Below are 50,000 nucleotides of genomic sequence, written 5' to 3'. Positions count from 1 at the left end.
GGTCGAAGGGCAGGCCTCGACCACCCGCCTCGACCTTTCGCTGCGCGAGACGCCGCAGGCCGTCAGCGTCATCACCCGCGCGCAGATCGAGGACTTCGGCCTCGATACCGTCGACACCCTGCTGCGCCGGGCGACCGGCGTGAACGTGGACAGCGCCGAGACCGACCGCACCTATTACAACGCCCGCGGCTTCGACATCGTCAACTTCCAGTTCGACGGCCTCGGCCAGCCGCTGAGCTACGGCCTCCAGAACGGCACGATCGACACCGCGCTGTTCGACCGTGTGGAAGTGGTGCGCGGCGCCACCGGCCTGCTTTCGCAGACGGGCAATCCTTCGGCCGCGATCAACTTCGTGCGCAAGCGCCCGACCCGCGACCTCGGCGGTTTCGCCAGCCTCAGCTACGGTTCCTTCGACCATGTCCGCGGCGACGTGGACGTGAACGCGCCCCTCACCGAGGATGGCAGCATCCGCACCCGCTTCGTCGGCGCCTACGACACGGGTGATTCCTACCTCGACTACTATCGTTCCTCGCTGTTCACGCTCTATGGCGTTGTGGCGGCGGATCTCGGCCCAGACACCGTGGTCACCGCCGGATATTCCTGGCAGGAAAGCGACCCGCGCGGCGTGAGCTGGGGCGCCTTGCCGTTTCTCTATGCCGACGGCACCCCGGTCACTTACGCCCGCTCGACCAATTCCGCCCAGCCGTGGACGCGCTGGCAATCGCTCGACCGCAATCTCTTCGCCGATATCACCCATGATTTCGGCGGTGGCTGGAATGCCAAGGTTTCCGTCCTGCGCCGCGCGCGGAACCAGGATTCCAAGCTGTTCTACGTCTATGGTGCACAGGACCCGGAAACCGGCGACGGCCTGTTCTCCTATCCCGGCGCCTATCTCGACCGCCTGCGCGAAACCACCATCGACGCCCACGTTACGGGGAAAATTCAACTCGGCGGGCAGGAGCACGACGTGGTGCTCGGCGTGAACTACGGCGAGTCGCGTCTGGTGGAGCAGGAATCGGTGGATGCCGGCGCCATCGGTATCGCCCTGCCCGGCAATACCGCATTCGCAGGCAACTTCCCCTATCCGGACTTCGGCGACTATGCCGTGACGGCGGACTTCAAGACCAAGATCGCCAGCGCCTACGGCCTGGCGCGCATCTCGCTGGCCGATCCGTTGAAAGTGATGGTCGGCGGCAATGTCACCAATGCCAAGCGCACCGGCGAATCCTACCTCACACCCTACAATTTCGACCGCACCCGGTTCCTGCCCTTTGCCGGACTGACCTTCGACCTCACCGGCAACCTCACGGCCTATGCCAGCTATGCGACGATCTTCAGCCCGCAAGTGCAGCTCGGATCGGACCGCTTGCCGCTGGACCCGCTCGAAGGCGAAACCTACGAAGCGGGGATCAAGGGCGAATGGAACGACGGCAAGCTGACCGCCGCCGTCGCGGTGTTCAAGACCAGGCAGGACAACGTCCCCGAACAGCTTCCCTTCGATCCGCCCCTCGGCGGCACGTTCTACCGCGGCGTCGACGCCAGATCGCAGGGCGTGGAAGTGGACATTGCCGGCGAGGCGCTGCCGGGACTGCAGCTCTCGGGCGGCTATGCCTATGTCGATATCGAGGATGACGAGGGCGACAACGCCCGCGCCTTCATCCCGCGCCACACGATCCGCATGAGCGCGGTCTATTCGCCACCCTCGCTCGACCAGCTGCGCATGGGTGTTTCGGCCCGTTACCAGAGCCGGATTTCCCATGTATATGAGGATTTCATCGCCGAGGGAGAGGACGCCACGATGAAGCAGAAGGGCTACGCCATCGTCGACCTCATGGCGCGCTATCAGGTCACGAAGAACGTCTCGTTGGCGCTCAACCTCGATAACGTGACGAACGTGAAGTACTGGACCAGCCTCCAGTGGGACCAGGCCTATTACGGCGCGCCGCGCACGGTTCGCGGGACGCTGGGCTTCAGCTTCTGACGATGTCCGGGGGGACCCTCACCGGCGCGCTGGCGCTCTGCGTGGCCGGGCCGCTGCTGCTGCGATACGGATGGCAGCGCAGCAAGGGCCTAGTGGCGATCGCCTGGGCAGCGATGGCCATGGCCGCGATCGTGCTGGCCGCCGGTGAGGGAGCTTGGGGGCTGACGGCAGGGGCCAGCGCGGCGATGGTGACGGCACTGGCGATATTGACGCAGGCCTCCATCGCGACGGCCGCGCCGCACAAGGCCATGCGCGAGCGGGCCGCCGCACCGCTGCCGCCGGGCGCGGTCGACTGGGCGGACGTGGCGCGGCGGTTCGGCGTGTTCGTCATCGTCGTCCTGGCCGACCTCGCCGCCTCCCTGTTCCTCGCATGGACCGCGCAGCGGGCGCTGTTCCGCTCCGGCGGCAGCGAGGCCGATGCCTCCGCGCTGGCGCTTTTCCTGCTTCCCCTCCTGTGGCTGGCAGTGGCAAGCTGGCAGATGACATGCAGGAAGCTGACCGCAATGGCTGCGGCCCCGCTCTGTCTGGTTCTGCTGGGAGGAATCACATGGCTGGCACGGTGAAGCCGCCCGAAGGACTGGTGCAGCGCGCCCTGTCCGGCCATGCGGCGATCGGGCTGCTGATCGGCGCGGCGCTCTATCTCGTCTGCCTGTCGGGCGCATTGGCGGTTTTCCAGGAATACCTGCAACGCTGGGAAGAACCGGCCGCCGCCGAAATGTCCGCGATCACGCCGGAGGCGGCCCAGCGTGCGCTGGAGGGAATCGCCGCGCGGCAGGGCAAGCCGACCACCCACGCCTTCATCCACCTGCCGACCGAGGGCCTGCCCCGCACCGTCGTCACTACCGACAACGGCGCCGCCTATGTCGATGCCGCCGGAGCCTACGACGCGCCTGAGGCCCATGCCTGGACGGAATTCGTCCTCGCCCTGCACTATTATCTGCACCTGCCGATGTTCTGGGGCCTGCTGGTCACCGGCGCGCTGGGCGTGATGCTCTGCGCCGCGACGGTGACCGGCGTGATTGCCCATCCGCGCATCTTCCGCGACGCCTTCCGGATGAGGCTGCGCGGAAGGCGGCAGCTCAGCCGGTCGGACCTCCACAACCGCTTCGGCGTCTGGCTGCTGCCCTTCATCGCCGCGCTGGGCTTCACCGGCGCGATGCTCGGCCTCGGCCAACTGGTGTTCCTGACCATCGCGGCGGAACGGCACGGCGGCGACTTCGAAGCCGCCTACGGCCCCCTCTTCGGCATGGAGCCCAAGGCCGACGCCAGCCCCGCCCCGATGGCCCGCGCCGACCGTGCACTGAGATGGATGGCCGCGCACCACCCGCAGTACCGCGTGACTTACGTGACGGTCGAGACGCCGGGCACGGCAGGCCAGCAGATCTCTGTCCTCGCCGACCACGAACGCCGCCTGATCTACGGCGAGACATATGTGTTCGACGGCAAGGGCACCTATCGCGGCCATGTCGGCCTGTCCGACGGGCGGACCGGGCAGCAGGCGGTCGCCTCGATCTACAAGATGCATTTCGGCACTTTCGGCGGCATTCCCGGGGAACTTCTCTGGTTCCTCTTCGGCCTCGCACTCTGCGCGATCATATCGACCGGCACGACGCTCTGGCTGATGAAGCGCCACGCCCGCGGAAAAGCCTCGCCCCGACTGGAGGCGCAATGGGTGGTGACGATCTGGGGCAGCCCGCTGGCGCTCGTGCTGGCCTACTGGCTGCGCGCGGCAATGGGCGCGCAGGCACCGCTGGTCCCGGCATTCTGGGGCCTGCTCGTGGTCGGCCTCGCCATCGCGACCTCCCGCCCCGAAGCCGTGACCGCGCGCCGCGCAAGAGTCGCTCTGGGACTGGCGCTGTTGGCGACGGGGGCCGGGCACATGCTGCTGGCAGGCGCGCATCCGGCCAGCTCGCTCGCGATCGATCTGGCGCTGATCCTGTCGGGAGCGGGCCTGACCCTGCTGCCGCTTCCTGCACGCACCTTGCGAAGCGCGGCGCCCGGCACTGTTGCCGCGACCGAAACCGCCGAAGCGGCTTGAGAGTCCGGTCACCGCACCGCGAACCGCTCGTCAGATCGGTAGTTCGGTGGTCGCCTTGATCTCGGACAGGGCGACGATCGAATTGAGTTCCTGTACGCCGGGAAGCTGCGAGAGCTTCTCGAAGAAGAACTTCTCGTAAGCCTCGATATCGGCGGCCACCACGCGGATCAGGAAGTCGATCGAACCCATCAGCACGTAACAGTCGAGCACCTCGGGAAATTCCCGTATCTTGGCGGAGAACTCGTCGAGGTTGGCGCGGCCATGGGCATTGAGCTTCACTTGCGCGAAAACATGGGCATCGAGGCCCACTTTCTTGCGGTCGACCAGCGCCACCCGCCGCTTGATGTAGCCCTCCCGCTCCAGCCGGTCGATGCGCCGCCAGCAGGGGGAGGAAGACAGCCCGACCCGCTCCGCGATCTGCGCCGTGGTCTGACTCGCGTCGCGCTGAAGCTCGCGAAGAATCTTCCGCTCGTAAGGATCAAGATCGGTCATTTTATCCTCATATCAGTGTTTACGAGGCCAGTCTTCCTTGGAAATGGCCCGAAAACACGTAAAATGAGGTGAGAATGCCCCGCATGAACCTGTCATAAGGCCCGCGGCAATCTCGCCATCCAGACTGGAGTTCGAAAATGGTCGCCCGCGCCAGCCGCATGACGCCGCCGATGGAATATGTCCGTCTCTACGACGAAGCAGCCGGCCTAGACGGCGTGATTGCCATTCACTCGACCGCACGCGGACCCGCCGCCGGTGGCTGCCGCTTCTGGACTTATGCGGACGAAAGCGCCGCCATGGCCGATGCCGTGCGTCTGGCCGAAGGCATGAGCTACAAGAACGCCATGGCCGAACTGCCCTTCGGCGGCGGCAAGGCCGTGCTGCGCCGCCCCGCCGGTACGTTCGATCGCGCCGCCCTGTTCGAAGCCTTCGGTGAGGCCGTCGAGCGCCTCGAAGGCCGCTACGTCACCGCCGAGGACGTGGGCACCACCGTTTCCGACATGGAAGCGATCGCCCGCCGCACCAGCCATGTCGCCGGACGCACCGCCCTGCCCGGCCGCGCCGGTGGCGATCCCTCGCCCTGGACCGCGCTCGGCGTGTTCGAGGCGATGCGCGCCGCCGTCGCCTTCCAGTCCGGCAGCACCCTGTGGGGCAAGGTCGTCTCGGTGCTCGGCGTCGGCAATGTCGGCGCGCACTTGTGCGACCTTCTGGCCGAAGCGGGCGCCGAACTCGTCGTGGCAGACATCGATCCGGCCCGCTGCGCGCAGATGGCCGAGCGCCATGCCGCCCGCGTGGTCTCGATCGACGAAATCGCCGGTGTCGCCGCCGACGTCTTCGCGCCCTGCGCGCTGGGCGGCGCGCTCGATACCGCCACCGTCGCCGCGCTCCAGGCCCGCCTGGTCTGCGGCGCTGCCAACAACCAGCTCGCCAGCGAGGACATGGCCGACGTGCTGCTCGCCCGCGGCGTGACGTATGTGCCCGACTATGTCGCTAATGCCGGTGGCATCATCAACGTCGCCGCCGAATATCTGCACGAAAGCGCCGACGAAGTGCGCCAGCGCGTCGTCCGCATCGGCCCGCGCGTTGCCGCTGTGCTGGAAGAAGCCGCGCGTGACGGTCTGGCACCCTCTACGGTTGCCGACCGTACCGCCGAGCGCCTGATGCAGGAATGCGTCGCCGAACCGGCCTGACCCTCGCACAAGCATGAAAAAGGCCGTCCCGGATTTCGATCCGGGGCGGCCTTTTTTTTTTTCAGACCACGCAGTTGGCCTCGAATTCGGTCGCAACGATCCGGTCGCGGCCGCCGACCTTGCTCAGGTAGAGCTGCTTGTCCGCCTCGGCGATCCAGCGTTCGGGCGCGGTCTCGCCGGTGCAGCGCGCGCTGGCCACGCCGATGCTGACCGTGACGCAAGGCCCCGCGCCCGAAGTCTCGTGCGGAATCTGGAGCGCATTGACCTGGCGGCGGATTTCCTCCGCTACGATCCGCGCGGTGGCCGGATCAGCGCCCGGCAGGATGCAGACGAACTCCTCGCCGCCATAACGCGCCGTCACCGCCGTCATCCGCCGCAGCGCCCGATTGAGCGAAGCGGCGATCATGACGATGCAGCGGTCTCCCGCGACATGGCCGTAAGTGTCGTTGAACTGCTTGAAGAAATCGATGTCGAGCATGACCACCGAGAGCCAGTCCCCGGTCCGGCACAATCGCACCCATTCGCCTTCCAGTGTGCGTTCCAGTTGGCGGCGGTTGCTGAGCCCGGTTAGGGCATCGGTCACCGCCAGTTCGGCCAGCTTGTCGCGCAGGCGCTTGAGTTCGACATGGTTGCCCACCCGTGCGCGCAGGATCGCGGGCTGGATCGGCTTGGCGACATAGTCGATCGCACCGAGCGACAGCCCGCGCATCTCGTCCTCGGTATCGCCCAACCCGGTCATGAAGATCACCGGCACGTCGGCCAGGACCGGATCGACCTTGAGCTGGCGGCAGACCTCGAAACCGTCGACCCCAGGCAGCATCACATCGAGCAGGATCAGGTCGGGATCGACGCTGCGCGCCGTCTCCATCGCCTCTTCGCCCGAAGTGGCGAAACAGACGTCGTAGTCGTCCTCCAGGACGGCGTTCATGATCTCGATATTGGCCACATCGTCATCGACGACGAGGATGGTCGCTTTGGTCACGAAGGGATTCCTTGCGGGAGAGATTGTCCTGGATTTCCGCCCGGCAGTGCATCGAGCAGTACGAGCGCACGCGCATAGTCCAGCCGTTGCAGCGCCTGGTAGAGGGGGTGACCGAGGCGTTCGGCTTCGGTGAGATTCATGGACCGGGCCAATCGGTCGAACGCGGGCCGCGCGCCGAGGCTCCGGCGCAGCAGCAAAGCGCGCAAGCCTTCACGCGCTTCCTCGGCACTCTCGCGGATATCGACATCGGCCGTCGGCACCTCCGGTTCGATTTCCGGCACATCTGCAAGGCTGCGCCCGGCCTCGACGGCGGCGGCCAGCGCCGGTTCGAGCCTGGAGAGTGCCCCCTCGATCCTGCCCGCGTCCTGCCCATCCGCGTCATCCCGCGCCAGCCCTCCTTCGACTTCTGCCGCCTGAGCCTGAAGTTCGTGCAGTTCCAGCGAACCCGCCACGCCCTTGAGGCTATGCGCCAGCCGCCGTGCTTCTGCGATCCTTCCGGTAGCGATATGCGCGCGAATCTCCTGCCCGGCCGAAGCATAAGTCCGGGCGAAACTGATGATGAGTTTGCGCAGCAGAGACGCCTTGCCGTTCACCCGCTTCAGCGCCGCGGTCACATCGAAGGGGCCTAGTCGATCCGGCAAGTGGTCCGCCCCGGGCGCAGGTGCAGCCCCGGTTCCGCGCTTCGGCAGCGTCCCCTCGCGGCCCGGCTTCAGCCAGCGATTGAGCGTATGGATAAGCTGCTCGGGATCGACCGGTTTCGAAACGTGATCGTTCATCCCGACGTCGAGGCAGCGCTGATGTTCCGCCGAAAAGGCATGGGCGGTTATCGCGATCACCGGCAGTTCCTCGGCAGGCCAGGTCCGCCGAATGACGGTGGTCGCCTCGATCCCATCCATTTCCGGCATTTGCACGTCCATGAGGACGGCCGCATAACCTCGACCGTGCAAGGCCACCCGGTCGCAGGCGATCCGGCCGTTCTCGGCACAATCGACGACGAGCCCGGCATGGGTGAGCAGTTCCGTGGCGATCTCGCGGTTGATCTCGTTATCCTCGACCAGCAGCACCCGCAGCCCCCGCAATTGGGGATCGACACGGCCGTCCGCAGCAGCAGCCTCGATCGGCAGCGGCGCAGACGGGATGGGAGCGCGCTCGACTTTCGGCCCTGCCGCGAAGAGCGAGGTGATCGTTTCCAGCAGGACATGCGGCTCGATCGGCTTGGTCAGGAAGGCTGAGACGCCTGCCGCGCCGGCTTCAGCTACCATCTCGTCGACCGCATAGGCGGTGACGATCAGCGTCACCGGGGCGGATGCGCCGTGCTGCATGCGGCGCAATTCGCGTACCGCTTCCATGCCGTCCATCCCCGGCATCTTCCAGTCGAGCAGAACGAGATCGTAATCCTCGTCACGCCCCGCAGCGCTGCCGAAAGCCGCCACGGCTTCCTCGCCGGAAGAGACGAGATCAACCGCCATGTTCCAGCCTGCAAAGATTTCCTCGACGAGTTGGCGGGCGGCGGCGTTGTCATCCGCGGCCAGGACCCGCAGCGCCTGGATATGCTCGGCAGGTCGCGCCTCTTCAGGGCCATGCACGGCGGCGAAATGCATGCTGCACGTGAAGATGCTGCCCCGGCCCCGCGCGCTTTCCACCCGGATATCGCCGCCCATCTGCTCGACGATCTGGCGGCAGATGGCCAGTCCCAGGCCGGTGCCGCCGAAACGCCGTGTGGTGGAATTGTCGCCCTGTGTGAAGGAGCGGAACAGCCCGGCCTGTTGCTCCGGGGTCATGCCGATGCCGTGGTCGCGCACCGAGAGCGCGATCTCCACCGCGCCCTCCCCGGCAGCGACCAGGTCCACCGCGACCGTCACCACCCCGCGATCGGAAAATTTCACGGCATTGCTGAGCAGGTTGAGAACCACTTGCGAGAACCGCAGTTCGTCTCCCACCACGGCCGCGGGAAGCCCGGGATCGACCTGCGAAACGATCCGCACGCCCTTTGCCGCAGCCTCCACGGACAGCAACTGGACCTGCCCGGTCACCGCCGCGCGCAAGTCGAAAGGCCGCGCTTCCAGAGAGAGCTTGCCCGCCTCGTTCTTCGAATAGTCGAGAATGTCGTTGATCAGGCGGAGCAGCGACGTACCCGCACTGCCGATCCGCTCGACATAGCCGCGCTGGCGGTCGTCGAGTTCAGTGCGCGAGACAAGGTGGCAGAAGCCCAGGATCGCATTCATCGGCGTGCGGATTTCGTGGCTCATATTGGCCAGGAACATGCTTTTCGCCCGCGTCGCTTCCTCGGCTTCGCGCGTGCGCTCTTCCAGCGCGGCGTTCTTGGCGACGATCTCCTCGCCCATCCGCGCGCTGCGCTCGAAGCTGGCGAGCAGCATGTCGCTCAACCAGACCAGTACGCCGGTTTGGAAGGCGACGATCGTGGCATGGAGCAGCACGCGCTCCAGATTGCCCGCCCCCGGGAACACCGCATAAGGCAGAAGATAGAGCAACAGGACGTGATGCGCGGCGATGGCGGTGGCGGCGACGAGGATCGCCGTCCGGTCCAGCCAGGCGATCGTCAGCGCCAGCATCGCGAAGAAATACATATGCATGTCCATCTGCCACGGGTGCCCGCGCAGGAGGAACAGTAGCATGGCCGGCTCGGCCATGAGCGCCACCGCCGAGAGATAGCGCGTGGCCGGAGCGGTGCCGAAGCGCCGCCAGGTCAGATGATAGGCCCCCGCCACGGCAGCAGCGGCAAGGCCGGCCTTCAGCGCGGAAAGACCCATGGCCTGGGCCACGACTGCCTGCAGCAGCACATGTCCCCACAGCAACGGGACCAGCAGATGGCCGAACTGCTTGCGCAACCTGTCTAGCACGACGTTCACGATGGAGAGTCTTTCGAAGCGGGAGAACATCCCGGCGCCAACGGTGCGGATTCGACCAGCCATGCGCCGGCGGCACGGAGTCGGGACGCGAAGTGCGGATCGCTGGAGGACGCGAAAACGATGTTGGTGAAGTTTCCAGCGCGCACCAGGCGGCCATCTGCGGCACGAACTATGGCCAGGGTGTGCCCCAGCGACCAGCCCGGCGGCGTCACGACAACGAATTTGTCGTCGGTGGCCTCATTCCAGATCGAAGCCATCGCAAGCGCCGCGAGTCCGGCAACGAGAAGGGCCGCGGCAGGCAAGAAGTCGCGCAGGCGGAAACTCCCGCCTTTCGCGCTGGACGGCCGTGCCGCATCATGAAACTCCCGACTTCGCAATTCGCGGTAGCTCGATCGCAAGTTTGTCCCCCCCGGTCCAAAGCGATAATCCAAGCCTGTGAGGTATTGGTTTCGTAAATCTTTCTCAAGCGACCTTTGCGTGTTCGCGATCAAACAGGTGCCTATTTCGACGATACCTTGCAATGCAATCGAATGAATTTTCAAACGGGCACTTAACGCCCGGGCATCGCCTCGCGCGTCTTTGTCCCATCCGGCCCCGCGGACACCAAAGGCAGCACTGCGCATAACGGCAGTTCCTCTTCCGAACCGACCGGCATATTCGACGCCTCGCGCCCGACTTCGCGGTGGCTCGATCGATTTCGCCCCTGCCGCTTGGCATCGTAAAGGGCCCGATCGGCAACGGCAGCCAGCACTTCGAGATCGATCTGCCCCGCCGAATGAGTCGCGCAGCCGATGCTCAGGGTTCCGCCGTTGCCGCGGCCGCCGCCGACACGCGCGAAGCCCCGGCACAGCGCCTTGGCCAGAGTCAGGGCGGCAAAAGCGTCGGTATCAGACAGAAGAATCGCAAATTCGTCGCCGCCCAGCCGCGCAGAGATCGCCCGTGCGGGGAGCGTCGAATTGAGGAATACCCCCAGAGCCACCAGCAGACGATCACCTTCGGGGTGGCCATAGCCGTCATTGATCGACTTGAAGTGATCGATATCGAGCAGAAGCAGCGCCACCGATCCGCGTTCGTTCGCCAGAACGGCGCCCGCCCGCGTATCGAAGCCCCGGCGGTTGAGCAGGCCGGTCAGCGGGTCCTGCTCGGCCAGCCGCACGATACTGCGCTCACGCCGCCGCCTCAACGCGCCAACGATCGACAGCGCCAGCGCGACTTCCATCATGATCCCCTCGAATAGCGAGACCGAGATCATGATGCCGCTATAGCGAGAGAGATCCACGAAAGCGCCGGGCAGGAACGCGGTGATCGTCTTGATGAGATAGAAACCACCATGGGCGGCAAAGGCGAAAGCCAGCAGCGCCGAATCGGGGTTGCGACGCTGGCGAAGCCCGCCCAGCAGATGTGCCGATTTCAGCGACAGCACTGCCACCAGCAGCGCATTCATCATCGAGAGAATCTGCGTATGCGACGCACCGTCGGGCACCGCGAGCATCAATGCCCAAGCCGCAAGCGCCGCAGTCCAGGCCAGGGAAATCCGGCATCCCACAAAGGAGGCCGTCCCGAACAGAAAGGCGATATGCGCCGTGACCAGCAGCCCGTTGGCCATCCAGACGCCGACGATGAAGTAGCCTTCCTCGCGCATTGGCGTGATCGCGCAACCCAGGACGATCGCGGCAAAACCTCCGCTCCAGTAGGCCAGCGACCGTTCGCGCAGCAGATGCCATTCGAACAGCAGGAATGCCGAAGCCACGAAGGCGACGGCATTCGTCATGAACAGCATTGTACGGGGTTCTATGGTCATCGTCGGTTCGCGTCGGGAAGAATGGCACTTAGCTAACCGACGTATGTAAACAAAGCGTTCAATCGGGACCGATAGCGCTCACTTTCCGCCTGTTTTGCCGCGCTGGCGCAGCTGTTCGGTCAGATAATCGAGCAGCGGCCCCTCGAACTTCGGGTTGATGACCAGGAAGTGCCGGCGCCGGTCGTGCTCGTCGGGAAGGCGGCACAGGACGTTCTCGCCCACCAGCCGCCGCACCAGCCGCAGCGCCGTGCTCATCGGCGCGCCCGACGCGATGCAGGCGCTCGACACCGAGACCCGGCGCCCTTCAATCTTCGCAAGCAGGAGGTCCAGCAGCATCTCCCAAGCCGGATCGCCGAACAGCTCGCCGCCGCCGATCTCGCGCCGCTTCATCTCCTTGCGCAGAAGTTCGCGGATATAGTCGGTCAGCTGGCCGGCCTCGGGAATCACCGGAATTTCGGCGAGCGGAGCCGGAGTGATCGCTTCGGGTTCAGGATCGAGATCGCCCGCGCGGAACTTCGGCTGTGCGGCAGGGTCGTCCATCAGCATGGCCAGACGCTGCAATTCGGTGCTGAGGCTAGACATCTTGCCGAGCAGCGATTCGCGCGCATCCGGCGTCTGGCGCAGCCCCTTGATCCGCTGCAAGGCCTGCCGCAAGTCGGACTGCCCGATCGGCTTTTCCAGGAAATCCACGGCCGAAGCCCGCATCGCATCGATGGCCACGTCCTTGCTGGCATAGCCGGTGGCCATGATGAACTGGAGCCGCAGCCCGCGCGCTTCCGCGTTCTGGCCCAGCGTGTGGATCAGGGCGATGCCGTCCTGGCCGGGCATGTTGTAATCGACGATGGCGATGGAGATCTCGTTGACCTCGAACAGAGCGAGGGCTTCCTCGACGCTCGTCGCCACGAGCGGTTCGTAGCCCATCAGCTTCAGGCTGAACGCGCATTCGCTGGCGAAGTCCTCGTCATCGTCGACGATGAGCACCGGCTCCGGCGGTGTCGTATCGTCCATGGCGGCATCGTACCCCGGCTCGGCATGAGGCTGGCCAGGATTGAGAATGGCGCCAAGGCGCGAACGCCAGCTTGGGTTCATCACATTCATCAGCAATCGCCCTCGTCTCTTCCGGAGGCGTCTCTTCCGGAGGTTTCCTCAGATTCTCGACTTCTTCGCTAGATTCCCGGCAGGACCTGTTGCAGCCCCACGCAAAAGATGGCGACGGCCACGATCGCGCCCGAATCGGGTCGACGCGCAATCGGACGGAACTGCCGGACCGTTGCCACGAGCAGCAGCGCCAGCGCCGTGATCGCGATCATGGTCAGCGCGCCGAGCGGGCCGAGCCAGATCGCCCCGGCAGCCAGCAGCTTGATCTGGCTTCCGGTCAGGAGTTGCAGGCCGGTGGCGGCGCGCAGGGCGGTCACTCCGCCCGCAACGACGGCCAGGCAGCCCAGCCCGGCCAGAATCGACCAGCCCAGCGCCGCAACGCCGCCGCCCAGCGCAGCAAAAGCCAGACCGCCGACAGCGATCGTGACGTAGAGAAGATCAGGCGGACGACGCCCCTCCCACGGCAATACGACTGCCGGAAGGAGAAGAACGATCATCAGGGCCAAGTTAAAATAACTCAGACCAGCCATTCAGTATCCCCCATTGGTTACCACGACACTTGCTTCCAGGTCCGGTGATGGCAGGGGAACGAATTTCCCATATTTCATTATTGGACTGCCATCCATGTTATAGCTGACTTTTACCTTGAAGACACCCACTCCATCCGACGAAGCGGTTACTACCGGGGTTGTATCGCCGCCCAGAATACCGCCGTAGCCCGCGACAACCTCTTTCGCCCGCGTCTCCGCCAGTTCGATGCGCTCGGGCGTGGAAAGCCCGGCAACGGCAGCCCGCGCCCCCTCGGCCGCCGCCTGCCGCACGCCGATCAAGGCGCTGAAATAGATCGAGTAGACGATGATCCCGAAAGCCAGGGCCAGCAGCGCCGGAGCCAGAATGACGAACTCCAGCGCCGCCAAGCCGCGCTTGCATTTCAAGAGAGACAACATGTTGACTACCTTGAGTTTCATGTCTCTCGCCAGAAATTAAGGCGTTGTCTGAATCAGATTGTTGAAGGCACCTTGAAGATCGGTACCAAAAGTACTTCCCACGCCGCCAATTGCCGCCACAACAATCGCTCCCAAAACTGCGTATTCTACTGCCGTAAGGCCACGCTCGTCGCCAATAAGACGCGTAAAAAGCTTACGAAGGGTAATCATGACTCAGGTACTCCCCATTCCTCCGATTAAAATTCCGTAACCGGTTGGAGGGCACCGGAAACGGTCTTCAAAAACGTCAAATCAAAACAGGCACTCCGCAGCGTGCGCCGGTGGTCAACACAGTGGCGCTGCCGACCTGGACCCCCAGCGCCGCCAGCAGGTTCGTCAGCAACGGATCGACGGTGTTACCGAGCAGATCCGTTACCGGCCCAACGACCGCAGGCAGTACCGTGCCGGTCACTGTCGCCAGCCCCGAGGACTTGAGAAGGTCGCAGGCGATCAGGCAGGTGCCGAGGAGCTTCACCTCGACATCCAGTCCGTCCGATCCAAGCAGGCTTGTGGTAACGCTGCTCAGAGTCTGCCCGATCTGGACCGAATTGCCGATCGTCTGCGGGGTCGCCGGCGTCGTGGCCCCCTCGGCTCCCGTGCCGAACATCATTGCCTCGTCGCTGGCACCGGTTCCCGTGACGGGCTGCACCACCGCCTTGCCCTTCACATCAGCCGAAATCACGCCGCCCAGCAGGTTCACGCTGGCAATTTTGGCCTGCCGAATATCGCTTGCTCCCATCACCGGCAGCGTTTTTTCCATGGGATCGAAGGCGGTGTCGCCGATATAGGCGTTCACGGCGCCTGATTTCACACGAACCGCCACGGTCGTATCGCGGGCCTGTTCGGTCGAGCCTGTGCAATTTATCGCACTCACTTCGGCCTGTGCCGCGCCGACGTCGACAATGACCGGAAGATGGACATTCACCGAAGCCAGACCGATCAGATTGACAGGAAGATCGATCATGATCCCGATCCGCAAGGCAGACGTGCCGACTTTGGCTTCACCAACCGGCCCGAAGGCGAAACGGGGGCGGTCGCCCGCGCCGCTCGATACGAGGCCGATCTTGACCGTATTGCCGGTCACCAGCAGCCCCACCGCCTTGGACAGATCGATGGCGGTCGGTCCTGACTGGACCGCATAAGTTACGAGCGAATAGGCGTTCATGCCTGCCCGCAGCCCCGGCTTCTCGTCGGCCTCCCCCACCGGCATGTTCTGCCAGACGCCGAGACTGTAGAGGCCCTTGAACGGTACGCTATAATTGCTGCCGCCCAGTTGGCGCGCGAACTCGCTCAGCGCGGCGGCGGTTTCGGGCGTGTCGGCAGCGGCTGCGGCGGCCTCGGCCACGTCCTTCAGCTTGTGCGACTGGTTCACCAGTTCGCCGTAAGTGCCCTCGAAACCCTCCTTGGCGGCGAGGTTGTCGAAGAAAGTCCCGGCATCGACATTGCCCTTCATCAGGTAGCGGACATCGTTCCGGCCGAGCGCGATCGGAATGCCCAGCAGCGACCCCAGCAGATTGTTCACGACACTGACCAGCGGATCGGTCACCGGATCGAGCAGCGGCGAGACGACCTTGGTGAGGACATCGGAGGTGACGCTGACACCCGCTTCGTCGATCCGCGCGGCGGAAGCCGTGGCGCCGAGATCGGGAATCGGGCTGGCATCGCCGAGAACGCCGGTCAGGAAACGACGGCTCGGCTTGTCGGTGGTCAGGCGCACGGCATTGCGCAGGCCGTTGCCGGGGCAGCGGGCCATCGTCGGATCGAAGCGCTGGCCCGCCGCCGTGCCGATATCCGCGCAATAGCGGCCGGTCTCGACCGTCTTCAGCACGGCGGCATCGTAGCCGTTGCGCTTCAGGTAGTCCTCGGCGCGGGTCTTCGCATTGTAGGGGTCCATCGCCGCAGCCAGTGCCGCTGCTTCGGTCGCCGCGCGCAAGTCGCGGTTGCCTTGGTAGTAAAGGCCCACGTCCAGCGCGAGACCGGCGGCGCCGAGCAGCGAAACGCCGAGCACGGCCACCATCGGCGCGATGACGCCGCTCTCATCGCCGCCCAGTTGCCGCAGCGGGCGCAGTTTCAGGCGATTGCGGAGGCGTGCTCGGTGCTTGGCCACGTCAGTTCTCCCGAGAGGCGGTTGCAGGCGGCGCGAGCAACTGCGCGGCCTGGTCCGCGACTTGCGCACGCAGCGCCGCTCGGGCCGAGGCATCGCGGACGCTCGCCAGCAGGGCATCGGCCTCGCCGCGCCGTCCGGCCATGGTCAGTGCCAGTGCGAGATTGTTGCGCACGACTTCGTTGCCCGGCGCCAGATCGCGCGCGGCCTTGAGCGCTTCCACCGCCTGCGCTGGTTCGCCGCCGCGCAGCAGCGCATAGCCCAGCGCATTGCTGGCCAGCGCATCGGCGGGCCGGACCCGCTGAGCCGCGCGGTATTGCTCCGCCGCCGCCAGCCAGTTCCCCTGCGCCGCAAGGACATGGCCGCGCACCGCGAAAGCCTCGGCGCTGCGGTCGGAAGCGGAAATCTGCGCGAGGGCGGCCTCGGCCTGATCGGTCTGCCCAAGATCGAGCAGGCAGTTGATCCGCAGGAAGCGTGATTCCCGGTCGCCGGGATACTGACGGTCGAAATCGTCGAGGAAGGCGAGCGCGGCGCGCTGGCGGCCGTCCTTGCGCGCCTGCTGGATCAGCACCAGGTAGAGCTGTCGGGTCGAGCCGGACACTTCGGCGCCAGACGCCTCGGCAGCCATGACCTCGCCCGCCAGCGGGGGCGACACCGCGATGCCTCCGGCCAGCGCAAGGGCAGCAAAGAGAGCGGGAAACAGGCGGCGATCGGTCATCCCTTGACGCTCCCCAAAGTGTCGAGAATGGCGGCGACCGGCGGGCCTGCGAGCACGATGAACAGCGCCGGCATGAAGAACACGAGCATCAGGATCACCATGCGCACGGTGATCGCGCCGATCGCCTCGCGGGCGCGGGCGACGCGGCGCTGGGAGAATTCGCGCACGAATTCGCGCAGGGCCGGGACCAACTCCATCCCGTGGAACAGCGACTGGCGGAACACCGTGGCCAGTTCCCGCGAGCCGGTGACGGCCACGCGCGAGGCCCAGCGGTCGAAGGCGAGCTGGTAGTCCTGCCCGCGATCGAGATCCTCGACCAGCATGGCCACCAGCCGGGCGTGGTTCGGCACCGCCACGCGCTCCTCGCGGGCGATGCCGCGGAAGCACTGGTCAAGCGAGACGCCGCTTTCCAGCATCATCAGCATGAGGTCGAGCAGGAACGGGAATTCGGCCGTGAGAATGCGCTCGCGCGAGGCGGCGCGCATACGCAGCACGTACTTGGCGCCGATGTAGGTCAGGCCGGACAGCGCCAGCGTCGGGAACATCGGGCGGAGCGGATTCCCGTTCAGCAGGAAACAGGTCAGCATCGAGGCCAGCGCCACAAGAACGGTCGCGGCGAGGCGCAGCCAGGCGAAAGCCTCCAATGCGCCCGGCTCGAAGTAACCGGCTTTCCGCAGCTTCTGCTCCACTTCCTCGCGGTCGCGGCCACGCACCACGAAGAAGCGCGGCAGGGGAAAGCGGAATGCAGCAGCGCCGCTCGACAGCCCCGCGCGCCCGTCGATGCGCTGGCGCAGGCGGGTGTCGGCATCGAGCATCCGCACGCCCTGAACGACAAGGATCAGGCTGCCGACGGCCAGCGCGAAGAGCAGCAGAGGTGCGAGCGCGGGCATCAGAAGTCCAGCCTCAGCATGCGGCGGATGATGAGGATGCCGATCGCTTCCAACCCCAGCGCCAGCATCGAGAGCCACTGCCCGCGCGGGTCCTTGATGAAGAAGTCGAGATAGGCAGGGTTCATCATGACAAGGCCGGCCATCGCCAGCAGCGGCATCGCGATCAGCACGCGGGAACTGACTTTGGCCTCGGAGGTCGCCGCCACGAGTTCGCGGCGGATGCGCAGGCGTTCGCGCAGAATATGGGCGAGGTTGTTGAACACCGCGCCGATCGAGCCGCCGTAGCGCAAGTTGGTGCGGATGGCGGCGGCGATCATCGATACTTCGGGAACCTGGATGCGGTCGGCCAACTGCTGCATCGTCTCGGCCACGGGCGCGCCCATTTCCAGCCGCCGCGCGGCGGTGTCGAAGTAGGAGCGCACCACCGGCGAAGCATCGGCGAGCGCGCGGGCCAGCGCCTGCGAGAGCGAATTACCCACGGCCTGAAGCTGGCGCACACCGTCGAGATAGAGTGGCAGCGCCTCGGTCAGGGCGTCGATGCGCTTGCGGGCGCGGCTGCGCAGCCACGAAAGCGCAGCCATCGGCAGGCCGAGCAGCACCGCCAGCGCGAAGGCCGGTCCCGCCGCGAGCAGGACGACGACCACCAGCCCCAGTCCCGCAGCGGCGAGGATGCGGACGGTCTGCACGGTCACTTCGAGCTGGGCCTGCGCCAACAGCGGGGCAATGCGTTCCGGCACCGAAACGACCGCCGAGGTGCGCGCCGGCGCGGTGCCGGGCGCGGCGAGACTTGCCAGCCGCCGGTCGATCGCCGCAAGGCCGCGCGCCCGCTCGCTCACGAGAGCGAAGAGCACCGCGCCCAGGATCAGCAGGGCCAGGATCAGATAGGCGGCGCCCCTCACCATCCGGCTGCGACTCCCCCGTTTCTGGCCCCGCTTCCGGCCAGATTTCCGGCGAGACCCGCGCCTTGCCCGATGGCCTGAACCACGCCCGGCATCGGATAGTCCTTGAGCCGCGCGGCATGGTAGGGCCGCGGCGAAAGCGTCTGGAACGTGCCTTCGCCCGACATCGGCGGCTGCTCGTCGAAGCGGAACAGTTCGTTGAGGGTGAAGGCATCGCCCTCGGTGCCGGTCACTTCGCTGATCGAGGTGATGCGGCGCACGCCGCTCGAAAGCCGCTGGATATTGACGATCACATGGACGCTGTTCGCCACGAAACGCCGCACCGCGCGCACATCGTTCTGCTGGCCTGCGAAACCGAGCAGCATTTCGAGGCGGGCCAGCGCATCACGCGGGGAATTGCCGTGGAGCGTCGCCATCGAGCCGTCATGGCCGGTGGACATGGCCTGGAGCATCTCCACCGCCTCCACGCCGCGCACTTCGCCCAGGATGATGCGGTCGGGCCGCATGCGCAGGGCATTGCGGACGAGATCGCGCGCGCTGACCTCGCGGCTGCCATCGACGCTGGGCGGACGGGTTTCCAGCCGCACGACATGGTCCTGGCAAAGTTGCAGCTCGGCCGCGTCCTCGATGGTGACGAGGCGTTCGCGGTTGCTGATGCAGCCGGAAAGCACGTTGAGCAGGGTCGACTTGCCCGCGCCGGTACCGCCGCAGATCAGCACGTTGAGCCGCGAGTGGACGGCGGCGGCGAGATAGGTCGCCATGGCGGAGCTCATGACGCCGCCCGCCACGCAGTCGTCCAGCGTCAGGGCCTGAAGGCGGAACTTGCGGATCGAGACCAGGGGGCCGTCGAGCGCGATCGGCGGGATGACGATGTTGACGCGCGATCCGTCCGCGAGGCGGGCGTCGCAGAACGGCGTCGCCTCGTCCACGCGGCGGCCGATCGGGCCGACGATGCGCTGGATGATGTTCATCAGGTGCGCATCGTCGCGGAAGCGCGTCTCGACGCGTTCCAATAGCCCGCCACGCTCGGCGTAGATCGTATGGGCGCCGTTGACGATGATGTCGTCGATGGTTCCGTCGCGCAGCAGCGGCGCGAGCGGACCGAGACCGACCACTTCGTCTTCCACGTCCTCGATCAGCAAGAGCCGCTCGGCGCTGTTGAGCGCCAGCTGGCCCCGGCGGCTGCGGCTGTTGATGACCTGTTCGATTTCCTGCCGCAGCGTCCGCTGGTCGAGAGATTCCGCGGTGATGCCCTGCGCTTCGAGCTGTTCGATGACCTGCTGGCAGGTGACTGCCTTGACCGCCTGATAGCTGTCGCTCATGCGCTGGGCGGAAGGTTGGGCCACCGCGGGCTTGCGGCGGTCGGCTGCGAAGCCTTCCTGCAGTTCCTCGGTGGTCAGGAGACTCATGCGCTGCGCTCCACCGACCGCAGGATCGCGCGGCGCATGCGCTCGATGCTGCTGCCGGACTTGGCCGGAGCGGCGATATTGCAGGCGCGGCGCACGGCCTGGAGGTAAGGGCCGCTCTCGCGGTCGAAGCTCAGCGGGCGACCGGCGTTGAGCGCATTGGCCGCCCGCACCCGGTCGACCGGCACGCCCATCACTGCCTCGACGCCGAGCACATCGGCCATGCGGCGGCCGTCGAGCAGAATGCGCGGCTCGAAGTCCCAGACCAGCAGACGCATGCGATTGGTGCTGGCGGTATCGAGCGCGATCTTGTCGAGCAGGCGGCGGCAGGATTCCAGTTCGCGGATCGACTGGCTGCACACGATCTCGATCGCCTGCGCCTGCGAGGCCAGCTCGCGCAGCAGTCCGCCATGGCGCAGGCTGCCCGCCGAGACCACGACTTGCGCGAAATTGGCGCGCAGCAGCTGGATCAGTCCGACCACGTCGTTGGGGCCGACGCCTGCCGGTTCGCTGCCGGTGCCGCCATCGAAAGTCAGCAGCGAAAGCCCGCTCGCCTCGTGCCGCGCCAGTGCATCGGAGAGCAGGCTGGTGTCCATGCGGTCGAGATCGGCCACTGCCGAGGCGATGCCGTAGTCCGCCTTGAGGTCGAGATAGGCCTCGGCCGTGCTGGTGGGCAGGGTGAAATCGACGAGCAGGGTCGGCGTCTGGTCGAGGCTGTAGGCCAGCGCCATGTCGGTCGCCAGCATCGGCAGCGCCTCACGGTCGTTGCCGAGCACGATGGTCAGGCGGCCCAGCCTGCCCTGGGTGGCAAGCGAACTGTTCATCACCCGCGTCAGGATCTCGGAGACTTCCGCGCCCCCGGCCCCGCGCGGCAGGACATCGGCGGCCCCGGCGCGGATCGCCTGAAGCACTTGCCCGGCATACATGTCCTCGGTGGCGACCACGACCGCGCGGCCCGGCGCCATCTGCGCGACTTCGCCGATCGAGGAGGAGAGCGAACGCTCGGCCGGAACCGAAGCATGGTCGATCACGACGATGCCGGGGCCGTCGAGATCGCTGTGCTCCAGCGACTGGACCATCTCGACCGCAACGTGCTCGCCCATGGCATCGGACAGGCGCTGGGCCAAAGTGCGGTCTACCGAAAGAAGGTGGATTTTGGGCATGTCAGGGCCTCACGACGCCGAAGGTTTTGACGGATTGCTCGACGCCGTCGTTGCCGACGATCATCTGGCCGATGCTGGGGTCGGGATTGCCGGGCAGGCTCGGCAGCGCGACCGGCGTCGTGCCCGGCTCGACCAGCCGCGGCGTCGCGACGATGATGAGTTCCTGACGCTCCTTCTGGTTCTGCTGCCGCTTGAAGAAGGCGCCGAGCACCGGCAGGTCACCCAGCAGCGGCACCTTTTCCTTGGTGATCGCACTGTTCGTATAGTTCAGCCCGGCGATCACGAAGCTCTGCCCGCTGCCGAGTTCCACGGTCGTCTCCGCCGAGCGGCGGCGGATACCGGGCACGGTATATCCCTGAAGCTGGACGCCGTTGTTGTAGTCCAGCTCGCTGACCTCCGGCGCTAGCTTCAGCACGATGTGGTCGGAGGAGAGGACATAGGGCGTGACCGAAAGGCGGACGCCGAACTCCTTGTATTCGATCGAGATCGAATTGCCCGTTCCCGAGTTCTGCGGCACCGGCACCGGAAACTCGCCGCCCGCCAGGAAGCTGGCCTGCTCGCCCGAGCGGACCAGCAGGGTCGGCTGCGCCAGCAGCTGCGACAGGCCGTTGGACGAAAGCGCGCTCAACACCGCACCGATGCCGTGGTTGCGCGAGGACAGGAACAGGTTGAACGCACTCTGAAGCGGCGCGGCAGCATCGATGCTGAGACCGCCGCTGCCCATGCTGTAACTGTTGAGCGTGCTCGGTGCGATCACCGCGCCTTGCAGGTCGCCCGCCAGCTTTGAGAAGCTGAAGCCCAGCGCCTTGAGCGTCGAGCTGGACACGGCGGCGAACTGAACGTCTACCGCCACCACTTTCTCGCCGGGGCGATAGGTGGCGCCCTGCCCGGTCAGCCCGGAGCCGCCGATCCGCACGGTGCGCTCAGCCATGACGGTGCCGTCGCGCGCGAAGACGGTGAGCACGGCGTCACCCACCGCCAGCGCCTTGATGCGGATCGACTGCGGCGTCGGCGCGGAAATGGCGATCACGTTCTCGCGGCTGACTTCCACCCGGCCGACCCTCTTGTCGAAGGACAGGGTGCGCTGGTCGTCGATCTGGAGCAGTTCCTGCTGCTCGTCCGCCCGGCCCTGCGCTTGCGCCGGAACGGCCAGCAGCGACGAACCGGCCAGGAGACAGGAGGCGATCAGGGCTTTCACTGCGATGCACTCCCGGAATAGATGACCTGGCGATTGCCGCCGACGACGAGTTCGATGGCCTGCGAGCCGTTCGACTCTGCGGGCTTGGGCGCCGGTCGCTCAGCCCGGCGCGGCGGCGGCGCGGCGATTTGCGCTGGAGCCGCGAAGACCGGCGCGGCGGCATAGGCAGGCGCCGGGCGTGGCAGCGGCGTGGAAGCGACCGGCGCCACCGCCACTTCGACACTGTCTCCGGGATTGCGCAGCGAGAGCGTGAGTGCACCCGTGCTCTTCGCCAGCGAAAGCTGCGAAACCTGCTCGGGCGAAAGCGCCAGCGTGACCGTGCGCGCGGGCGGCGGCGGCGTGCTGACCGCGCCTTCGACGCCGGCGGCAGGCTGGGTCCCGACGACGGCCTCGCCCACCGCCAGCACCGGCACCATCTGGAGCAAAGTGCGCGCGCGGCTGACGCCGCTGGCCCGCGCCCCGCTCAAGGCATCCTCGCCGGGATAGACGACCTGCACGTCCACCCGGTCTCCCGGCCGCACGAGGCCGGCCACGGCGATTTCGGCGGTCGTGTCGATGCTGATTGCGCGCATGCCCATAGGCACGCGGATCGCCAGCTTGGTTTCCTGCCCGATGGCAGTGCGCGGGATCAGCGAATTGGCCCTGATGTCGCTCGTCGCCACTTTGCCGATGATTTCCGCAGGCGTAACCGCCGTGGGGAAACGTGCCGGATCGGACCTTGCGTTGCGGATCATGTCGGCGGTGATCGTCTCGCCCACCTTGATGTCGCGGGTTGTCGCCGCCAGCACCGTGAACGAAGGCTCCGCCCGGGCGAGAGGAATGCGCGCGGCGGCGGCGGTCACCGGCCTGGCAGCGCGGCCCAGTTCACGAACGCCGAGAAAGGCGAAGCTGCACGCTGCAACCAGCCCCACGCCGATCGTCAGCTTCGCTTTCGAACCGAGCCGCATGCTCATTTCCCCCTTGGCCCCTTGCGCCTACGCAAACCGGCCCAATTGCCCCACCGAACCGACTGCCCCGAAGATCCGATTTGGCTCATCCAAACGGCTGAACAGCCATGTTGCGTATGGATGATAGCCTTTCTCGAAATTGATCCGACATGGAGAAATAGCCGATACGACGGCAATCAAGTGGAGACTTTCGGATACGTTAAAAGCGCGGAAAGTATACTTTTGTACTATTCCACCAAACCAGCCGCATTCCTTGTCTTGGCAAGACCGAAGGCGAATGAAAAAGTTAAGGGAACATGTTCGGATCGGTTCTTTCGGAGCATTCTGCATCCGGGAAAACCGATAGTTTCAGATGTAAACTTGCCTCAACTCAGCAGTTCCGACGCTCGATTGCGCATATCGGAGACATCGCGGGAGCCTCCGCTACGACCGGCATTGGCCGGTTATCAGTGGATTAACATTTTGAAAGCGACTTGATTGGAAACAGATGATCGATTCAGTTAGGCAGTTTACTTACAACTCAGGATAGGTTCTATCAGGTTTATTTCGCGGTTGCGAAATGGAGTGCTCTTCGCAATCATCCGGTCGGACCGAAATCAGGAAGCGGGAATCTCCCGTCCAGGCGGGCCGGGGCAGAATGGCTATGCAAGTGTCCAACAACAACGTCATCGACTTCGTGCAATCGCCGCTCGCTTCGGCGGCATCGGATTCGGAACCGGCGCTCCATGATGACGGGTGGCCAGACGAAGCTGTTCCTTCCCGCCATTCCGCCCTGCCCGCTAAGCTCGCCATGCGGCTGCGCGCCTGGGAGGACGGGACCCGGTTCTATCCCGGTGCCATCGCCCTCAGCGCTCTCGGCCTGGGACTGGCATCGGCACAAGCGCCCGCAGCCGGCGTCGTCGGCGCCGCAGCGGCAGGTGCGCTGTTCGTCCTGCACAAGGTGCTCAAGGCCGCGCTGGTCACCGCGGCATTGGCGCTTGGCCTCTATTTCCTGCCCGAGGCCGCCGCCTCGCCTGCTTACTGGACTCTCCTGGCACTTGTCGGCGGTGCTGGGTTTCTGCCGCGCAGCCTGATCACGATCTTGCTGCAGGCGCCGCGATGGAGCTGGGTGCTTGCCTTGCTCTGCGCCACCGCCAGCTTCGTCAGCGTGCTTCTGCTGAAGGCGCCGTCGCAAACGCTGGCGATCTTCGTCGGCGCGCTCAGTGCGGCCTTTCTCGGTGCCGGGCTCGCCCGCCACCTCGCGATGGTCGATGCGCGCCTGCTGGCCTGGGGCGAAAACGGCCTGGTCCCGGTCACCCGCGATCTCCTGCTGGGCCGCGTGACCGCCGGCATGCTGCATGACCTTGCGCAGCCGCTCAACGTGATCTCCATGGCCAGCGGCAACATGCGGTACATCGTCGAACAGCTCGACATAGGTGAGGATAGCCGCAAGCAGTTGCTGGACCGGGTGGGACGAATCTCCTCACACACCGAAACGGCGGCCTTCATTCTCAGCCTGTTCCGCTGGTTCGGTCGCGACGGCGACAAGGAACACGCCGCGCTAAGCGTGCGCAGCGCCCTGGAGCGCGCGGTGGCCGCCACGAAATCCAACGTCCGGCATCACGGCGTATCGGTGAAGCTGGAGGGCAATGCCCTGGAACATCTGCTTCCGGAACATCACGGCGCGCTGGAGATGATGGCGGTGGCCGCCCTCCTCAATGCCTTCGGCAGTTTCATCGGCCCCGCTGCCGGCCGCGGCGGCGAACAGAAGACGAAAGGCACCGTCCTGCTGCGCGCCGCGATGAGTGCGGCGCATGTCGTGGTGACGGTACAGTGCATCGACGAAAATGGCGCCGCCGCTCCCGGACGCAAGCTGGACCATGCGACACTCTGGCTGGTCGAACAGGTTGCGATCGACGCGGGTGGCGATTTCCGTTCGCTTCAGCGCATGAAGCAGCCGACCCGCTTCGTCATCCGCCTAGGCCGCGACGACATCTGACGCTGCGCAATCGCCAGGGGAAGCAGGCAGGCAAATTTCCACCCTGGCACCCTCGCCATGGTTCGAAACCAGCCGGATCGCGCCTTGTCCTTTTTCCATGATCTGACGGCAGATATGCAGACCGAGGCCAGTGCCGTCCTGCCCCTTGGTGGTGAAGAAGGCTTCGAACGCCAGCCGCTCGAGATCGGCAGCAAGCCCAATACCATTGTCCGTCACCACGCAGCGATTTCCGCCCGGCCCGCGTTCGAGCGCGATCGTGATCCGCCCCTCGCCAGTCCATCCCGCAGTCCGGCGCGACTGGATACTGTCGGCAGCATTGCGCAGGACATTGACGAAAACCTGCTCCATTTCCAGCCGCCCCAGCGGCACGCAGGCAGACTGCCCGGCGGCGTCGAGAGACACGACGATTTCCGCCCGCTCGAACAGCGCCTCCAGAAACTCCACGGCACTGGCAGCGGATTCCATGACGTCGGTGCGGCGGGGAACGATCTTCTCGTCCGCCTGGCCAAGCGTGCGCTTGATGATCGCCTGCGCCCGCAGCACCTGCTCGGCAACGCGCGAAGCCGTGGTCTGCAACCGCGAGCGCGTGGTGTCCGGCCGGTCGAGCATCAGGCGCAGACTTTCGTTCGCCATGGAAATGGTGAACAGCGGCTGCCGTAATTCATGCGCCAGGGTAAGCGCCCGCTCGCCAAGGTCAGCCATGCGCGCGCGCTCGGCCAGGGCATGATGTTCATAACGGGGTGGCGGCGCATTCAGCAATACCGCGCTGCCCCAATGCGTGCCGCCGCGATTGTCGCGCAGGATCAGGCTGAGCATGGCGTCGTCGTCCGTGCGCAGATCCGTCGCGACCTCGGACCGGCCGGCCAGCGCGGCAAGCCGCAGAATATCCTCGGAATGGATGCGAACGGCCTGGGGCTGCTCGTCGTCGCGCGCATTCTCGCTACGGAAGAGGATCGTCGTCGCAGCTGCGTCCAGTCTCAGGTCGCTGACGACTTTCAAGCCAACATGCCGGCGCAGCGTTTCGACCAGACCGGCCGCCCCCGTTGCTTCCGGCCCGGCGCTATCGGCGAAATCTCCCCTCACGCACCGACACCGTTGGCAAGCATCTGCCTGATCGTGCCGATCAGCGCCTGCGGCTGCACGGGTTTGGTCAGGAACATATAGCGAGACGTATCGGCAACGAGATCCTCGCGCATCTGATCGCCGGTGATGAAGACATATTCGAACGGGCGCTTCGACAGTTCGGGATGGTGGCGAACACGCGCAACGATATCGAGACCCGATTCCCGATCAAGCCTTAGATCGCAGGCAATCACGCTGACGGCAGCATGCTTTTCCAGCATGTCCACTGCTTCTGTCAGGTTGGCGGCTCCGACACCCGGAATGCCGTGAAGCGCCATCAGCGTCAGCAGCTCATCGACGATGGCCGAAAAATCATCGAGAACAAGTACCCTGGCCTGATCGTCCTGCATCCCGTCCCGTTCCTCCGTGTGACGTCTGCCCCCAGCCGCCACTGGACCTCGTTACTCCTATAACAAGGCGACATTATCAATAAATGAATGTCCGGTGAAACTATAATTGAGGCAAGTCGTTTCGGATGCAAGGAAAAATCCGGTAACGGATAAAGTCAGAATTCTATCACGATCTTCACTTTAGCCGGTGTGACGTGAAAATGCGCGGCGATCTGGTCGCGATATTGCGCCATGAGAAACGCCAGGTTGTCGGTTCGGGGCAGTCCGTCCAGTTCCTCGATCGTGGTCCCCAGAGCCTCGGCGATGACTTTCAGGCGGGTCTCCTGCGGGCGGGCTCGGCCGTGCTCCCAGGCCCAGACCGTCGGTTTGCTGACGCCGATGCGATCCGCCAGTTCACCCTGGCTGAGACCGTTCTCCTTGCGCAGACGTCGCAGACGCCGGGCAAGCGATTCCTGTGCTTCCGCATCGATATCGCTTCCCGCTTCCGCCAGCCCGGCGAGCGCATCGTCTTCCTCCCGTACGCCATGGCTGCGCGGTGCCGCCCGCAACCGGGCCGCGCCGAGCAGTGCTCCCGAAATCGGTGTCTCGAAACGGCAACCGTAAAAGCTCTCGTTATGCCACATGACCCGCGCACGCACGCGGTGCTCGGCTGAAAGGTCTATCTCGATCGGATCGTCGACGCTGAGATCGATGCCGCATTCGACAAGCAGGCCCTCCTGCGAAAGGTTGTGCACCACCGCGTCCGCTTCCTTGCCCTCGGCGCTGACCTGTGTGCCCAGCACCAGGCTGAAACGCCACAGGCTGGACCGCGCATCGCGCTCGAAGCGGGCGGGAAGGCTCTGGTTCCCCCAATTCATCCCGGCGTTCACGCGCAGCTGCGCACGATGGGTGCAACCGGGCGACCGCGTTCGAGCGCCATGGCCATGACTTCTGCACGCGGCGCTTGCCCCAGCGAATCCAGCGCCCCCGCCACCAGTGCTCCGCTGACAAAGGCTTCGCATTCATCGAGCATGTCCAGCGCTATGCGCAGAAGTTCTCGGGCGTTCTGAACCTTGTCGTTGGTCATTTCGGCTTCCTTTCCTTTTGTGAGGCAATCAGAAAACGGCCGTCTGCCAAGCGCGGACAGGCGCGAAAGCGAGCCGGGCGACGGAGGCACGGTCGTATTCGGATGCATGCAGGTACGACCAGACGCGCCGGGTGCTGACCCGGCCCAGCCGTGCACCCGTAACCCATTCGGCCCCCTGCTCGACTGCAAGGCGGACCTGGGCCGGAGTTTCCACGCCGGTCAGAACGATCGTGTCGCAAAGGCTTTGCGCTTGCGCAAAAAGCTGCCCGATCCGGGCGCGGTTACGCTCCGACAGGAAAGCCGTGCGCAGAAAGGCACTGTCCAGCTTGACGAAATCCGGCCGCAGCACGGCAAGCTGTCGTACCGAGGCATGGCCGGAACCGAAACCGTAAAGTCCCAGTCCTACTCCCATCTCGCGCAGGGTATTGAGGAAAGTCAGCGTCCCCGGCCAGAACCGGCAGGCCGCCGATTCGTGGAATTCCAGGGTAAGCCGCGCGGCCAAGCCTGGTCTGCGCTCCAGCCTGGCGAGGAAATCCATCCAGGCGGAATCATGCCCGCCGAGATCGAACGACAGGCTCTGCGGTGAAATCGCGAGCGACAGGCGCGCACGCGGATCGGCCTCCAGTTCGTCCAGCACACGCAGCGCCAGATGACGATCGAGCAGATGCGCGAGACCCAGCCGCTCAAGCGCGGCATAAGCGGTAGAACAATCGAACTGCTCCCCCTGCTCTCCGGCATAACGCAGCAACGCCTCGTGCTGGAGCACGCGGTCCGGAAGGCGGGGATCGAAGATCGGGCGCCAGGCGAAGAAGGTTTCTCCGCTCGCCACTTGGGCCAACAGCCGCACAGCGCTCGCCATGTCGGTACGGTAACTTGTCAGATCCTGCGGCCTGGCCGGGTCTACACAGGCCGCTGGCGCCGCGACATGCTCCAGCCGGGCGCGGGCGACGGCCAGGGCCGAAGCGTCGTCCAGGGCACCGGCAACCGGATCACTATGTCCGATCGACACCGAAAGCAGAACAGGTCCGCCATCACCGAGGACCGGATTCATGCCGATCTGCGCGCAGAAGGCCTCGATCCGGGCGCAGACGAAGTCGGGCTCCAGCATTGCCGCATGGCCCAGCAGGATCATCTCGTTGCCGTTCGTCTCGCCCAATTCGACCGGATCGAGACAGGCCGAGACGGCAGTGCGCAGATGCGCCAGGGCCGCGTTCAGAACCTCGTCGCCATAGGCCGCAGCGATGGCGCGGGCATTGTCGAGCCGCACGACGAGGAGATGGTTGCGGCGACGGTTAGGTGGGCTGATCTTGGCGAGGTCGATCATCGGTGGCGTCCGAAAAGAGGAAGGGAGGGAAAGGGGCCGATGCGCTCGGGAGAAATCCGCATCGGCCCCGCTGGATCAGCTGCCGGAATTTCCGCCGAGCAGACCTCCCAGCAGTCCCCCTCCTGTTGCCGTGCCCCCGGCAACGCCGCCCGTGAGGCCACCTACCAGCGATGTGACCGCTCCGGTCACCGGAGCCAGCGCCGAACCGGCACCACTGCTACCGGGAGCTACGCCGCCGAGACTGCCGACTACGCCCTCGACAAGGCCCGTAACCGGTGCGAGAACCGACCCTGCACCCGCCGAGCCGGAGCCAAGACCGCCGACGACACCTTCGACAAGGCCCGTAACCGGCGCCAGGACGGAACCGGCGCCCGTGCCTGCCCCCAAACCGCTGGTCACTTGGCCCAGCGTACCGTTCACGGTATCGAGCAGCGGCGTAGTCACGGTCGCAACCGTTGCCGTGACAGGCGCCACGACCGGAGCTACCCCGCCCGTCACCTGATCGACGACGCCGCCCACCTGATCGCCCAGCAGTGCCCCGGCAAGATTGCCGACCGGCGCAAGCCCTGCGGCAACGCCTTCCGCCGTCGTCGGCAGCGCGACATCGATCACGTTGCCGTCGGACAGGACATTCGCCGTCACCAGCTGTCCGGTCGTCAGGCCCGGATTTTCGGCCAGGACGTTGAGACCGATCAGCGTGTCACCGTTGCTGGGGCCGGTCACGGCATTATTGCCGAGATCGACACCCAGCAGCGGGCCTTCATAGGTCCGGGCCGGCCCCGATCCACCGCCGCCCAGCGCACCGGCAAGGCCTTCGACCAGTCCGCCGAGTTGCCCGGTGACGGGAGCCAGCACGCCGTTTTCGCCAGCGATCGGCGCAAGCGCCCCATTGACCGTATCCAGCAGCGGCGACGTCACGCTGCTGACCGTCGAGGTCACCGTGGCAACCGTGGGCGCGAGTCCGTCGGTCAGCTGGGTCACCGTACCGCCGACCTGCTCGCCGAGCAGCGCGCCGGTAAGCGAGCCGACGGGCGCCAGCGCCTGCTTGGTCTGCTCGGTGGTGGTCGGCAGCGTGACCTGGATGACCTTGCCGTCGCCGGTCAGGACATCGACCGTGATACCGCTGGCATCGGTGGTGGCCTGGTCCGGCGTCACATTGACGTCCACCAGCGTGCCGGAACCGCTCTGGCCGAGAAGGTCTGTACCGCCGACCGAAATGCCCGCAGCAGGGCCGGTGAAGCTGGTCGTCGAGCCGCTCGGATCAGAAGGACCGCTGGGGCTGGGGCCGCTCGGCTCACTCGGACCAGGGCCGCTGGGACCACTCGGGCTGGGGCCGCTTGGCTCCGACGGAGTGGGACCGCTGGGTTCCGAAGGGCTGGGGCCGCTCGGACTCGGCGAGTTCGGTCCCGAGGGATTGCCCGCATGGAAACCGCCGCCGTTCGAACAGGCCGCAACCAGCAGCAAGGGAATCGTGGTCGTCGCCAGGAGGGCGTGCCGCTTGAACTGGGGATAGCGAAGGATCGGCATTGGGTCTTCTCCAACGTGGTATCGGCCTCGGACGGCCCGTTGGAGATAGGATAGGACGAGCCGCGCGGCGCACCGCATCCAGAAGAAGCCGCCCCGGCCATGTCGGATCACGATGCAGGTACAAGCGCGGATAGACGGCGGACCATAACCCGGAAGAATCCCGAACAAGGCGGCAAAGAACACGCAAAAGGCCGGGATGCCCTGCAAAACCGCCGATTTTCACCCCCTCCGTCCCGGTGAAACCCTGAGAGCGGCGCTGAAAAGTGAGGCCTTGGTTAAATACTCGTTCCGGCTCATTCTGACGGCGCAATGAGCCACCTTCCTGCCAAGTCTCCGGCCATCACCGCAAAAACGAAGAGGCAGCTCCGTCACCGGAACTGCCTCTTCTCCCCCACCTCCTTCGCTCAGGAGGTCTTCGTTCAGGAGACGGGGGTCTGCGGCGTGCCCGGCCATGGGGTTGTGGGGCGCCGGGCACGCATGACGATCAGTTTCCGCGCCCGCCGAGGCCCCCAAGCAGCCCTCCGACAAGGCCGGTCACAGGAGCCAGCACGGACCCGACGGGATTCGCCGCGCCGCTGCCCGCTCCTGCTTCGGTGCCTGTTCCGGTAGCCGTGACCGCTCCGGTCACGCCGCCCAGCACCGCGTTCACGGCATTGGTTACCGGCGCCAGAGCACCGCCCTCGCTAGTGCCCCCGGTCAATCCGCCGACGACGCCCTGGACGACTTCCGTTACCGGCGCCAGACCGCCACCCTGGTTGGTGCCGCTCAGCAGGGTATCGACGGCCCCGGTGACGGGCGCGAGGACGGATTCTGCACCGGTTCCGCCAGTCACGCCGCCAACAAGGCCTTCGACAAGCCCCGTCACCGGCGCCAGCACACCGCCCGCGCTCGCATCGCCGGTAAGACCGCCGACGACGCCTTGTACCAGCCCGGTGACCGGAGCCAGCACGCCGCCCTCGGGCGTGCCGCCGGTCAGCCCCCCGGTCAGACCGCCCACCAGCGATTCGACCGCGCCAGTTACGGGGGCGAGAACCGCCTCCGCCCCGCCGGTACCTGCACCCAGGCCTCCGGTGACATTGCCAACGATCCCGCCAAGCGTGCCATTGACCGTGTCCAGCAGCGGCGTGGCCACGCTGTCCACGACCGCCGTGACCGGTGCAACGACCGGCGCGAGGCCGCCCGTCAACTGGTCCACGACGCCGCCCACCTGTTCGCCCAGAAGCGCTCCGGCGAGATTGCCGACCGGCGCAAGCCCGGCAGCGACACCTTCCGCCGTCGTCGGCAAGGCCACATCGACGATATTGCCGCCCGACAGGACGCTTGCTGTCACCAGCTGGCCGGTGGTGCCTGTGCCCTCCGAGAGGACATTGAGGCCGATCACGGTATCGCCGGTGCTGGCCCCCGTCAGGACATTATTGCCAAGGTCGAGTCCCAGCAACGGCCCGTCGTAAGCCCGCGCAGGGTCGCTACCGCTGCCGCCGAGGCTGCCGGTCAGCCCCTCGACAAGCCCGCCGAGCTGGCCGGTGACAGGCGCCAGCAGTCCGGCATCGCCCAGTACTGGAGACAGCACGCCGTTCACCGTTTCGAGCAGCGGCGACGTTACGCCGTTCACCGTCGAGGTGAGCGTCGCGACAGTCGGCGCGAGGCCATTGGTCAATTGCGTCACGGTTCCGCCGACCTGATCGCCGAGCAGCGCACCGGTAAGCGCACCGACCGGCGCGAGAGCCTGCTGCGTCTGCTCTGCCGTGGTCGGGAGAGTGACCTGCACCGCCTTGCCGTCCCCGGTCAGCAGATCGACTGCAATGCCGGCACCGCTGGTGGAAGCCGTATCCGGGCTGACGTTGACGTCGATCAGGGTTCCCGATCCGCTCTGTCCGAGAAGACTGCCGGTTCCGACGTTCACACCGGCGATGGGTCCGGTGAAATTACCGGAACCGCTCGGATCAGTGGGACTGGTCGGGCCGGTTGGACCAGTTGGGCCGGTGGGTCCCGCTGGCCCAGTCGGACCAGTCGGACCAGTGGGGCCTGTAGGTCCTGTAGGTCCTGTAGGTCCTGAAGGTCCCGCGGGACCAGTCGGACCGCTTGGATCACTCGGCCCAGCAGGTCCGGTGGGGCCAGTGGGGCCAGTCGGACCTTCCGGCCCGGTCGGGCCAGCGGGTCCGGTGGGACCTGTTGGCCCAGTTGGTCCAGTTGGCCCTGCTGGGCCAGTGGGACCGCTCGGATCAGTCGGGCCGGTCGGCCCACTGGGATCGCTCGGGCCCGAAGGGCCGCTTGGATCGGAAGGCCCGGAAGGTCCGCTGGGACCGCTCGGGCCCGAAGGGCCACTTGGATCGGAAGGTCCGGAAGGTCCGCTGGGACCGCTCGGACCCGATGGGCCGCTCGGATCGGAAGGTCCCGTCGGACCGCTCGGACCGGAAGGTCCGGACGGCGAACCTCCGCCTCCGGCACCGACCCTGAAACCGACGCCATCGGCGCAAGCTCCCAGCAGAAGAAGAGGAATGGCTGTCGCGCAGAGCAGCAAGTGCCTGGTGGATTGGCGTGATTGTCGACGCAGCATCGTGGTAACCTCCATGAAAAATGCCCACTGGCTGAAAGCCTAGGCACTCCTCCGAGGCACTTCGCCGCGAGAAGGAACCGTCCGGACGCTGCCCGGAAAAAACGGGGTGTCCGTCCCGCATCGGGAACACGGAAAAGTCCAGACAAGCCCGGCAGTCCGCCCGCATTACCGGGCAGTTCTCACGCAAACAGAGGCTTTCGTCATCGCCCCACCGCTGGAAACCGAAAGTTTCCCGGCAAGCCCCCCGCAAGGCATGGCAATGCGCTTAGAACCGGAGCGAGTATTATTCGGACCTCGATGTCCGATTGCTAAGCGCCCACTTGACCGGGCGCACGGCACCAACGGCCAATGCGCGAGCGATCCCACTCCGAATCGCCAAGATCGGGACGCCGAGCGGTTTTGCGGAAAAACAGGAACGGTGTTCAGTCCGAGATTTCCGGATGAAGCCCCGTTTCATGAGATGGAATCAGCGGGCGGCTCGCAAAATACCGAAAATCAACAATATGGGCCCGCTAAAGCCTGATAAACGGCAATCAGATTGCCGCTTCTGCCTCGATCGCGCTTTGCCGGCGAGTTTCGATCAAGGCTTCGCGCAAAGTGCCCAGAAGGGCATCGATATCCGTTTCCTCGGTAACCAGAAGATCAACGGCCAGTCCCTCACGCCCAGTCCGGATTCGTCCGACACGTGCCTCGCCCAGCACCAGCGACCTTTCGTTTCCGCGCCGGATTTCGCTATCCCTGGTGGCCTCCTTGAGCCGGGCCAGCACCGTTGCCGCGGGAATCATCCGTTCTCCCGTCGCAGCAAGCCGCTGTTGCTCATCTCCGATCTGCCGCGCGGTCACGAGCAGCCGTTCACGCTGTTCGGGGCGACGCAACAAGGGCGTCAGGACCTCGGAATGGCGCACGCGCAGTTCATCCCGCGTGGCGAAGGCATTGACGACCTCGTCCGGCATCTGTGCCAGAGCAAGCAGACGGCTCAATTGGCTGTTGGACAAATTCAGGGCCTCGGCCATGCGCGACTGGACGCCGCTGTAGAAACGGTCGACGGCGTTCTGATAACTGCGTGCGCGATCGAGTTCGGTAATGTCCTCCCGCTCGCGGTTCTCGATATCCGCGAGCCGGAAGGCCTCCTCATCGGAAAGATCGACGATCAGTGCGGTCAACCGGATTTCGGGACGGCCATTGTGGTTCAGCCAATCGACCGAAAAGCGGCGGCGGCTACCGACCAGAAGCTGATAGGGATAATCGGCTCCGGGTGGGTTCCGACGGACCAGCACAGGGATGCGATTACCATCCTCCTGTGCAATGGATTCGATGAGAGAACGGCAGCTTTCCGCCGAAAGCCCCGGCACATCGCGAGGATTTCCGTCCCATACGCTGCAATCCGAAGGCCGGATCGAGATCGCGGTACGCGCGCGGCCGCTGCCTTGCGCGAAACCGGCAAGCCGCTGGTCCAACCGCGTGAGCGCTTCACCATCCAACCCCACCGGGTCGGTCGCGTGGGGTTCGTAGGAGAGCGTCGTCAGAATGTCTCTTACAAACCCGGCCATCTATCCCTCCACGTCACACAACCTAACCATCTTCATATCGATCCTTCGCGCCGAGGCCGCGTTAAACTATATCCGCTTTGAACACGTAATGAGACCATTCCGGTGATGTCTGCTCCTTCGGAAACGATGACTTGCTATGACTGCAAGGCCGTAGGAGCGGTCAGCCCCGTACTTTCGATCTCCACGTGAAGCAGAAGCCGATAGTTGCGCGAACTCAGATGGCTGAGCACATCGCCTACGATCGTTTGTCTGGGCTGTTTACATAGGACCATAAGGCGAGGGTCATAACCGGGCCGACAAGACCGTCGACAAAGCCTAACGCTGCGAAGGCGGAATTCATGCGGCGTGACGGGCGGCTTCCCACAGCGAAGATCGAGAAGCCAGATTGACGGGTTCGTCGGAGTGATCATTTCATAGAAGATCGGGATTTTCGGGCGATCCGACGGCATTCCTTCCGCCTGCGATCAACGCCAATTGGGTCCTTCCACCCAAGTCACGAGGCTACATCTCTTACCATCAAGAACCGGCAGCACGCGGTGCTGGAGAAAGGAAGGAAAGATCAGCACACTTCCACGCGGCGCGAACTTCTCGCCTGGATTGGTGATGCCAAAAAACTCGAACTCGCCGCCCTGATAGTCCTGCGCATGAGAAAGCTGGACGACGACGGACAATTTGCGGGCATAAGGCTTCATGGACTCCAGCCAGACGTCCTGGTGCCAGTCGTAATGCCCCTTATTCGTCGCACGATATTCCGTGAACTGAAGTTCGAATGGCGCTTCTATGTCCACGCCGAAATTGGTGCGGTTGGATGGCCGCACGAAATCCATGATCCGGGAAACGATGTCCTTTTCGCGTCCTGCATCGAGCCAACGCACGGTCGAAGTCCGATAGGCAAGATCGCTGCGCAAATTTCCAGAGAAACCGATCGTCGCATCTTGCTCGGCGTAACTCTCCGCACGCTTCACGATCGCATCGCATTCCGCATCAGTGAATGCACTTGTCCAGACTTCCCAAACATTCTTCATCGCCCGCCCCTTCGACGTGAGATACTGCTGATGCTGAAAGAGAAAGCGATGACCTCGACTATGGCTTCAAGCCTTTGGCTTTTGCGCATACGCAAAAGCGCAATCAGACTGTTCTGCTCACACTGAAGAAGAAGCGCGCCTTCTTGCTGTAATACTCCGATGGAGACTTGACAGGAACGGCAATTTGTGCGCTCGCCGTCCAGCCTTTGATCGGCGTGATACGAACGCCTGCCCCCGCCGTTGCCAACGAGAAGTCCTGCGCCGGAAGCCGATAGCCTGGTCGTGCGGCGCTATGGGCCAGCGCGGCATCGGTATAGGCAAAGACCGTCAGCCCCCGCGTTCCACCCGCTGGCTTTCCGGCGACGCGCCAGGACAGTTCGATACTGCCCGCCGCGGCCTTATCCGCAGTGATGATACCGACGCGATAAGCCATGCCGGCGCCCTCTCCGCCAAGCGCGAAGCGTTCGGTAGTCGGCAGCTTGTCGCCCGTGTATTGGCCGCGAACCGTCGCCTTGATCGAGATCGCCTTGGTTACTTCCTTGACGGCGGTAAGCTGCGCATTGACCTTGCGGAACGTTGCTTCCGAATAGCCTTCGATCGGCCGGGCGCCCAGGGCATCGAAACCCTGGCTGAAGCTCGTCGAGATGGCATAACCGCCGGTCTTGTCGATCGACGACCAGACCGTGCCAAGGCGAACCGCGCGAGTCTTGAAGCCGCCGAATGCAGTATCGAGGAAGTAATTGTTGCTGTTCGTCCCATCAAGCGAAATGCTGAGCGAGAGATTACGCCGATAGGAGCGGATCAGCGGGTGCGAGATCGCAATGCCGCCCTGCTTGGCCTCACCTATGATATCGAGGTCGCGCGTCTTGGTGCGGACATAAGCGCCGCTAACGCCCAGTGTCGTACCGTTCGAGCCGATCGGCGTCGCATGGCTCAGCGAGTAGAACTGATAGCGGTCCGGATTGAACGGCAGGTTGCCCGAGAAGCGCGTGGTATCGCCTTCGCGCAGCACACCGTTCACCGCGACCGAAAGCTGGGTCTGCACACCTGTCGTGACGTTGACGATACCGTTATTGTTCACGTTCAGCGTCACATCGATCTGCTTGCGATCGATCTTGAGGGCCAGTGCCAGTTCGCCGGGTACGCGGGTCTGCTTCAGGCTCGCCTGCACGGTCTGTCCAGGAATGTCGCGCAAGAGCGAGATCGTGCGTTCGATGGTGGACTTGTGCGCAGGAGTCTCGCGCATAAGACGCTTCACTTGCGCATCGATCAGCCGGGTCGGCGTGCTCCGGGTCTTGCCGTCCAGCACATACTGAGTGATGCGGCCTTCCAGTACCTTAACTGTCAGCACACCGCCGGTCGGCACCTGCTGCGGGATCGACACCGCAAAGAAAGCCACGTCGCTCTGCGCATAAACGGTGCTGACGGCGTTGGCGATCTTCTGGAGATTGTCCCGGTTGAGCGGCGCGCCGATAAAAGGAGCAACCGCCCTGTCGAGCAGCGCGGTCGGAAGCGTCGCGCCCTGGTAACGCACCTTGGTCAACGCCACTCCCGGCCCTCCCGAAGGCGCGGCAGGGCTCGTCGCGACAACCGGGGCCTGCGCTTGCGGCACTTGCGCCGGTGTCGGGTCGCGCGGGACACTGGGATCCTGCCGGTCGATGCGGTCGCGATCGATAATCGGTGCGAGCGGCGAGGAGATGCCCACTTGCGCCTGCGCCGAAGGAATGGGCGCCGACTGCAAAAGCAGCCCCGCCAACAGAAAACCCCAGCTCCGGGACAAACTGCCCCGTCGCAGAACGGTTGAACGGAAAGAGGAAAAAGCCGAAGCCGTCATCGTTCGAGGATCGCCTGATGGATGTCTTGAGAGTGCGGTTCTGCAAGAGCTTTCCTCGCAAGATGAAGGACATGGACCTACCGGGCATCCCGAACTGGAGCCGGAGCGGCTGCTTCCATGCGATTGTGGCAGAGATGGAAGCCAGCCAGCGTGCTCGAGCCGGGCCGGATCTACGCAAGAGGTTGCTTGAGACACGAAAAATCGGGAGAGTAGCGAGGGATCATCCATCCTGCCGACCTAGCGGCGCGGCACCGATCTGATCGTCGGCGCTACGAAAAGATTTTTATCATCTCGTTGTTTTTATTGCCGTAAGGTGCATCGATCGACTGCTGAAGAAGCGCTGGATCGGCCCTTTCTCCAACACGCAAACTTGGCTTGGAATCGGATTGAGCGCGCCGATCGGGCGGAAATCGTCCGGAAAATGGATATAGGTCGTTTCGGCTACAAATTAGCCGTTCAACACAGGCACACACGGTTCGGAGAATCGCCCGAATAGTCATGCCGAGCCAGTGCAGCGCGGTAACCTCTGTGCGGAAGGCGGTTTTTCGGGCGCATTCTTTGAGGGAAATGCCGTTCCGGAAATACGAGCCGCCCTGGTGAGGCCCATGGTAAGAACCGAATCGCCGCCCGCCTTATCGGCAGGGATTGAATCAACTCGTGGCGATCCCTCATCCACCCGAGAAGATCGGCCGCAATCACGCTTTATCTGGCGCAATGCGCCGACAACCCACAACTTGAAATCCCTTTATTCGCCCGGACCCTCGACTGAACATCGCTAAATGCATATACCTGCAAAATCGTTCAAAATCTTAGCGCAGGCGAGACATGCATTCACAAGTCGACCGTATCTCGGAAATGGCCCAGGCCGGCGAGAAAATGATCGAACGGCTGCGCCGCAAGGCGTTCTTGCCGGAAACCCGCAAGGGCCTGAACGTCCGCTTCGGAATCGCCGAAGCTGCGACCTTGCTCGGATGCTCCACGAATCGCATCCGCATGGCCGAGGACGACGGACGGCTGCCCCCTCCCCCCGCTGCCGGCAACGGCCGACGGCTCGGTTATACGGTAGAGGAAATGCTGAACATGCGCGAGGTGCTGGGCGCCTCCCCTGTCCGCGCGCCTCTGGACGTTCCGGCGATGATCGCCGTGCAGAACTTCAAGGGCGGCGTCGGCAAATCGACCGTCACCACCCACCTCGCCCACTATTTCGCGGTTCAGGGCTACCGCGTGCTGGTGGTGGATTGCGACAGCCAGGCGACGACGACGACGCTGTTCGGCTTCAACCCGCATTTCAACATCACCCGCGAAGAGACGCTCTATCCCTATCTTTCGATCGACCCGACCCAGGCCGACTTGCTCTATGCGGTCAAGCGCACGCCCTGGCCGAATGTCGACCTGATTCCGTCGAACCTCGAACTCTTCGACGTCGAATACGAACTGGCCGCAGCCGGTGCCGATGGCCAGTCGGTTCTGGCGGCGCGCTTCCGCAAGCTGAAGCAGGGCCTGATGGACCTTGCCCGTGACTATGACGTGGTGATCCTCGATCCGCCGCCGGCGCTGGGCACGATCAGCCTCGCGGTCATGCAGGCGGCGAATGCCTTGCTGGTGCCGCTGGCGGCAACGACACCGGACTTCTGCTCGACTGTGCAGTTTCTCTCGATGATGGACCAGGTGCTCGAACAGCTGGTCGGTGCGGGAATCTCGGTGGACTATTCCTTCGTTCGCCTGATCTGCTCGAAGTTCGACGGCAACGACCCCAGCCACGAGATGGTCCGCACCATCATGGAGCAGACTTTCGGCCCGGCCCTGCTGCCCGTGCCGATCCTCGAAAGTGCCGAGATCAGCCATGCGGCGCTGCGAATGATGACGGTCTACGAGCTGGAAAAGCCGATCGGCACGCCCCGCACCCACAAGCGCTGCAAGGCCAATCTCGACGAGGCGATGGGCCAGATCGAGCAACTCGTGCGCACCGGATGGGGCCGGTCCCAGCGCGTCGACGAGGACCTTCTGGTCAATGGATAAGCCACTAGGAAAAGACGGCTTTCCGTTTGCCAACGCGACACTTGTTCGTGATATGTTCCATTCTGGTTTCGGCCCAGAAAATCGCCATCTGTCTTCGAGGTAAGCCATGGCCCGCAAGCAATCAGACTATCTCGCCGCGCTGCTGTCAGACGACAACCTCAATCTCCGCGAGGAGACCGGCGCTGCCACCGAGACCCCAGGCGAGGAAAGCAATCCGGCGGAGCCAGCGCCCGAACCAAGGCCCCGCATCGAGCGCGCGCGCGGTACGACTTTGCTCGGCCGCGAAAGCGCCCTCGCCCGTGTGGCCTCCGGTGAAGTCCGACAGGTTACCCAACTCCTTCTCGACCCGACCCGCGTAAGGGTCTGGCCGGGCAATGCCCGTTCCTACGCCCACCTTTCCGAAGAGTCCTGCCAGGAACTTATAGATTCGATCGTGGCCGAAGGCGGGCAGAAAGTTCCCGCCGTCGTGCGCCGCGTCGAAGGCGATCCCGACTATGACTATGAAGTCATCGCCGGGACGCGCCGCCATTGGTCGATCTCCTGGCTGCGTCGCCACTCTTATCCTGACCTGCAATTCGTCGCTCAGGTCGTGCAGCTCGATGACGAGGCCGCTTTCCGCCTCGCAGACCTGGAGAACCGGGCACGCAAGGATGTTTCCGACCTTGAGCGCGCGCGCAACTATGCCCAGGCGCTGCGCGACCATTACGGCAACCACATGACGCGCATGGCCGAGCGGCTGAAGCTCTCCAAGGGCTGGCTGTCGAAAATGCTCAAGGTTGCGGCGATCCCTGATGCCGTGCTTTCGGCGTTCGCATCTCCCGCCGATGTGCAGTTGAAGCCGGCCTATCCCCTCGCCCAGCTTCTCGACGACCGCGACAAGGCCGCTGCTGTCCGCAAGGAAGCAAGCCGCCTCGCCCGCGAGCAATCCAATCGCCGCGCCGACGGGCGTCCCTCGATCGCGGCCCCCGATGTGCTCAAGGCTCTCCTCGCCGCGCCCGACGCGGAGCGGGCCAAGCCGGAACCGATGTTCCTGCCCTCGCGCCATGGCCGACCGATGGCCTCCGTGCAATCGAGCAACCGCCAGGGGGTGACGCTGCGTCTCCACTCCGGTTCCGGTGCGAGCCGGGAGGAAGTGCTGAGCGCCGTGCGGGAACTCCTCATCCAGCTAGACGAGGAAGGCCGCGGACTTCAGACATGACCCGCGGCGGTTCCGGCAGAGGCTGCCATTCCGCCGGAACCGAAACTCGTTGGAAACTGAAAAATGCAGGGGCCCTCCCCTGCATTTTTCGTATCGGCCGCCCACTTTCCGCATGGCTGTTTCCCCGGGGAAACACGCCCGAAGCTCTCCCGCCGAGTTTTCGGCGATGGCGCGATCGCAATTCCTTCATCGGGAGGTCAGAAATCACGCACAAGTTCTGCACAAGCAAGCTTGTCCGCCATTTGCCCCACCCTCCCCCTCCCGCCATTATGGCAAGAATCACCCGAATCCGTCGATTCCTGTTTCCCCGGGGAAACAGCGAGCCGCCGTGTCCGGCCTATCCTGTCCACTGTCCAGAATTCGGAACTTCAGAATGAGTCGCCCACGCAGAGAGACGACCTCCGAACAGTTCGACCTGTTCCTTCCGTATATCGCGGACCTGCCTTTGCGCGACCAGCGCGAGATGATGGAGCGCCCCTTCTTCAGCCTCGCCAAGTCCAAGCGCGTGAAGCCAATCGACTATACCAGCCCGGATGGAAAGCTCTGGGTCCATGTCTCGGCCAACCCGGATTACGGCATGGCGACGATCTGGGACGCAGACATCCTGATCTACTGCGCAAGCATGCTTGCCGATATGGCACGGCGCGGCGTCAACGATGTGCCACGCAAGCTGCACCTGATGCCCTATGACCTGCTTCGCGCGATCGGCCGCCCTACGACCGGGCGCGCCTACGAGTTGCTGGGCCAGGCGCTGGACCGCCTTGTGGCGACCACCATCAAGACCAACATTCGCGCCGAAAACCGGCGGGAAGCCACGTTTTCCTGGCTCGATGGCTGGACCCAACTTGTCGACGAACGCACCGAACGCTCGCGCGGGATGACGATAGAACTGTCCAACTGGTTCTGGGAAGGCGTGATGATGAAGGGCGGGGTGCTCTCGATCGACCGTGCCTACTTCAACATCACCGGCGGGCGCGAACGCTGGCTTTACAAAGTGGCGCGCAAGCATGCTGGCGGGGCAGGGGAGGGCGGCTTTGCCATTTCGATGCCCGTTCTCTTCGAGAAATCAGGTGCCGAAGGGCAATATCGCCGCTTCAAGTTCGAGATGCTCAAGCTTGTCGAGAAGGATGAACTTCCCGGCTATACGCTGTCCCTCGAAACCGCGCGGGACGGTGAGCCCATGATCCGGATGCGCCGTATCGATGGCAAGGGAGGGGCGGAGAAGGGCCTTCCCGCAGCACCACCTGCTGCCGACGATATCCTGGAAGGCACCGTGGAAAAGGCTTTTGCCGCCCCGCGCTCTCCGCAGAAGGCTGTGGCTTCGTCGGGACGCGGCGCGGAAGCTGGAGGGGCCGGGAAGGGGGCCGCCTCGGCTCGTCCATCCTCTCGCAAGGCCACTTCGCCGTCTGCCGCCACACGCAAGGTTTCCCCAGGGAAACCGAAAGAGCCTCTCGCCACCGAAGAACAGGCTGTCACGCCGCTCGTCGATGCCAGCCAGCTCATTCGCCGCACCGTTATCGGCCTTTCGGAAGCTTCCACGCGCGGGTTCATGACCGACGAGACCATGGACTATCTGCGCCGGACCTGTCCGGGGTGGGACCTCCATGCGCTTCACGCCGAATTCGAACGCTGGATCCATGCTTCCCCCGAACGCACGCCTGCCGACTGGCAGCGCGCTTTCATCGGGTGGGTGAAACGTCATCACGAAAAGCACGGTCGCAACTTGCGCGGATAAGCGTCGCTTCTTCTGGAACGACAGCATGAAGAGAAGGCCTCGCAGCATCCGGTGCTGCGGGGCCTTTTCTTTGCATATCATCCAGCTCTGCCCGGCTCGCAGGATGACTGCATGACCAGCGCCGCCAAACCGCCGATGGCTTTCCGACAGAGTATGGAGCGAAAGCGCGATCCCGCCGCTTTGCATGGCCAGACGTTCAATTCACACCCGGCCCAGCGGCAGTCCGGCTCATCCCTTCAAACCATTCGTTCAGCCGCAGAAAATCCCGCGCGGCTCCAGACCGAAACAACCGGGGCCTCGCTACCGCTTCACTCCACGGCGGGAAATTCCCGCGCGTACCAATCTGAACGAACGCAACCCAGGTATCTCGAAAGGCGTCATCCGACGCCCGCAGCGCCCGTTCCCGAAGTGTCGCGTTTGCCGTCGACGGAAAAAGCGATGACGAGCTTTCGCGTGATGGAAGAAGGGCCATTGAACCTTTCCACTCCGACCCCCAGAAAAAGTGATTCAAAAAAACGGCGGAAATTCGCGCCTTCGACACACCAGGAACGCTTCGATCGCAGGTTTCGATCCTTTAGGAACAGCCCTTCGATCCTTTGGGAACACGCCTTCGACCCTTCAGGAACGTCTTCGCCGACACTTCGGGAACGTATCGACGACACTTCGGGAATGGCCTGAAATTGCGAATCGCGGGATTCCGTGAGAGCAGCGCTCAACGGCGGCTCTGTAACTTTTCTAAAGGATTCCTTCTAAAGAGCTTTCTAACCCGTTCCGAAGCTTGTTTCCTGGAGAGAACGGGGAGAGGGGGCGCGCAAAAATGCATGCCTGGCGCCCTGCACGCTATGCCGATGCAACCAGGTTAGCGCTGTTGAGCGAGGCATTCCGGCATTTCGCGATGGAACCTTAGCACAGCCTTTGGTCGACAGGCATTCGCGCCACTTTGAATCACTTTTGAGGGCGAAGACCTGCATTTGATTCAACGAAACGAGGCCTGCGGAGGGATAGCGATCCACCCCTCTGAAATTTTGCCCTCAGAAGCCCGTACAGCGCATCAAAGTGCCTGCCGCACCTCACCCCTATCCCGGCCTCGTATTCGCGCTCTACGAGGCTCGGTTTTGATGCACTGAAAAACCGAGGAATTCCGCCATTTCCGCGCACTTTCAGACAAAACAGCCCAATTGGACGATAAAAACCATCCCAACCCGCGTTCCGTGTCCATCATCAATTCGGAAATCTGTCATCCAGAACGGAACGAGCGATCCAGGCTACGACTTTTCCGAAAAGTCAGAAAATTCCGATCGCGATCCGTTCATGGCGACATTGAGGCCGTGTCCCGGAATGCCGTCTAACTGGCTATGCAGCGATCGCCGCGATATTCGGATAGCGTCCCGTTTCAACTTCCGATGGCCGATCCGGCGACGGGCCTGCAGCTACCCGTGGACCAATAGAGAGGCGGCCACCATAGAGTGTGAAAGCATCAGTTTTCGCGTCGCACGCCCGATGAGCGGGCGAGAAGTTCGTCGATCGCACGCATCGCGTCGTCATAATCTCTGAGCGCTTCGTCGGAGGGGGCTGATAGCGGCAGCTCTTCCATCGGTGCTGCTGACATGGGGGTATAGGCATACATCCGCGCGCCATTGCGCGATGGCTGGCTGGACAGCAGCAGGCTTGCTTCCAATGCGGTTGTTATGACCGCGACACCGTTTCGCGAAACGCCAAGCAATCGTTCGATCTGCAGGCCCCTCATCGAGCCGAAGCCTGCAAGGTAGCTCCCCAGTTGGTGCGCGCGGCCGCTGCGGCGCCGGTCTTGCAGGTGAGCTTGCAGATCACGCGCCGCTGTCTCGGCTTCACCGAGCCAGCGGTCCAGTTGCGAAAGTGCTTCGTGCAGCGCGTAGTGAGCTGTTTCGTCGCAAATGGCCCGTGCGGACGGCGAAGGACCGTGCTCGTCAATGGAACTGCCTTGTGCGATCGGCAGGGATACCAGACCGGGGAGCGGCAGCGCGACAGGAAGGCCATGACCTGGCGCCAAATACTGACCGGCGACAATGTCCAACGCCCACCGCGCATTCGCGATATTTTCGCGTTCGACCGCTCTGCCATCGATCAAGTCTAGAGTGCGTTCTTCGCGTGAAAAGCGCGGAGACGCGGCTGCCGCGACGAACAGCTTGTGGGTGGGATTGAATGGCAGGGCGTCGTCGGCACGCCCGAGCGTTTCAAGGAGGGCGTGGGCTTCTGCGATGATCGCATGCGCTTCGGTGTGATCGTCGCCGCGATGAAAATCCGTCGGGGCGAGGAACGCCTTGAGCAAATCGTCGGATATCTCGGCTAGAACCCTCCAGGGGCTATGACGAAATTCTGTCAATATTGCTTGGCAAAGCGCTTTTGGAGGACGTAAAATCGTCCCGGAAACGTCCGATAGCGTGTCGAGACCGGCGTACCAGGCGAAGAATCGTTCTTCGGTAAATTCGTGTCCTTCCTGGCGAAGGGCTGCGATGAGGCTTTCGCGGACCAGACGCGATGCAAATATGCGTAAGGTGACAGGGCTGGCCCGTATGATGCCGACCTGGAGACGACCGAGGGATAGGGCTGCCAGAATGGCCGTGATTGGCTGAAAGCGGCTATCGCGATCCATGTCCGAGAATTACCATCTTATATCAATAGGATATCGCGGATTAACTTAACTCAAGTTAAGTGTGCACCCTCTGGTGTCAAGAATCAATGAACTATCGATAATATTCGTGATCGATGGTATCGATGATCGCGGCCCGTATCGAGACCTGCGAGCCGATGCACGGACTTGGTCTGGCTCGCCCCCTTTAACGAAGGACATTCGTGACGCAAAGATCGCCTCTACCGGCAGAAACGAGCGTCACCAACGGCGATGCGATCGTCACTGTATATCGTGCAGGAGAACGGGCGCTGCCGCAGCGCGGCTCAGGCGGGGCCGGCGATCGGATTGCCCAGTTGACGGCCCAACTCGGCAGGTTGCTGGCAACGCCGGACCGCTTCGATGAACCGGCGTTTCGCGAGGCGATGGAAGCGCGCGCGCCCGCCAGCGTCAAGGCGCTGGCCAATGACCTGAATGACTATGCAGACTATTGCCGCAGCAGGCGCCTTATTGGTCTGCCTGCCAGTGAGGCAAGAGTGGTCCTTTATATCGAGAATTGCGAGGCTCGTGGCTTCAAGCCCGCGACGGTGGCGCGCAGGCTTGCTTCACTAGCAGCCATTCATGGTTTTCTCGGTTGCACCAGCCCCACCAGGGCGGCGAGTGTCCGCAAGGCCCTGTGCGGATTGCAGAGTAGACGTGGCGGGCCCCGGCGGCAGGCCGGTCCCGCCCGGCTTTGCGAGGATGGCGAGGCCTCCCCGTCCGACAAGGGCACCATCTTCGCCGCACAGATCGCGGCCTGCGATCGTTCGCCGCCAGGGCTTCGCGACGCCGCGCTGCTCTCCCTGGCCTGCGATACGGGCTTGCGCGTCTCCGAACTCGCCGCGATCCGTCTTGCCGATATTGCAGTGCAGGACGATGGTGCAGCACACCTGACGGTTTCACAGGCAAGGACCGATCACATGGGGCAGGGCGTCCAAGCCTGGGTTTCGCCGGAAACGATCCGGCGGATCGCTGCCTGGGTCGAGGAGGCAGGCATTCATACGGGTGCGCTGTTCCGCCGGGTCGCCGTTCGCCGGTCGAAAGCGCGTAGCGGAACGCAGGCCGGGCCGATCCGCGAACTGGCCTGGAACTATCGGGGCGGCACAGAACGCCTGGGGGTGACCGGCGCCCGCCCAGCTCGCGTGGAATACGCGATTGGCGAGCAGGCGCTGACTCCGGCGGCGGTTCGCTTGATCATCAAGCGCTCTGCGCAGCGGGCTGCGGATCTCGGCCTCGTTCCTCGTGCTTGAAAGAGCTTGGGTGCGGCAATCGTAGCACTGGCTACCCACATGCCACGGCCCGTGAAAGGCAGACCAAGGGAGATCAACCGGCGCGGGGAGGAGGCCGCCGCGGGAAGGTCACCGTCGCTTCCAGCCCGCCGCCGTCCCGGTTGCGCAGCCAGAGCGCGCCGCCGTGCGCCACGGCGATGTCGCGGGCGATGCTGAGGCCAAGGCCCACGCCGCCTGAGGCCACGTTGCGGGAATCCTCCTGCCGGTAGAAGGGTTCGAACACCGTTTCCAGTTTGTCCTCGGGAATGCCCGGTCCGCGATCGGCGACGATGACTGCGACATGGCTTTCCTCGCTCCGCAATGCGAGTTCGGCGCTGCCGCCATATCGCAGCGCATTTTCGACCAGATTCTGGATGCAGCGGCGCATCCCTTGCGGGAACCCGGCGAGAGCGGCGCCGGTCGTGCCTGACAGCGTGACGTGCTCGCCCTGTTCGGCCAGCGCCGCAAGCATCTCCGCGACGATCCCGTCCAGGTCCACTTCCGTACAGAGGTCCTCGTCCACGCCGCCGCGCATGAAGGAAAGCGTGGCGTCGACCATTTCTTCCATCTCGCCCAGGTTCTTGCGGAAACCGGCCTTCAAGTGTTCGTCGGGAAGCAGTTCGGTGCGCAGCCGCAGCCGGGTGATGGGGGAGCGCAAGTCGTGCGAGACGGCGGCGAGGAAGCGGGTGCGCTCCTCGATATGGCTGAGCAGCCGCTCCTGCATCGCGTTGAAGGCCTCGGCCGCGCGCCGCACTTCGGGCGGGCCGCCGGTTTCCAGCGGGGCGCTGCGGATATCGCGGCCGAGTGCCTCGGCGGCGTTCGCCATGCGTTTGAGTGGTGCCATCGCCAGCCTCACCGCGAACCAGGTCAGCGCCGCGACCATCAGGATACGAAGGATATAGATGCGCAGGACATAGTCGGCGATCGTGCCGACGCGGTCGAAATCGGCGCCGTTCTCGTCCTCGCGCCCGGTGGCGACGAGCCAGGGCTGGTCGGGGCGAAGGCGCACGGCGACTTCGAATTCGGCCACCGGATCGCGCGCGGACATCATGCTCCAGCTGGTCGCGGCACGCCCCCGATCGTCGAGCAGGCGCGCGCCGAGGGTGCGGACTTCGACCGGGTGGCCCATGTGCACGGCAATCACTTGTTCCAGCAGCAGCGACGAGCGCTTGAGGTCCGGGGCGGGTAGGTCTGCCGCCGGCAATTGCCGGGTGAGGTGCAGCGAAAAGCCCGGCGCCTGCAATTCGGCGGCGAGGGCAGGGCGCGCCTGCGGGGGCCGGGCGTCGAGCAGCCGCAGGGCATCGGCCACCCGCGTTGCGAAGACGCGGGTGGGAATCTCCAGCATCTGGCGGCGGCGGCTTTCGAACCAGATCGTGCTGGTCAGCAACTGCGCGAGGATCACCCCCGCCACGAGGATGCAGGCGATCCGCGCCGAGAGCGAAGTGCGCCGGAAGCTGCGTACCCCGAATCCGGCCACCCTCTTCAACAGGCCCGCCCTCTTCAACAGGCCCGCCACGTCAGGCCGCGTGAACCACATCCACCGCGAGCACGTATCCGCCGTTGCGAACGGTGCGGATGAGGTGCGGGTTGCGGGCATCGTCGCCCAGCAACTGGCGCAGGCGGCTGATGCTCATGTCGATGGCGCGGTCTGTCGGGTCGCGCTCGCGCCCATAGACCTGCCGGGCGAGGAAATCGCGGCTGAGCGTCTGGTAGGGATGGCGCAGCAGGGTGCGCAGCGCGAGGAAGTCCGAGCCGCCGACCGGGAAAGTCTCCTCGCTCGCCGCCGAGCGGAGCAGGGTGCGCCGCACGTCGAGCTGCCAGCCCGCAAAGGCGATGACGTCCGGCTCGGCCTGTGCGGGCGATACCGCGCTGCGTTCGGTGCGGCGCAGGACGACGCGGATGCGGGCAAGCAGTTCGCGGGGATCGAAGGGCTTGGGCAGATAGTCGTCCGCGCCCATTTCCAGCCCGACGATCCGGTCGATCAGCGCGCCGCGCGCCGTCAGCATGATGATCGGAATGTCATGGCGCTCGGTTAGCGAGCGGCAGAGCGAAAGACCGTCGGTGCCCGGCAGCATAAGGTCGAGGATGATGAGATCGGGCGTCCGGGTTTCAAGATGTCGCCACATGGCCTCGCCGTCCGCGACGCCCTCGGCCTCCAGTCCGGCCTCCTTCAGGTAAGTGCAGAGCAGGGTGCGGATGTCGGCATCGTCGTCGACGACGAGAATGGCGCTCATCGGCCCAGTTCCCGGGTATCGTCGTGCGCCGTTACATTGGGTGACAAAGCGCTTCGGCTCCTGACAAAAAAGCACAAATTCACGGATTTACCCTGCTGCGCCCGCTGATAGGGGGCCTCTCTATTATGCGAATGATTTGCATTAGTAGGGGCTTTTCACTGTGAGACCAATGATTTTCAGCCAGGCCATGTTGCGCGGCTCGCTTGCGGCGCTGGCTACCGGCCTGTGCTTCGCGCAGCCTGCCGTCGCCGATGAGGCGGACGAGGATTCCATCGTCGTCACCGGCCAGCGGACCGAGGACACGAAGTCCTATACCGGCCACGAAGCCAGCATCGCCATCGGCCTGCCACTGAGCCTGCGCGAAACCCCGCAGACCGTCACCGTCGTCACCCGCCAGTTGCTCGACGACCAGCAGATCGAGACCATCGACGATGTGCTGGGCACGACGCCGGGCGTTACCTCCTATGCCAACGACAACGCGGGCCGCACGACCTACCGTGCCCGCGGCTTCGACATCACCAACTACCGCATCGACGGCATGCAGGTGGACGGCCAGACCAACTTCAGCGGCGGCGGCGCTTCCACCAACATGGACCTCTACGACAGCGTCCAGATCGTTCGCGGCGCCAACGGCTTGCTGGGCGGCACCGGCGATCCTTCGGCGACGATCTATCTCCAACGCAAGCAGCCGACGACCAAGCTCGGCGCCAGCGGCATGCTGACGCTCGGCAACTGGAACAAGCGGCGCGTCATGGGCGATCTCAACGTGCCGGTGACAACGGACGGCGGCGTGCGCGCGCGCCTCGTCTTCACCGACGAGAGCACCGACACCTTCCGCGAACGCGAACATATCGACCGGCGCGGCATTCTTGCCAATGTCGCGGTCAATCTCGGGCCGCAGACCGTGCTCAACGGTGGCATCCAGTACGAGCGCACCCGCAACGACGGGGCTTCCTGGGGCAGCAACGTCTCGATCTGGTTCGCGGACGGCACTCTGGCAAATCTCCCGCGCAAGACCAACCCGGTCACCGACTGGAGCGTCGCCAAGCGCGAATCCACCACGGCTTTCGTCAATCTCGACCATCGCTGGGACAATGGCTGGCACCTCAAGCTCGGCTATGCGCGCACCGAGGGTGAGACCTACAACAATATCGGCGTCGCCAAGGTCAACAATGCCGCGCGCAATGTCGGCGGCTTCGCGGGCTTCTGGAACCGGGACGGCACCGGCGGCTATCTCAACGCCATCCACTCCGAATACGAGAGCGGCCGTGACAATGTGGACCTGACCCTGAGCGGCCCGATCCACCTCTTCGGGCGCGAGCACCAGCTGATGTTCGGCGTCAACGGCTATCGCGACAGGGTGACGGAACATGCGTTCAGCGCGGCGCTGGGCAATTGCAGTATCGCCGGCGTCGCGCCCTGGAGCGGCTGCCAGTACCGCGCGGCGGGCCTGCCGATCGACGATTGGCGGACCTGGGACGGTTCCTATGCGAACTACGAGACCTTCCGCACTGATGCCCGCGGCGTGGACAGGACGCGTAACATCGGCGGCTATGTCGCGGGCCGCTTCAGCCTGATGGACGGCCTGACCGCGATCGTCGGCGGCCGCATCAGCGACTACAAGGCCCATGGCGGCGACTATAATATCGCGAACGTCTGGACGCCCGATAGCACCACGACCCGCCAGAAAGGCGTGTTCACGCCCTATGCCGGGCTTGTCTATGACGTGACGCGCGAAATCTCGCTCTATGCCAGCTACACCGACATGTTCACCCCGCAGGGCAACTTGCGCGACGAGAACGA

Annotated in this window: 41 protein-coding genes (2 of these 41 only partly in view); 11 read left to right on the top strand and 30 right to left on the bottom strand. The window is 64.6% G+C overall.

Annotated elements, in window-relative coordinates:
* The 3 genes in view from ACZ1II_RS01485 to ACZ1II_RS01475 are tightly spaced (at most 2 nt apart) and all read left to right on the top strand, a layout consistent with a single transcriptional unit that may run on beyond the window.
* Positions 1-1,981 carry the 3' portion of a TonB-dependent siderophore receptor gene (locus ACZ1II_RS01485; RefSeq protein ID WP_465144055.1) on the top strand. It extends 185 nt beyond the left edge of the window, so 1,981 of the gene's 2,166 nt are visible here — the last part of the coding sequence; its start codon lies off the left edge, out of view; the stop codon is at positions 1,979-1,981.
* Positions 1,982-1,983: 2 nt separating this feature from the next.
* On the top strand, positions 1,984-2,544 hold the full coding sequence (locus ACZ1II_RS01480; protein WP_465144054.1) for a hypothetical protein: 561 nt from the start codon (positions 1,984-1,986) through the stop codon (positions 2,542-2,544).
* Complete coding sequence (locus ACZ1II_RS01475) at positions 2,529-4,019, top strand: PepSY-associated TM helix domain-containing protein (RefSeq protein WP_465144053.1); 1,491 nt, start codon at positions 2,529-2,531, stop codon at positions 4,017-4,019. Before ACZ1II_RS01480 ends, ACZ1II_RS01475 begins: the two co-directional genes overlap by 16 nt.
* A 30-nt stretch (positions 4,020-4,049) precedes the next feature.
* On the opposite strand, the gene ACZ1II_RS01470 is transcribed toward ACZ1II_RS01475, so the two are convergent.
* Positions 4,050-4,511 carry an Lrp/AsnC family transcriptional regulator gene (locus ACZ1II_RS01470; protein WP_147221744.1) on the bottom strand — a complete coding sequence of 154 codons (462 nt, stop codon included), beginning with the start codon at positions 4,509-4,511 and terminating at the stop codon, positions 4,050-4,052.
* A 137-nt stretch (positions 4,512-4,648) separates the two neighbouring features.
* On the opposite strand from ACZ1II_RS01470, the gene ACZ1II_RS01465 reads away from it, so the two are divergent.
* A complete protein-coding gene (locus tag ACZ1II_RS01465; protein WP_465144052.1) occupies positions 4,649-5,701 on the top strand; it encodes a Leu/Phe/Val dehydrogenase in 1,053 nt (350 codons plus the stop codon).
* A 61-nt stretch (positions 5,702-5,762) separates the two neighbouring features.
* Here the strand turns inward: ACZ1II_RS01465 and ACZ1II_RS01460 are convergent, their stop codons facing one another.
* The 16 genes from ACZ1II_RS01460 to cpaB all read right to left on the bottom strand — a co-directional run bounded on the left by ACZ1II_RS01460 (position 5,763) and on the right by cpaB (position 22,769).
* Positions 5,763-6,683: a diguanylate cyclase gene (locus ACZ1II_RS01460; RefSeq protein ID WP_465144051.1), complete on the bottom strand. Its 921-nt coding sequence runs from the start codon at positions 6,681-6,683 to the stop codon at positions 5,763-5,765.
* Positions 6,680-9,553 (bottom strand): hybrid sensor histidine kinase/response regulator, encoded by a 2,874-nt coding sequence (locus tag ACZ1II_RS01455; protein WP_465144050.1) that lies wholly within the window; start codon positions 9,551-9,553, stop codon positions 6,680-6,682. Before ACZ1II_RS01455 ends, ACZ1II_RS01460 begins: the two co-directional genes overlap by 4 nt.
* Positions 9,550-10,176: a hypothetical protein gene (locus ACZ1II_RS01450; protein ID WP_465144049.1), complete on the bottom strand. Its 627-nt coding sequence runs from the start codon at positions 10,174-10,176 to the stop codon at positions 9,550-9,552. Before ACZ1II_RS01450 ends, ACZ1II_RS01455 begins: the two co-directional genes overlap by 4 nt.
* The gene (locus tag ACZ1II_RS01445) at positions 10,104-11,354 is read right to left on the bottom strand and encodes a GGDEF domain-containing protein (protein ID WP_465144048.1); all 1,251 of its coding nucleotides are present in this window, start codon (positions 11,352-11,354) and stop codon (positions 10,104-10,106) included. The genes ACZ1II_RS01450 and ACZ1II_RS01445 overlap by 73 nt, the downstream gene beginning before the upstream one ends.
* Before the next feature lie 78 nt (positions 11,355-11,432).
* On the bottom strand, positions 11,433-12,452 hold the full coding sequence (locus tag ACZ1II_RS01440; protein ID WP_465144047.1) for a response regulator: 1,020 nt from the start codon (positions 12,450-12,452) through the stop codon (positions 11,433-11,435).
* A gap of 68 nt (positions 12,453-12,520) precedes the next feature.
* On the bottom strand, positions 12,521-12,949 hold the full coding sequence (locus ACZ1II_RS01435) for a hypothetical protein (protein WP_465144046.1): 429 nt from the start codon (positions 12,947-12,949) through the stop codon (positions 12,521-12,523).
* Positions 12,950-12,982: 33 nt separating this feature from the next.
* On the bottom strand, positions 12,983-13,420 hold the full coding sequence (locus ACZ1II_RS01430) for a TadE/TadG family type IV pilus assembly protein (RefSeq protein WP_465144045.1): 438 nt from the start codon (positions 13,418-13,420) through the stop codon (positions 12,983-12,985).
* Positions 13,421-13,435: 15 nt separating this feature from the next.
* Positions 13,436-13,609 (bottom strand): Flp family type IVb pilin, encoded by a 174-nt coding sequence (locus ACZ1II_RS01425; RefSeq protein ID WP_465144044.1) that lies wholly within the window; start codon positions 13,607-13,609, stop codon positions 13,436-13,438.
* Between the two features lie 76 nt (positions 13,610-13,685).
* Positions 13,686-15,545 (bottom strand): pilus assembly protein TadG-related protein, encoded by a 1,860-nt coding sequence (locus tag ACZ1II_RS01420; RefSeq protein ID WP_465144043.1) that lies wholly within the window; start codon positions 15,543-15,545, stop codon positions 13,686-13,688.
* Between the two features lies 1 nt (position 15,546).
* Positions 15,547-16,260 carry a tetratricopeptide repeat protein gene (locus tag ACZ1II_RS01415; RefSeq protein ID WP_465144042.1) on the bottom strand — a complete coding sequence of 238 codons (714 nt, stop codon included), beginning with the start codon at positions 16,258-16,260 and terminating at the stop codon, positions 15,547-15,549.
* Entirely contained in the window at positions 16,257-17,150 is an 894-nt protein-coding gene (locus tag ACZ1II_RS01410; RefSeq protein WP_465144041.1) for a type II secretion system F family protein, read from the bottom strand. The genes ACZ1II_RS01415 and ACZ1II_RS01410 overlap by 4 nt, the downstream gene beginning before the upstream one ends.
* Positions 17,150-18,052 carry a type II secretion system F family protein gene (locus ACZ1II_RS01405; protein WP_465144040.1) on the bottom strand — a complete coding sequence of 301 codons (903 nt, stop codon included), beginning with the start codon at positions 18,050-18,052 and terminating at the stop codon, positions 17,150-17,152. Before ACZ1II_RS01405 ends, ACZ1II_RS01410 begins: the two co-directional genes overlap by 1 nt.
* Positions 18,046-19,458: a CpaF family protein gene (locus ACZ1II_RS01400; protein ID WP_465144039.1), complete on the bottom strand. Its 1,413-nt coding sequence runs from the start codon at positions 19,456-19,458 to the stop codon at positions 18,046-18,048. The genes ACZ1II_RS01405 and ACZ1II_RS01400 overlap by 7 nt, the downstream gene beginning before the upstream one ends.
* The gene (locus tag ACZ1II_RS01395; protein WP_465144038.1) at positions 19,455-20,618 is read right to left on the bottom strand and encodes an AAA family ATPase; all 1,164 of its coding nucleotides are present in this window, start codon (positions 20,616-20,618) and stop codon (positions 19,455-19,457) included. The genes ACZ1II_RS01400 and ACZ1II_RS01395 overlap by 4 nt, the downstream gene beginning before the upstream one ends.
* 1 nt (position 20,619) lies before the next feature.
* A complete protein-coding gene (locus ACZ1II_RS01390; RefSeq protein WP_465144037.1) occupies positions 20,620-21,816 on the bottom strand; it encodes a type II and III secretion system protein family protein in 1,197 nt (398 codons plus the stop codon).
* On the bottom strand, positions 21,813-22,769 hold the full coding sequence (gene cpaB / locus ACZ1II_RS01385) for a Flp pilus assembly protein CpaB (protein WP_465144036.1): 957 nt from the start codon (positions 22,767-22,769) through the stop codon (positions 21,813-21,815). The genes ACZ1II_RS01390 and cpaB overlap by 4 nt, the downstream gene beginning before the upstream one ends.
* Before the next feature lie 631 nt (positions 22,770-23,400).
* Here cpaB and ACZ1II_RS01380 point away from each other — a divergent pair.
* Positions 23,401-24,741 (top strand): sensor histidine kinase, encoded by a 1,341-nt coding sequence (locus tag ACZ1II_RS01380; protein WP_465144035.1) that lies wholly within the window; start codon positions 23,401-23,403, stop codon positions 24,739-24,741.
* Here the strand turns inward: ACZ1II_RS01380 and ACZ1II_RS01375 are convergent.
* The 10 genes from ACZ1II_RS01375 to ACZ1II_RS01330 form a co-directional block, all read right to left on the bottom strand.
* A complete protein-coding gene (locus ACZ1II_RS01375) occupies positions 24,721-25,824 on the bottom strand; it encodes a sensor histidine kinase (protein ID WP_465144034.1) in 1,104 nt (367 codons plus the stop codon). The two genes, ACZ1II_RS01380 and ACZ1II_RS01375, sit on opposite strands and share 21 nt — an antisense overlap.
* Positions 25,821-26,213 carry a response regulator gene (locus tag ACZ1II_RS01370; protein WP_465144033.1) on the bottom strand — a complete coding sequence of 131 codons (393 nt, stop codon included), beginning with the start codon at positions 26,211-26,213 and terminating at the stop codon, positions 25,821-25,823. Before ACZ1II_RS01370 ends, ACZ1II_RS01375 begins: the two co-directional genes overlap by 4 nt.
* A gap of 155 nt (positions 26,214-26,368) precedes the next feature.
* Entirely contained in the window at positions 26,369-27,070 is a 702-nt protein-coding gene (locus ACZ1II_RS01365; RefSeq protein ID WP_465144032.1) for a helix-turn-helix domain-containing protein, read from the bottom strand.
* An 8-nt stretch (positions 27,071-27,078) separates the two neighbouring features.
* Positions 27,079-27,279: a hypothetical protein gene (locus ACZ1II_RS01360; RefSeq protein ID WP_465144031.1), complete on the bottom strand. Its 201-nt coding sequence runs from the start codon at positions 27,277-27,279 to the stop codon at positions 27,079-27,081.
* Positions 27,280-27,307: 28 nt separating this feature from the next.
* Positions 27,308-28,603 carry an EAL domain-containing protein gene (locus tag ACZ1II_RS01355; protein WP_465144030.1) on the bottom strand — a complete coding sequence of 432 codons (1,296 nt, stop codon included), beginning with the start codon at positions 28,601-28,603 and terminating at the stop codon, positions 27,308-27,310.
* Between the two features lie 75 nt (positions 28,604-28,678).
* Positions 28,679-30,130, bottom strand: coding sequence for a hypothetical protein (locus ACZ1II_RS01350; protein ID WP_465144029.1), 1,452 nt, complete (start codon positions 30,128-30,130; stop codon positions 28,679-28,681).
* A 484-nt stretch (positions 30,131-30,614) separates the two neighbouring features.
* Complete coding sequence (locus ACZ1II_RS01345; protein ID WP_465144028.1) at positions 30,615-32,033, bottom strand: hypothetical protein; 1,419 nt, start codon at positions 32,031-32,033, stop codon at positions 30,615-30,617.
* 1,187 nt (positions 32,034-33,220) lie between these two features.
* Positions 33,221-34,039 (bottom strand): ParB/RepB/Spo0J family partition protein, encoded by an 819-nt coding sequence (locus tag ACZ1II_RS01340; protein ID WP_465144027.1) that lies wholly within the window; start codon positions 34,037-34,039, stop codon positions 33,221-33,223.
* A 662-nt stretch (positions 34,040-34,701) separates the two neighbouring features.
* Entirely contained in the window at positions 34,702-35,262 is a 561-nt protein-coding gene (locus tag ACZ1II_RS01335; protein ID WP_465144026.1) for a 2OG-Fe(II) oxygenase, read from the bottom strand.
* A 103-nt stretch (positions 35,263-35,365) separates the two neighbouring features.
* Complete coding sequence (locus ACZ1II_RS01330; RefSeq protein WP_465144025.1) at positions 35,366-37,018, bottom strand: ShlB/FhaC/HecB family hemolysin secretion/activation protein; 1,653 nt, start codon at positions 37,016-37,018, stop codon at positions 35,366-35,368.
* Positions 37,019-37,921: 903 nt separating this feature from the next.
* On the opposite strand from ACZ1II_RS01330, the gene ACZ1II_RS01325 reads away from it, so the two are divergent.
* From ACZ1II_RS01325 to ACZ1II_RS01310, 4 genes are all read left to right on the top strand, one after another.
* Positions 37,922-39,115 (top strand): AAA family ATPase, encoded by a 1,194-nt coding sequence (locus ACZ1II_RS01325; RefSeq protein WP_147221790.1) that lies wholly within the window; start codon positions 37,922-37,924, stop codon positions 39,113-39,115.
* Between the two features lie 106 nt (positions 39,116-39,221).
* Complete coding sequence (locus ACZ1II_RS01320) at positions 39,222-40,313, top strand: ParB/RepB/Spo0J family partition protein (RefSeq protein WP_465144024.1); 1,092 nt, start codon at positions 39,222-39,224, stop codon at positions 40,311-40,313.
* Positions 40,314-40,686: 373 nt separating this feature from the next.
* Positions 40,687-42,048 carry a replication initiator protein A gene (locus tag ACZ1II_RS01315; protein ID WP_465144023.1) on the top strand — a complete coding sequence of 454 codons (1,362 nt, stop codon included), beginning with the start codon at positions 40,687-40,689 and terminating at the stop codon, positions 42,046-42,048.
* A 111-nt stretch (positions 42,049-42,159) separates the two neighbouring features.
* Positions 42,160-42,726 (top strand): hypothetical protein, encoded by a 567-nt coding sequence (locus ACZ1II_RS01310; protein WP_465144022.1) that lies wholly within the window; start codon positions 42,160-42,162, stop codon positions 42,724-42,726.
* 799 nt (positions 42,727-43,525) lie between these two features.
* On the opposite strand, the gene ACZ1II_RS01305 is transcribed toward ACZ1II_RS01310, so the two are convergent.
* On the bottom strand, positions 43,526-44,680 hold the full coding sequence (locus tag ACZ1II_RS01305; protein ID WP_465144021.1) for a hypothetical protein: 1,155 nt from the start codon (positions 44,678-44,680) through the stop codon (positions 43,526-43,528).
* Positions 44,681-45,012: 332 nt separating this feature from the next.
* Between ACZ1II_RS01305 and ACZ1II_RS01300 the strand changes: the two genes are divergently transcribed.
* A complete protein-coding gene (locus ACZ1II_RS01300) occupies positions 45,013-45,945 on the top strand; it encodes a tyrosine-type recombinase/integrase (protein ID WP_465144020.1) in 933 nt (310 codons plus the stop codon).
* A gap of 73 nt (positions 45,946-46,018) precedes the next feature.
* On the opposite strand, the gene ACZ1II_RS01295 is transcribed toward ACZ1II_RS01300, so the two are convergent.
* Positions 46,019-47,440, bottom strand: coding sequence for an ATP-binding protein (locus ACZ1II_RS01295; protein WP_465144506.1), 1,422 nt, complete (start codon positions 47,438-47,440; stop codon positions 46,019-46,021).
* A gap of 40 nt (positions 47,441-47,480) precedes the next feature.
* Complete coding sequence (locus ACZ1II_RS01290) at positions 47,481-48,197, bottom strand: response regulator (protein WP_465144019.1); 717 nt, start codon at positions 48,195-48,197, stop codon at positions 47,481-47,483.
* A gap of 169 nt (positions 48,198-48,366) precedes the next feature.
* On the opposite strand from ACZ1II_RS01290, the gene ACZ1II_RS01285 reads away from it, so the two are divergent.
* On the top strand, positions 48,367-50,000 hold the 5' portion of the coding sequence (locus tag ACZ1II_RS01285) for a TonB-dependent siderophore receptor (RefSeq protein WP_465144018.1). 628 nt of this gene lie beyond the right edge of the window; 1,634 of the gene's 2,262 nt are visible here — the first part of the coding sequence; it begins with the start codon at positions 48,367-48,369; the stop codon falls past the right edge of the window.

The sequence above is a fragment of the Novosphingobium sp. BL-S-20 genome (assembly GCF_055521635.1).
Note: the sequence above shows the minus strand (reverse complement) of the source record. Positions and strands in the feature narration are given on the sequence as shown.

What these genes read in the sequence shown, in the direction of transcription:
- ACZ1II_RS01480 (WP_465144054.1), top strand. Translation starts at nt 1,984, where the DNA reads ATGTCCGGGGGGACCCTCACCGGCGCGCTGGCGCTCTGCGTGGCCGGG.
- ACZ1II_RS01475 (WP_465144053.1), top strand. Translation starts at nt 2,529, where the DNA reads ATGGCTGGCACGGTGAAGCCGCCCGAAGGACTGGTGCAGCGCGCCCTG.
- ACZ1II_RS01470 (WP_147221744.1), bottom strand. Translation starts at nt 4,511, where the DNA reads ATGACCGATCTTGATCCTTACGAGCGGAAGATTCTTCGCGAGCTTCAG.
- ACZ1II_RS01465 (WP_465144052.1), top strand. Translation starts at nt 4,649, where the DNA reads ATGGTCGCCCGCGCCAGCCGCATGACGCCGCCGATGGAATATGTCCGT.
- ACZ1II_RS01450 (WP_465144049.1), bottom strand. Translation starts at nt 10,176, where the DNA reads ATGCGCAGTGCTGCCTTTGGTGTCCGCGGGGCCGGATGGGACAAAGAC.
- ACZ1II_RS01445 (WP_465144048.1), bottom strand. Translation starts at nt 11,354, where the DNA reads ATGACCATAGAACCCCGTACAATGCTGTTCATGACGAATGCCGTCGCC.
- ACZ1II_RS01440 (WP_465144047.1), bottom strand. Translation starts at nt 12,452, where the DNA reads ATGAATGTGATGAACCCAAGCTGGCGTTCGCGCCTTGGCGCCATTCTC.
- ACZ1II_RS01435 (WP_465144046.1), bottom strand. Translation starts at nt 12,949, where the DNA reads ATGATCGTTCTTCTCCTTCCGGCAGTCGTATTGCCGTGGGAGGGGCGT.
- ACZ1II_RS01430 (WP_465144045.1), bottom strand. Translation starts at nt 13,420, where the DNA reads ATGAAACTCAAGGTAGTCAACATGTTGTCTCTCTTGAAATGCAAGCGC.
- ACZ1II_RS01425 (WP_465144044.1), bottom strand. Translation starts at nt 13,609, where the DNA reads ATGATTACCCTTCGTAAGCTTTTTACGCGTCTTATTGGCGACGAGCGT.
- ACZ1II_RS01415 (WP_465144042.1), bottom strand. Translation starts at nt 16,260, where the DNA reads ATGACCGATCGCCGCCTGTTTCCCGCTCTCTTTGCTGCCCTTGCGCTG.
- ACZ1II_RS01410 (WP_465144041.1), bottom strand. Translation starts at nt 17,150, where the DNA reads ATGCCCGCGCTCGCACCTCTGCTGCTCTTCGCGCTGGCCGTCGGCAGC.
- ACZ1II_RS01405 (WP_465144040.1), bottom strand. Translation starts at nt 18,052, where the DNA reads ATGGTGAGGGGCGCCGCCTATCTGATCCTGGCCCTGCTGATCCTGGGC.
- ACZ1II_RS01400 (WP_465144039.1), bottom strand. Translation starts at nt 19,458, where the DNA reads ATGAGTCTCCTGACCACCGAGGAACTGCAGGAAGGCTTCGCAGCCGAC.
- ACZ1II_RS01395 (WP_465144038.1), bottom strand. Translation starts at nt 20,618, where the DNA reads ATGCCCAAAATCCACCTTCTTTCGGTAGACCGCACTTTGGCCCAGCGC.
- cpaB (WP_465144036.1), bottom strand. Translation starts at nt 22,769, where the DNA reads ATGAGCATGCGGCTCGGTTCGAAAGCGAAGCTGACGATCGGCGTGGGG.
- ACZ1II_RS01380 (WP_465144035.1), top strand. Translation starts at nt 23,401, where the DNA reads ATGGCTATGCAAGTGTCCAACAACAACGTCATCGACTTCGTGCAATCG.
- ACZ1II_RS01370 (WP_465144033.1), bottom strand. Translation starts at nt 26,213, where the DNA reads ATGCAGGACGATCAGGCCAGGGTACTTGTTCTCGATGATTTTTCGGCC.
- ACZ1II_RS01365 (WP_465144032.1), bottom strand. Translation starts at nt 27,070, where the DNA reads ATGAATTGGGGGAACCAGAGCCTTCCCGCCCGCTTCGAGCGCGATGCG.
- ACZ1II_RS01360 (WP_465144031.1), bottom strand. Translation starts at nt 27,279, where the DNA reads ATGACCAACGACAAGGTTCAGAACGCCCGAGAACTTCTGCGCATAGCG.
- ACZ1II_RS01355 (WP_465144030.1), bottom strand. Translation starts at nt 28,603, where the DNA reads ATGATCGACCTCGCCAAGATCAGCCCACCTAACCGTCGCCGCAACCAT.
- ACZ1II_RS01350 (WP_465144029.1), bottom strand. Translation starts at nt 30,130, where the DNA reads ATGCCGATCCTTCGCTATCCCCAGTTCAAGCGGCACGCCCTCCTGGCG.
- ACZ1II_RS01335 (WP_465144026.1), bottom strand. Translation starts at nt 35,262, where the DNA reads ATGAAGAATGTTTGGGAAGTCTGGACAAGTGCATTCACTGATGCGGAA.
- ACZ1II_RS01325 (WP_147221790.1), top strand. Translation starts at nt 37,922, where the DNA reads ATGCATTCACAAGTCGACCGTATCTCGGAAATGGCCCAGGCCGGCGAG.
- ACZ1II_RS01320 (WP_465144024.1), top strand. Translation starts at nt 39,222, where the DNA reads ATGGCCCGCAAGCAATCAGACTATCTCGCCGCGCTGCTGTCAGACGAC.
- ACZ1II_RS01315 (WP_465144023.1), top strand. Translation starts at nt 40,687, where the DNA reads ATGAGTCGCCCACGCAGAGAGACGACCTCCGAACAGTTCGACCTGTTC.
- ACZ1II_RS01310 (WP_465144022.1), top strand. Translation starts at nt 42,160, where the DNA reads ATGACCAGCGCCGCCAAACCGCCGATGGCTTTCCGACAGAGTATGGAG.
- ACZ1II_RS01305 (WP_465144021.1), bottom strand. Translation starts at nt 44,680, where the DNA reads ATGGATCGCGATAGCCGCTTTCAGCCAATCACGGCCATTCTGGCAGCC.
- ACZ1II_RS01290 (WP_465144019.1), bottom strand. Translation starts at nt 48,197, where the DNA reads ATGAGCGCCATTCTCGTCGTCGACGACGATGCCGACATCCGCACCCTG.